The sequence below is a fragment of the Celeribacter sp. genome (assembly GCF_048266405.1).
Taxonomy (GTDB): domain Bacteria; phylum Pseudomonadota; class Alphaproteobacteria; order Rhodobacterales; family Rhodobacteraceae; genus Celeribacter.
In genome coordinates this window covers 165,384-223,054 of sequence record NZ_JBLWZO010000001.1, presented here as the reverse complement: position 1 = coordinate 223,054, position 57,671 = coordinate 165,384, and the positions used below count along the sequence as shown (strand labels likewise).

Annotated in this window: 47 protein-coding genes (2 of these 47 cut by a window edge); 34 read left to right on the top strand and 13 right to left on the bottom strand. The window is 57.7% G+C overall.

The window, feature by feature from the left end; all coding sequences use genetic code 11:
* Positions 1-1,531, top strand: partial view of a SulP family inorganic anion transporter gene (locus tag ACN0TS_RS01150; protein WP_417257481.1) — the 3' portion only. It extends 227 nt beyond the left edge of the window; 1,531 of the gene's 1,758 nt are visible here — the last part of the coding sequence; its start codon lies beyond the left edge, outside the window; its stop codon occupies positions 1,529-1,531.
* 60 nt (positions 1,532-1,591) lie between these two features.
* On the opposite strand, the gene ACN0TS_RS01145 is transcribed toward ACN0TS_RS01150, so the two are convergent.
* The 5 genes from ACN0TS_RS01145 to ACN0TS_RS01125 form a co-directional block, all read right to left on the bottom strand.
* Entirely contained in the window at positions 1,592-2,914 is a 1,323-nt protein-coding gene (locus ACN0TS_RS01145; RefSeq protein ID WP_417257480.1) for a TRAP transporter large permease, read from the bottom strand.
* 1 nt (position 2,915) lies between these two features.
* Entirely contained in the window at positions 2,916-3,422 is a 507-nt protein-coding gene (locus ACN0TS_RS01140) for a TRAP transporter small permease (RefSeq protein WP_417257479.1), read from the bottom strand.
* A gap of 110 nt (positions 3,423-3,532) precedes the next feature.
* On the bottom strand, positions 3,533-4,654 hold the full coding sequence (locus ACN0TS_RS01135; protein ID WP_417257478.1) for a Gfo/Idh/MocA family protein: 1,122 nt from the start codon (positions 4,652-4,654) through the stop codon (positions 3,533-3,535).
* Positions 4,655-4,667: 13 nt separating this feature from the next.
* On the bottom strand, positions 4,668-5,723 hold the full coding sequence (locus ACN0TS_RS01130; RefSeq protein WP_417257477.1) for a sugar phosphate isomerase/epimerase family protein: 1,056 nt from the start codon (positions 5,721-5,723) through the stop codon (positions 4,668-4,670).
* Between the two features lie 52 nt (positions 5,724-5,775).
* Positions 5,776-6,819 carry a LacI family transcriptional regulator gene (locus ACN0TS_RS01125; RefSeq protein WP_417257476.1) on the bottom strand — a complete coding sequence of 348 codons (1,044 nt, stop codon included), beginning with the start codon at positions 6,817-6,819 and terminating at the stop codon, positions 5,776-5,778.
* Positions 6,820-7,106: 287 nt separating this feature from the next.
* Here ACN0TS_RS01125 and ACN0TS_RS01120 point away from each other — a divergent pair, with 287 nt between their 5' ends.
* The 12 genes from ACN0TS_RS01120 to ACN0TS_RS01065 all read left to right on the top strand — a co-directional run bounded on the left by ACN0TS_RS01120 (position 7,107) and on the right by ACN0TS_RS01065 (position 21,757).
* Positions 7,107-8,339 carry an ABC transporter substrate-binding protein gene (locus tag ACN0TS_RS01120; RefSeq protein ID WP_417257475.1) on the top strand — a complete coding sequence of 411 codons (1,233 nt, stop codon included), beginning with the start codon at positions 7,107-7,109 and terminating at the stop codon, positions 8,337-8,339.
* Positions 8,340-8,441: 102 nt separating this feature from the next.
* Positions 8,442-9,371, top strand: a complete 930-nt coding sequence (locus tag ACN0TS_RS01115) for a carbohydrate ABC transporter permease (protein WP_417257474.1) — start codon at positions 8,442-8,444, stop codon at positions 9,369-9,371.
* On the top strand, positions 9,364-10,281 hold the full coding sequence (locus ACN0TS_RS01110) for a carbohydrate ABC transporter permease (protein ID WP_417257473.1): 918 nt from the start codon (positions 9,364-9,366) through the stop codon (positions 10,279-10,281). The genes ACN0TS_RS01115 and ACN0TS_RS01110 overlap by 8 nt, the downstream gene beginning before the upstream one ends.
* Positions 10,282-10,285: 4 nt before the next feature.
* A complete protein-coding gene (locus ACN0TS_RS01105; protein ID WP_417257472.1) occupies positions 10,286-11,377 on the top strand; it encodes an ABC transporter ATP-binding protein in 1,092 nt (363 codons plus the stop codon).
* A 285-nt stretch (positions 11,378-11,662) separates the two neighbouring features.
* Complete coding sequence (locus ACN0TS_RS01100; protein WP_417257471.1) at positions 11,663-14,101, top strand: beta-mannosidase; 2,439 nt, start codon at positions 11,663-11,665, stop codon at positions 14,099-14,101.
* The gene (locus ACN0TS_RS01095) at positions 14,098-14,787 is read left to right on the top strand and encodes a D-lyxose/D-mannose family sugar isomerase (protein ID WP_417257470.1); all 690 of its coding nucleotides are present in this window, start codon (positions 14,098-14,100) and stop codon (positions 14,785-14,787) included. The genes ACN0TS_RS01100 and ACN0TS_RS01095 overlap by 4 nt, the downstream gene beginning before the upstream one ends.
* A gap of 23 nt (positions 14,788-14,810) precedes the next feature.
* Positions 14,811-15,566: a sugar phosphate isomerase/epimerase family protein gene (locus ACN0TS_RS01090; protein WP_417257469.1), complete on the top strand. Its 756-nt coding sequence runs from the start codon at positions 14,811-14,813 to the stop codon at positions 15,564-15,566.
* Positions 15,567-15,590: 24 nt separating this feature from the next.
* Positions 15,591-16,730 (top strand): Gfo/Idh/MocA family protein, encoded by a 1,140-nt coding sequence (locus ACN0TS_RS01085; RefSeq protein WP_417257468.1) that lies wholly within the window; start codon positions 15,591-15,593, stop codon positions 16,728-16,730.
* Positions 16,731-16,850: 120 nt separating this feature from the next.
* A complete protein-coding gene (gene mgrA, locus ACN0TS_RS01080; protein ID WP_417257467.1) occupies positions 16,851-17,897 on the top strand; it encodes an L-glyceraldehyde 3-phosphate reductase in 1,047 nt (348 codons plus the stop codon).
* Positions 17,894-19,522: a glycoside hydrolase family 43 protein gene (locus tag ACN0TS_RS01075; RefSeq protein WP_417257466.1), complete on the top strand. Its 1,629-nt coding sequence runs from the start codon at positions 17,894-17,896 to the stop codon at positions 19,520-19,522. Before mgrA ends, ACN0TS_RS01075 begins: the two co-directional genes overlap by 4 nt.
* An 86-nt stretch (positions 19,523-19,608) precedes the next feature.
* Positions 19,609-20,451 carry a TolB family protein gene (locus tag ACN0TS_RS01070; RefSeq protein WP_417257465.1) on the top strand — a complete coding sequence of 281 codons (843 nt, stop codon included), beginning with the start codon at positions 19,609-19,611 and terminating at the stop codon, positions 20,449-20,451.
* Complete coding sequence (locus ACN0TS_RS01065; RefSeq protein ID WP_417257464.1) at positions 20,429-21,757, top strand: cytochrome-c peroxidase; 1,329 nt, start codon at positions 20,429-20,431, stop codon at positions 21,755-21,757. The genes ACN0TS_RS01070 and ACN0TS_RS01065 overlap by 23 nt, the downstream gene beginning before the upstream one ends.
* A gap of 13 nt (positions 21,758-21,770) precedes the next feature.
* Here ACN0TS_RS01065 and ACN0TS_RS01060 read toward each other — a convergent pair whose 3' ends face one another.
* Together ACN0TS_RS01060 and ACN0TS_RS01055 are read right to left on the bottom strand one after the other, a co-directional pair.
* Positions 21,771-23,294 (bottom strand): CRTAC1 family protein, encoded by a 1,524-nt coding sequence (locus tag ACN0TS_RS01060; RefSeq protein WP_417257463.1) that lies wholly within the window; start codon positions 23,292-23,294, stop codon positions 21,771-21,773.
* Positions 23,291-24,550, bottom strand: coding sequence for an ROK family protein (locus ACN0TS_RS01055; RefSeq protein WP_417257462.1), 1,260 nt, complete (start codon positions 24,548-24,550; stop codon positions 23,291-23,293). Before ACN0TS_RS01055 ends, ACN0TS_RS01060 begins: the two co-directional genes overlap by 4 nt.
* Positions 24,551-24,786: 236 nt before the next feature.
* Between ACN0TS_RS01055 and xylF the strand changes: the two genes are divergently transcribed.
* From xylF to xylA, 5 genes are all read left to right on the top strand, one after another.
* Positions 24,787-25,815: a D-xylose ABC transporter substrate-binding protein gene (gene xylF / locus ACN0TS_RS01050; protein ID WP_417257461.1), complete on the top strand. Its 1,029-nt coding sequence runs from the start codon at positions 24,787-24,789 to the stop codon at positions 25,813-25,815.
* A 144-nt stretch (positions 25,816-25,959) separates the two neighbouring features.
* Positions 25,960-27,261 (top strand): sugar ABC transporter permease, encoded by a 1,302-nt coding sequence (locus ACN0TS_RS01045; RefSeq protein ID WP_417257460.1) that lies wholly within the window; start codon positions 25,960-25,962, stop codon positions 27,259-27,261.
* Positions 27,258-28,025 carry an ATP-binding cassette domain-containing protein gene (locus ACN0TS_RS01040; RefSeq protein ID WP_417257459.1) on the top strand — a complete coding sequence of 256 codons (768 nt, stop codon included), beginning with the start codon at positions 27,258-27,260 and terminating at the stop codon, positions 28,023-28,025. The genes ACN0TS_RS01045 and ACN0TS_RS01040 overlap by 4 nt, the downstream gene beginning before the upstream one ends.
* Before the next feature lie 124 nt (positions 28,026-28,149).
* Positions 28,150-29,589 carry a xylulokinase gene (gene xylB, locus ACN0TS_RS01035; RefSeq protein WP_417257458.1) on the top strand — a complete coding sequence of 480 codons (1,440 nt, stop codon included), beginning with the start codon at positions 28,150-28,152 and terminating at the stop codon, positions 29,587-29,589.
* Positions 29,586-30,887, top strand: a complete 1,302-nt coding sequence (xylA, locus tag ACN0TS_RS01030; RefSeq protein ID WP_417257457.1) for a xylose isomerase — start codon at positions 29,586-29,588, stop codon at positions 30,885-30,887. Before xylB ends, xylA begins: the two co-directional genes overlap by 4 nt.
* A 76-nt stretch (positions 30,888-30,963) precedes the next feature.
* Here xylA and ACN0TS_RS01025 read toward each other — a convergent pair whose 3' ends face one another.
* Complete coding sequence (locus ACN0TS_RS01025) at positions 30,964-31,869, bottom strand: sugar kinase (RefSeq protein WP_417257456.1); 906 nt, start codon at positions 31,867-31,869, stop codon at positions 30,964-30,966.
* Positions 31,859-32,611 carry a GntR family transcriptional regulator gene (locus ACN0TS_RS01020; RefSeq protein ID WP_417257455.1) on the bottom strand — a complete coding sequence of 251 codons (753 nt, stop codon included), beginning with the start codon at positions 32,609-32,611 and terminating at the stop codon, positions 31,859-31,861. The genes ACN0TS_RS01025 and ACN0TS_RS01020 overlap by 11 nt, the downstream gene beginning before the upstream one ends.
* A 214-nt stretch (positions 32,612-32,825) precedes the next feature.
* On the opposite strand from ACN0TS_RS01020, the gene uxaC reads away from it, so the two are divergent.
* From uxaC to ACN0TS_RS00960, 12 genes are all read left to right on the top strand, one after another.
* Positions 32,826-34,235 carry a glucuronate isomerase gene (gene uxaC / locus ACN0TS_RS01015; protein ID WP_417257454.1) on the top strand — a complete coding sequence of 470 codons (1,410 nt, stop codon included), beginning with the start codon at positions 32,826-32,828 and terminating at the stop codon, positions 34,233-34,235.
* Positions 34,236-34,264: 29 nt separating this feature from the next.
* A complete protein-coding gene (locus ACN0TS_RS01010; protein ID WP_417257453.1) occupies positions 34,265-35,245 on the top strand; it encodes a TRAP transporter substrate-binding protein in 981 nt (326 codons plus the stop codon).
* A gap of 161 nt (positions 35,246-35,406) precedes the next feature.
* Positions 35,407-35,925: a TRAP transporter small permease gene (locus ACN0TS_RS01005; RefSeq protein WP_417257452.1), complete on the top strand. Its 519-nt coding sequence runs from the start codon at positions 35,407-35,409 to the stop codon at positions 35,923-35,925.
* On the top strand, positions 35,925-37,238 hold the full coding sequence (locus ACN0TS_RS01000) for a TRAP transporter large permease (RefSeq protein WP_417257451.1): 1,314 nt from the start codon (positions 35,925-35,927) through the stop codon (positions 37,236-37,238). The genes ACN0TS_RS01005 and ACN0TS_RS01000 overlap by 1 nt, the downstream gene beginning before the upstream one ends.
* Before the next feature lie 12 nt (positions 37,239-37,250).
* On the top strand, positions 37,251-37,568 hold the full coding sequence (locus tag ACN0TS_RS00995) for a cupin domain-containing protein (protein ID WP_417257450.1): 318 nt from the start codon (positions 37,251-37,253) through the stop codon (positions 37,566-37,568).
* A gap of 30 nt (positions 37,569-37,598) precedes the next feature.
* Positions 37,599-38,423 carry a 5-dehydro-4-deoxy-D-glucuronate isomerase gene (kduI, locus tag ACN0TS_RS00990; protein ID WP_417258161.1) on the top strand — a complete coding sequence of 275 codons (825 nt, stop codon included), beginning with the start codon at positions 37,599-37,601 and terminating at the stop codon, positions 38,421-38,423.
* A gap of 10 nt (positions 38,424-38,433) precedes the next feature.
* Complete coding sequence (gene kduD, locus ACN0TS_RS00985) at positions 38,434-39,177, top strand: 2-dehydro-3-deoxy-D-gluconate 5-dehydrogenase KduD (RefSeq protein ID WP_417257449.1); 744 nt, start codon at positions 38,434-38,436, stop codon at positions 39,175-39,177.
* Positions 39,178-39,252: 75 nt separating this feature from the next.
* On the top strand, positions 39,253-40,704 hold the full coding sequence (locus tag ACN0TS_RS00980) for a mannitol dehydrogenase family protein (RefSeq protein ID WP_417257448.1): 1,452 nt from the start codon (positions 39,253-39,255) through the stop codon (positions 40,702-40,704).
* A 184-nt stretch (positions 40,705-40,888) separates the two neighbouring features.
* Positions 40,889-41,854, top strand: coding sequence for an NAD(P)-dependent oxidoreductase (locus ACN0TS_RS00975; RefSeq protein WP_417257447.1), 966 nt, complete (start codon positions 40,889-40,891; stop codon positions 41,852-41,854).
* Positions 41,855-41,895: 41 nt separating this feature from the next.
* Complete coding sequence (gene ade / locus ACN0TS_RS00970; protein WP_417257446.1) at positions 41,896-43,590, top strand: adenine deaminase; 1,695 nt, start codon at positions 41,896-41,898, stop codon at positions 43,588-43,590.
* A gap of 125 nt (positions 43,591-43,715) precedes the next feature.
* Positions 43,716-44,150, top strand: coding sequence for a type II 3-dehydroquinate dehydratase (aroQ, locus tag ACN0TS_RS00965; protein ID WP_417257445.1), 435 nt, complete (start codon positions 43,716-43,718; stop codon positions 44,148-44,150).
* Positions 44,151-44,202: 52 nt separating this feature from the next.
* Positions 44,203-44,877 (top strand): NnrU family protein, encoded by a 675-nt coding sequence (locus ACN0TS_RS00960; RefSeq protein WP_417257444.1) that lies wholly within the window; start codon positions 44,203-44,205, stop codon positions 44,875-44,877.
* 49 nt (positions 44,878-44,926) lie between these two features.
* On the opposite strand, the gene ACN0TS_RS00955 is transcribed toward ACN0TS_RS00960, so the two are convergent.
* Positions 44,927-46,702: an SLC13 family permease gene (locus tag ACN0TS_RS00955; protein ID WP_417257443.1), complete on the bottom strand. Its 1,776-nt coding sequence runs from the start codon at positions 46,700-46,702 to the stop codon at positions 44,927-44,929.
* Positions 46,703-46,931: 229 nt separating this feature from the next.
* Here ACN0TS_RS00955 and dusA point away from each other — a divergent pair, with 229 nt between their 5' ends.
* Complete coding sequence (dusA, locus tag ACN0TS_RS00950) at positions 46,932-47,918, top strand: tRNA dihydrouridine(20/20a) synthase DusA (RefSeq protein WP_417257442.1); 987 nt, start codon at positions 46,932-46,934, stop codon at positions 47,916-47,918.
* 76 nt (positions 47,919-47,994) lie between these two features.
* Here dusA and ACN0TS_RS00945 read toward each other — a convergent pair whose 3' ends face one another.
* Together ACN0TS_RS00945 and ACN0TS_RS00940 are read right to left on the bottom strand one after the other, a co-directional pair.
* Entirely contained in the window at positions 47,995-51,771 is a 3,777-nt protein-coding gene (locus ACN0TS_RS00945) for an efflux RND transporter permease subunit (RefSeq protein ID WP_417257441.1), read from the bottom strand.
* The gene (locus ACN0TS_RS00940; protein ID WP_417257440.1) at positions 51,771-52,904 is read right to left on the bottom strand and encodes an efflux RND transporter periplasmic adaptor subunit; all 1,134 of its coding nucleotides are present in this window, start codon (positions 52,902-52,904) and stop codon (positions 51,771-51,773) included. The genes ACN0TS_RS00945 and ACN0TS_RS00940 overlap by 1 nt, the downstream gene beginning before the upstream one ends.
* Positions 52,905-53,480: 576 nt before the next feature.
* Here ACN0TS_RS00940 and ACN0TS_RS00935 point away from each other — a divergent pair.
* The 3 genes from ACN0TS_RS00935 to der all read left to right on the top strand — a co-directional run bounded on the left by ACN0TS_RS00935 (position 53,481) and on the right by der (position 57,222).
* Positions 53,481-54,143 carry a hypothetical protein gene (locus tag ACN0TS_RS00935; protein WP_417257439.1) on the top strand — a complete coding sequence of 221 codons (663 nt, stop codon included), beginning with the start codon at positions 53,481-53,483 and terminating at the stop codon, positions 54,141-54,143.
* A gap of 95 nt (positions 54,144-54,238) precedes the next feature.
* Entirely contained in the window at positions 54,239-55,573 is a 1,335-nt protein-coding gene (locus ACN0TS_RS00930; RefSeq protein ID WP_417257438.1) for a PQQ-binding-like beta-propeller repeat protein, read from the top strand.
* Between the two features lie 161 nt (positions 55,574-55,734).
* Positions 55,735-57,222, top strand: a complete 1,488-nt coding sequence (gene der / locus ACN0TS_RS00925) for a ribosome biogenesis GTPase Der (RefSeq protein WP_417257437.1) — start codon at positions 55,735-55,737, stop codon at positions 57,220-57,222.
* A gap of 37 nt (positions 57,223-57,259) precedes the next feature.
* Here der and xth read toward each other — a convergent pair whose 3' ends face one another.
* On the bottom strand, positions 57,260-57,671 hold the 3' end of the coding sequence (gene xth / locus ACN0TS_RS00920) for an exodeoxyribonuclease III (protein ID WP_417257436.1). Its footprint extends 419 nt past the window's final position; 412 of the gene's 831 nt are visible here — the last part of the coding sequence; its start codon lies beyond the right edge, outside the window — the gene reads right to left on this strand; its stop codon occupies positions 57,260-57,262.

Sequence of the window (57,671 nt, the reverse complement as noted above, 5' to 3'; positions counted from 1 at the left end):
GGCCTTGGCCGTGGGGCCTGTGGCGGTTGTGTCGCTGATGACGGCGTCGGTTGTGGGCAATATGGCGCTGCAAGGCACGGCGGAATATGCCGCTGCGGCGATTACACTGGCGTTTCTGTCTGGTTTAATTTTGCTTGCTATGGGGTTGTTTCGGCTAGGTTTTTTCGCAAACTTCCTGAGCCATCCCGTGATTGCGGGTTTTATCACCGCCTCTGGTATTCTGATCGCGGCCTCTCAGGTCAAGCACCTGTTGGGCATTTCGGCGGGGGGCGATACGTTGCCCGAACGCATTCACGGCATTCTTGTGAATATCGGTGATGTGAATTTCATCACCCTTGTGATCGGGGTGTCGGCCACGGCGTTTTTGTTCTGGGTGCGTAAAGGGCTCAAGCCACTGTTGATCGCCAAAGGTCTCACCCCGCGAATGGCGGATATCGCGGCCAAGGCGGGCCCCGTGGCTGCCGTTGTCGTCACGACGCTTGTCTCTGCGGTGTTCCAGTTGCAAAACCACGGCGTGAAAATCGTGGGCGATGTGCCGCGCGGTTTGCCGCCTTTGACGTTGCCGATGTTTTCGGCGGAGGTGTGGACGCAACTGTTCGGCGCAGCGATTTTGATTTCCATCATCGGTTTTGTTGAATCCGTTTCCGTGGCGCAAACGCTTGCGGCGAAGAAACGTCAACGCATCGTGCCAGATCAGGAGTTGATTGGCCTTGGCGCGTCCAACGTGGCCGCCGCGATCTCGGGCGGCTATCCCGTCACGGGGGGGTTTGCCCGTTCCGTGGTGAACTTCGACGCAGGGGCGGAGACGCCTGCGGCGGGGGCCTTTACCGCCATTGGTATCGCATTTGCCGCGCTGTTCCTGACGCCGCTGTTGTATTTCCTCCCCGTCGCGACACTTGCGGCGACGATCATCGTGGCGGTGTTGTCACTTGTGGATTTCAAGATTTTGAAAACCACTTGGGGCTATTCCAAAGGCGATTTCGCTGCGGTTCTGGCCACCATTTTGCTCACCTTGGGCTTTGGCGTCGAGACGGGTGTGTCGGCGGGTGTGATCCTGTCGATCGCTCTGCACCTCTATAAAACTTCACGGCCACATATTGCCGAGGTGGGTCTGGTTCCTGGCACCGAGCATTTCCGCAATATCAAGCGGCACGAAGTCCTGACAACGCCCGAAATGGTAACAATCCGTGTCGATGAAAGCCTGTATTTCGCCAATGCGCGGTTCTTGGAGGACTATATCCTCGACCGCATCGCCGAGGACTGTGACGTCAAACATGTTGTGCTGATGTGTCCTGCGGTGAACGAGATCGACAGTTCGGCCTTGGAAAGCCTTGAGGAGATCAACAAGCGTTTGCATGACGGCGGGATCAAATTGCACCTTTCAGAGGTTAAAGGCCCTGTGATGGACCGCTTGCAAAAGTCGCATCTGTTGCACGATCTGACGGGGCAAGTGTTCCTGAGCCAATATGCGGCGATGAAGGCTTTGGGCGATGTGACACAGCCTGTCTCTCCTGATGAAGCGACTGCCTAAGCGCAAAACGCCCTCCGAAATCGGGGGGCGTTTTGATTGGTGATCGCATAATGTGCGGGGTCAGTAGACCAAGCGGACAAGCCCGAGTGTGAGGGCGGGAAAGGCCACCAAAAGAACGACGCGGACCAGATCGGTGATGACAAAGGGCAGGGTGCCTTTGAACGTCTCCGAGATGGGAATGTCTTTGGCCATAGCATTGATGATGAAGAGGTTCATGCCGACAGGCGGCGTGATCAGCCCGACCTCCACCACGATCAGCACGAGGATGCCGAACCACAGGCCGAATTCGGCAGGGTCCACGCCGAAGTCCAGCGCCGCCATGATCGGGAAGATGATCGGCACGGTGAGAAAGATCATCGACAGGCTGTCCATGATGCACCCGAAGGCCAGATAGAGCAGCAATACCGTGGCAAGGATCAGCCACGGCGAGATGTCCAATGCGCCTGCCCATGCGGCGGCGGATTGTGGCACACCTGAGAGGGCGAGGAAGTTGTTGAACACCTTTGCCCCGATCAGGATCAGGAAAATCATGCCCGTGGACCCTGCTGTTTCCAATGTGGCTTCGACCGTTTTGCCCCATGTCAGCCCGCCCGAGACGAGCGCGAGAAGCCCCGTGCCCGCAGCGCCCACGGCGGCGGCTTCCGTCGGTGTGAAAACGCCGAGGTAAATCCCGCCGACGACCAGAGTGAAGATCGCCAGAACCGGAGCGACATCGAGAAAGGCGCGTAACCGTTCAGCCAAGGGGGCCTTGTCACGCACACCGCTGCTATGCGGGCGGACGCGAACATAGATTGCGATGCAGATGATATAGCCCAGAGCGGCCAACAGGCCGGGGACAAAGGCCGCGACAAAGAGCTTGGCGATGTTTTCCTCTGCGAGCATGGCATAGACCACGAGGATCACCGAGGGCGGGATCAGGATGCCAAGCGTGCCGCCTGCTGCCAATGCGCCCGTGGCCAAGCGCCCCGTGTAGCCATATTTGCGCAATTCGGGCAGCGCCACTTTGCCCATGGTCGCTGCTGTGGCCAAGGACGATCCGCAGATTGCGCCAAAGCCCGCGCAGGCCCCGATGGCGGCCATGGCCACACCACCCTTGCGGTGGCCGAGCCATGTCTCGGAGGCTTTGAACAAAGCCGCCGACATGCCGCCCAGAGTGGCGAAATGGCCCATGAGCAAAAACAGCGGGATGATGGAGAAGGAATAAGAGGAGAACTCCCCATAGACGAGGTGTTTGAGTTGGCTCATCACCATGACCGTATTGCTGTTGAGCACATAGGCCCCGCCAAATCCGACCGTGAACATCGCGACCCCGATGGGAACGCGCAAAAAGATCAGGAGCAGCAGGACAGGAAAGGACCACAGGCCGATTTCAAAACGGCTCATCTCAGGCCTCCTTGCCAATGAGAGCGCGGGCAGAGCGCAACACGCAAAACAGGGCGACAATCACGCCGATGGCGCAGGCGACCATCGCGGCGCGGTAGCCCCAAACTACGGGAATTTGCAGGATGAAACTGGTTTCGCCATAGGCGTCTTTTTCAAGCATTCCCAAATAGAGACGCCATGCGACAAGCACAGTGAATGCCGCCATGAGCAGATCGCCTATGAGGTCAAGGAGGCGGTTGAGGTGGTCGCCAAAGACACGCTGCAACATATCGACCCGTGCATGGGCGCGGGCATATTGCGCATAGGGTAGGGCGCTAAACACCGCAAAGCCGATCCCGAATTCGACCAGTTCGATATCTCCGGGGATGCCCTGTAATCCAATGACGTCCAAGGCCCGCCCGATGACAGAGATACAGGTCAGCGCGATGACCAGAAGGAGCGAGGCACCGCCCGCCACGGCCATAGCGCGGGCCAATCCGCCCACCGATTTTTCAACCACCCAATACATGCTGCTCTCCCTTTGCGCCTTCCTTTACGCCATTGACGTAGGGGCGCTCAATGAAAAAGACCGCAAGTCCATTGGCCCTGCGGTCTCATTCTGTGTCGGGGGGGAGCCGCTTAAAGCGTCACCCACGCCCCGTCTTTGGCCGAACTGTCGATACAGGCCTTGATAAAGCGCATCCCTGCGAGACCGTCCTCGATGCCCGGCGTCAGGCCTGTGCCGGCATTGTCGGCGCGGATCATGTCGGCGGCGTCCTTGTAGATCGTGGCAAATCCTTCGAGGTAGCCCTCGGGGTGACCAGGGGGGACGCGCAAATCCTGTGCCGCGCCGATTTTCTGTGCGCCGCCACGGGTGAGGATTTGCTTGGGCTCGCCAAACGGGGTGAAGGTCATCACGTTTGGATTTTCCTGATGCCACTCTATGCCGCCCTTGTCGCCATAGACGCGCAGGGAGAGGCCGTTTTCATTGCCCACGGCCACTTGGCTCGCCCAAAGCGTGCCTTTTGCGCCGCCTTTGAAGCGGAAGCGGCATTCGACGTTGTCGTCCACTTGGCGTCCCTCAACGAAGGCGGTCAGATCGGCGGACATTTTTTCGACCTCAAGTCCTGTGACGAAGGAGGCGAGGTTGAAGGCGTGGGTGCCAATGTCGCCCACGCAGCCGCCCGCGCCGGAGCGTTTGGGATCGGTGCGCCATGCAGCTTGTTTGTTGTCTGGATCTGCGGGCTCGGTCAGCCAGTCCTGAATATACTCGACCGCAACAAAGCGCAGGGTGCCAAGCGCTCCGCTTTGCACCATATCGCGGGCTTGGCGCATCAACGGGTAGCCCGTGTAGTTGTGGGTCAGGATGAATTGCTTGCCTGACTTGGCAACGGCTGCGGCGATTTTCTCAGCGTCTTCAAGGGAATGGGCCAAGGGCTTGTCGCAGATCACATTGATCCCCGCCTCCAGAAACGCGACGGCAGGACCGGCGTGCATGTGGTTGGGGGTGACGATGGCAACGGCGTCGATCCCGTCTTCGCGGGCGGCTTCTGCGGTGGCCATTTCGGCGTAAGAGCCGTAGGAGCGATCCGCCGCGATGCCAAGATCAGCCGCCGAAAGGGCAGCGCGTTCGGGGTCGGAGGACAGTGCCCCCGCGACCAACTCCCATTCGCCGTCGATGCGGCTCGCAATGCGGTGAACGCCACCGATAAAGGCGCCGCGTCCCCCGCCAACCATGCCGAGTTTGAGTTTCTTGTGCATGTGTAAAGCTCCCTTATAGACCGAGCATACGGTTGATTTGTTCTTTGTCGGCCGCGCCACCTGCGAAATCGTCGAAGGTTTTGTCGGTCAACTCAATGATGTGATTGGCAATGAACGGAGCGCCCTCCGCGGCCCCTTGCTCTGGTGACTTCAGGCAGCATTCCCATTCCAGAACGGCCCATGAATCGTAGCCGTATTGCGCCAGTTTGGAGAAGATGCCGGAGAAATCGACCTGACCATCGCCAAGGCTGCGGAAGCGGCCCGCACGGTTGGTCCAGTCTTGGTAGCCCGAATAGACGCCTTGGCGGCCATTGGGGTTAAACTCGGCATCCTTGACGTGATAGGCGCAGATGCGGTCGTGGTAGAGGTCGATAAACTGAAGGTAATCAAGCTGTTGCAGCAGGAAGTGAGACGGGTCGTAGTTGATCTGTGCCCGCTCATGGCCGCCCAGTGCGTCCACAAACATCTCGAATGTTGCCCCGTCAAAGACGTCTTCGCCCGGGTGGATTTCATAGCCGACGTTGACGCCGTGTTCGTCATAGACGTCGAGGATCGGTTTCCAACGGCGGGCGAGTTCCGCGAAGGCTTCCTCGATGAGGCCTGCGGGGCGCTGTGGCCACGGGTAGAGGTAGGGGAAGGCGAGGGAACCTGTGAAGGACACGGAGTTGTCGAGGCCGAGTTTGCGCGAGATTGCAGCCACTTTGGTCACTTGATCAACGGCCCATGCTTGGCGGGCTTTAGGATTGCCGTGGACTTTGGCAGGGGCGAAGGCGTCGAAAGCCTCGTCATAGGCGGGGTTCACGGCGATCAATTGGCCCTGCAAGTGGGTGGACAATTCTGTGATCTCCACGCCTGCATCGGCGCAGATGCCCTTGATCTCGTCGAGGTAGGTGTCGCTTTCATAGGCTTTGTCCACATCGAACAGGCGGCCGTCAAAGGTCGGGATTTGCACACCTTTGTAACCAAGGCCCGCAGCCCATTTGGTGATGTTTTCAAGGGAATTGAAGGGGGCCTCATCGCCTGCGAATTGTGCGAGGAAAAGGGCGGGGCCTTTCATTGTAGATGCCATTGGTCACTCCAGTGTTTGATGTCTGTGTTTAGTGTATGCGTTAATTTGTGCATTATCCAGCGCCGAGCGGATCATTGAAGGTCGGAACCGAAAGCTCCTGAATGGGCGGTCGGCTCGGGTGGTCGATCGCCTGAAGGGCTGCGCGTGCGAGCAACGCTCCTGTAGCTCCGACGTTTTCAGGGACAACGAGGATTTGTTTGCGAAAGAGATTGAGAAAGGATGTGGCTTCTTTCGCAAACACATCAAAGTCATCGCCAATAACGAATCCCGACGCCTCCGCGCCGCCTGTGGCGGCAACTGTGGCATTGGTGGAGCCACATAAAATGGCGTCGATTTCGGGATGGGCTTTGAGCGCGGCGCGCACCGAGGTTGCAATGTCATCAATATGACTGTCGGTGGTGACGTCTTGTAACACGAGGCGTTTCATGCCCGTGCGCTCGCAAGCCTCTTTGGTGCCTTCGAGAATCTCTTTGCCGTAGAAATGGTAGGGGGGGGGCGCGACGAGCAGGACGCATTTGCGCCCCCGACGAGTCAAGGCTTCGATGCCAAGCTCGCCAAAGCGGCGGTTGTCGAAATCACAGTAGGGATGGATGTCTGACCAATTGGTGCGCCCGTGCGTGACGAAGGGAAATCCCTTCTTCATCAGATAATCCACGCGCGGGTCATTGGGCTCGGTCTGGTTGAGAATGATCGCATCTGCTGACCCCGTTTCGACCACATAGCGCACAGGGCGCATCGGGTCTTCGTCAGGGAAGAACGGCGTGACAACAAGGTGGTAAGAGGTGTGGCGCAATCCGCCGGCAATCGAGGACAACAAACGCGCGGTGTGGTTCATAATGTCGTGCTCTGTCGAGACGATCAGAGAGATGACATGGGTTTTCCCCGTCCGCAAACGGACACCCGCACGATTGGGCAGATAGCCGATACTGTCGGCACATTCTCGCACCCGTTTTTTGGTGTCGGCGGAAATATCGGGCGCATCGTTGAGCGCACGGCTCACCGTCGCCACGGCGAGCCCCGTGATCCGAGAAATCGTCTTTAGCGTGGGGCGTTCCCCTGGCTTTAGATCATCTCTGTGATCCTGCGAGTCTCCCATGTGCGTCCTCCCTGATTCGCGCGATTCGGGTCATTTTGACCTCATTTTCTTGTAGGTGATTCCCTCAAATCTCCCCATCAATCTCTTTTTTGGTCCGCATAAGTTACCGCTAACAGTAATAATATGTGGCTCAAGAGCGTTTTTTAATAATTTTTCTTGTTTCGTCAGATTTGGCTGACATACTTCGACTATAGGTTCGCTTTACACACATATCTAGCGTGTTTGCGAAAACTATAACGTTTCAGTTGAACCTGTAACGTTTACGTAATCTAGGGAGGACTACACTAATGAAACTTGTAAAAGCGCTTTTGAGCGCAACGGCGATCACCGCTGCTGCATCTGCTGCCCATGCGACCGACCTTGAGGTCACGCACTGGTGGACATCCGGTGGCGAAGCTGCCGCCGTTGCGGAATTCGCAAAAGCATTCAACGAAAAGACCGATCACACATGGGTCGATGGCGCAATTGCAGGCGGCGGCTCAACAGCTCGTCCGATCATGATTTCGCGTATCCTCGGTGGCGATCCAATGGCTGCGACACAGTTCAACCACGGCCGTCAGGCACAAGAGTTGATCGAAGCGGGCCTTATGCTCGACCTCACCGATGTTGCGGAAGCTGAAGGTTGGAAAGACGTGATCCACCCGTCTTCCTTGCTGGATAGCTGTACGCTTGACGGTCGCATCTACTGCGTTCCTGTGAACATCCACTCCTGGCAGTGGCTGTGGCTCAACAACGGCGCGTTCGAAAAAATCGGCAAGCCTGTTCCGTCCAACTGGGATGAATACGTCGATGCTATGCCTGCACTCGAAGAAGCAGGTATCGTTCCGCTCGCAATGGGTGGTCAGCCTTGGCAGTCTTCCGGCGCATTCGGCGTGATGGCCATTGCTCTTGCTGGTCCTGACGCATGGCTTGCTGTGAACAAAGACAAAGATGCAGACGTTGCTGCTGGTGACGCCTACAAAAAAGTCTTTGAAGCTGCTGCTGCCGCACGTGAATACTCCAAAAACACCAACGTGCAGGACTGGAACCTTGCCACGGCTATGGTGATTGAAGGCACGGCTGCGGGTCAGATCATGGGCGACTGGGCACAGGGCGAATTCGCTGTGGCCGAAAAAGTTGCAGGCACCGATTACACCTGTCTTCCAGGTCTGGGTGTGAACGAACTGATCGATACTGCGGGTGATGCGTTCTACTTCCCCAAGAACGACGATCCAGAAGTTGAAGCCGCACAAAAAGAACTCGCAGCTCTGATGCTGTCCAAAGAAGTTCAGGTTGCCTTCAACCTCAAGAAAGGGTCGCTTCCTGTTCGCGGCGACGTGGACCTTTCCGCAGCTAACGATTGCATGAAAAAAGGTCTGAAGATCCTCGCAGACGGCAACACTGTGCCTTCTGGCGATATGCTTCTTTCGCCTGACACCTCCGGTCAGATCGAAGACCTGATGACCGAATTCTGGTCCTCCGATATGTCCGCTGCTGATGCTCAAGCGACCTACGCTTCGATCATCGCTAAAGCTGACTAAGGTGTAGCAATCGGACCCGACCGGAGTTGTCTCCGGTCGGGTCTATTGTCGTTGTTCGTGAAGACGCCGCAAAAGGCGCATACGACGTGAGGGGAAATCTACATGGCTGTTACCGACACCGGGCAGATCAGGGCGGGGCGCGATTATGCCAAACGTCCCATTCGTCTGTTCAAAAACATCAACGCAAAGATCGCGGCATTGCCGATGATCCTAACCGCTTCCGTGATTTTTATCGGATGTTCGGCTTGGACGATCGTTCACTCGTTCACAAGCTCCAAACTTTTGCCAAAGCTCAACTTTGTGGGATTTGATCAATACGAGCGTCTCTGGGGCTCGGCGCGTTGGCTTGTCTCGGTGCAAAACCTTGTTATTTTCGGGATTTGCAGTCTCATAGCGACGTTCATCATCGCCTTTGTTCTCGCGGCGCTCTTGGATCGAAAAATCCGGTTTGAGGATGGATTCCGCACCATTTTCCTCTATCCCTTCGCCCTCTCGTTCATCGTGACGGGTCTTGTGTGGCAGTGGATTTTGAACCCCGATTTCGGTCTGCAATCCATCGTGCGCGGTCTGGGGTGGGAGAGCTTCAACTTCGACCCGCTCTATAACCCCGATATCGTGATTTTCGGCATTCTCATCGCGGGACTGTGGCAGGGCACGGGATTGATCATGTGCATCATGCTCGCGGGCCTGCGCGGCATTGACGAAGACATCTGGAAAGCCGCCAAGGTGGACGGCATCGGCACAGTGAAAACCTATTTGCTGATCATCATTCCGATGTTGAAACCCGTGTTTGTGACGTCACTGGTGCTTGTCTCCGCAGGGATCATCAAGGTCTATGACCTCGTGGTGGCCCAGACCTCTGGTGGTCCGGGGATCTCCTCGGAAGTGCCTGCCAAATACGTCTACGATACGCTGTTCTTGCGCCAGAACCTCGCCCAAGGCTTCGCCGCCTCGACGATGATGTTGGCGATGGTGATCGTAATCCTCATTCCTTATGTCTACCTACAATATGGGGGCAAGAAAGATGGCTGATATGTCCAATACCGCCCCGAACCGCATGGTAGATGGCCCCTCTGGTCCAAAGCCCAAACGCGCGTTTACGCCCGCCAATATCATGGTCTACGGCACGTTGATCCTGTTTTCGATCTACTACCTTTTGCCGCTCTACGTGATGGTGATGACCTCACTGAAAGACATGGCCGAAGTCCGTGTGGGCAATATCTTTTCCCCGCCCGAAAATGTCACCTTCCAGCCGTGGATCAAGGCATGGTCCGAGGCCTGTACGGGGATCAACTGCGACGGTTTGAGCCGTGGCTTCGGCAACTCCGTGCGTATCCTGATCCCGTCGGTGATCATCTCTATTGCCGTGGCATCCGTGTCGGGCTACGCGCTGTCGTTCTGGCGCTTTAAAGGCTCCGAGGTGTTCTTTAACATCCTGATCATCGGCGCGTTCATCCCTTACCAGATCATGCTCTATCCGATTGTGATTATCTTGCGCGAGATGGGCATCTACGGCACCCTTGGCGGGTTGGTCATGGTGCACACGATCTTTGGTATGCCGATTAACACCTTGTTGTTCCGCAACTATTTTGCATCGGTTCCGATGGAACTGTTCAAAGCGGCGCGGGTTGACGGGGCAGGGTTCTGGCAGATTTTCTTCCAGATCATGTTGCCGATGTCGCTGCCGATCTTTGTTGTGTCGATGATCATTCAGGTCACGGGCATCTGGAACGACTTCCTGTTTGGTGTGGTTTACACCAAACCCGCGATCTATCCGATGACCGTCCAACTCAACAACATCGTGAACTCGGTGCAGGGGGTCAAAGAGTATAACGTCAACATGGCGGCCACTCTTCTCACCGGCCTCGTTCCGCTCATCATCTACTTTGTTTCCGGCAAACTGTTCGTTCGCGGCATCGCCGCCGGCGCCGTGAAAGGCTAAGCACATGACACTTGAAATCGACAACGATAACGTCTCCGTTTCCATCAAGAACCTCGACCTGAGCTTTGGCTCTGTGAAGGTTCTCAAGAACCTCGACCTCGACATTGCCAAGGGAGAGTTTCTGGTTCTGCTCGGCTCATCGGGCTGTGGGAAGTCCACGCTGCTGAACTGTATTGCGGGCCTGCTCGAAGTGTCGGGTGGTCAGATCCATATCGGCGGAAAGAACGTCACATGGGCGGAGCCGTCCGAGCGCGGTATCGGGATGGTGTTCCAATCCTACGCGCTCTATCCGCAGATGACGGTGCGCGGGAACCTCTCCTTTGGTCTCAAAAACGCGAAGATGCCCAAGGACGAGATCGAAAAGCGCGTCGCGCGGGCGGCTGAAATCCTTCAGATGGAAGCGCTTCTTGACCGTAAACCTGGTGCCTTGTCAGGTGGTCAGCGCCAACGTGTCGCCATTGGCCGCGCGCTTGTGCGGGATGTGGATGTGTTCTTGTTCGACGAACCTCTGTCGAACCTTGACGCGAAACTGCGTACCGAGTTGCGGGTGGAGTTGAAGCAACTGCATCAACGGCTTGAAAACACAATGATCTACGTGACCCACGACCAGATCGAAGCCATGACCCTCGCAGACCGTATTGCCATTATGAAAGACGGTTTGATCCAACAGCTCGACACACCACACGGGATTTACGACAAGCCCGTGAATAAGTATGTGGCTGATTTCATTGGCTCTCCTGCGATGAACTTCTTTGAGGGCAACGTCGACAGCGGCATGTTTACCGCGGGCGATTTGAAGATTGACCTCAAGGGCTACGAGTTCACCCCCGCAGGGAAAACCGGTGGTCCGGCGTGGTTCGGCATTCGTCCCGAGCATGTCTACATCGACAAGGAATTGCCTGTGATGCTCGATTTGAAAGCGGAGATTGTCGAGCCGATGGGCGCAGACACGCTTGTGTGGTCCCACGTGGCGGGCGAGCCGTTCCGCATCCGTCTCGACGGTCAGGCCAAGGTCAAAACGGGCGATATGCTGCGTGTAGGGTTCGATCCCGCGCGGGCGTCGATGTTCGACAAAGTAACCGAAGAGCGCCTGTAAGGGCTCGCATTCAAACCACGTATCAGAGCGCGGCGAGTTGATCGTGCTCTGATGCACCCACAAAAACACGGGCAAGAAGAGCAGGGCAACTGTCACATGCGCCGCGCACCACACTAAACCGACGTCCCGTCGCCCACGTCAAAGGGGGCGTGACGTCATGACGACTTACCGCGTGATTGATCATGCTGCGTGCAGATCAAGCTCAAGGTACGTGTGTCGAGTTTTGACGATTTCGGATCCCGAAGTCACTCGGCACGCGAGCTGCGCACTACAAGGGATCTAACAATGGCTATGTCATTGATACTGAAAGATAACTGGATTTTCTCCGACGATAGCGGCACTTATAGCGTGCCTGTCACTCTGCCCTTTGACAGCGTCTCGTCGCTGCGCAATGCGGGGGACATTGTCGAGCCTTACTGGGGCCGCAACGAATATGATTTGCGCTGGATTGCTGAGCGCGATTGGGTCGCGAAGCGCAGCTTTGACCTTGAGGAGACCAATGTTGAATTGGTGCTTGAGGGCTTGGACGGAATTGTTGATGTCGTCGTCAACGGCGTCACCGTTCTTGAGGCGGATAACGCGTTTCGCACTTGGCGCGTCGATGTGTCAGAGGTGGCCAAAACCGGTGCCAACGAGATCGAATTGCGCTTCCGCTCCATTGTCGAGGAAGCGGCGAAACGCCAAGCGGCGAGCCAATTCCACATTCCGGGTCTGTCGGATCGCAACAACGGTCAGACGGACATTGCGAACGGCAATATGGTGCGCAAGCCGCAGTGTGATTTCGGCTGGGACTGGAACATCGCGCTCGCGCCTTTTGGTGTGACGGGACACGTGAGTGTCGAGAGCAAGAAGAAAGCGCGGATCGACTACATCCACGTCAGCCAAGAGCATCACGACATTGAAACCGACAGCGTCACTGTCGAAGTCACCGCCCACATCGCGGGCGATGCCGAGGGCGATACCGTCGAGTTGGTGTTCGGCGGCCGCACCCGTGAGGCGCAGGTTGTGGGTCGCATTGCCAAGGCGAAGTTCTTTGTTGAGGTGCCAGAGTTCTGGTGGCCCGCAGGGCAGGGGATGCAGCCGCTTTATGACCTTGAGGTCCGTATGGGAGACGAGGTCGCGGAACGCCGCATTGGTCTGCGCCACATCGAGTTGGTTGTCCAAGATGACGATGCGGGCACCTCGTTCAAGTTCAAGGTGAACGGCCGTGAAGTGTTTGCCAAAGGGGCCAACTGGATTCCTGCGGATGCCCTCTCCGGTCGTATCGACCGCGAGGCGGTGCGTGATCAGTTGCAGTCGGCGGTGGATGCCAACATGAACATGATCCGTGTCTGGGGCGGCGGTCGCTATGAGCCGACGTGGTTCTATGACATGTGCGACGAGATGGGCCTGATGGTCTGGCAGGACTTCATGTTCTCGTGCAACCTCTATCCCGCCGATGAGGCCTTCTTGGCCAATGTCGAGGCGGAGGTGCGCGAAAACGTGCGCCGTATGCATCATCACGCCTGTCTAGCGGTCTGGTGTGGCGACAACGAGTTGCTCGGTGCGCTGACGTGGTTCAAGGAAAGCGTCGAAAACCGCGACCGCTATCTGGTCATGTATGACCGTCTCAACCGCACGCTTGAGAAAACCCTGTTCGAGGAAGATGCAAACGCTGTTTGGTGGCCGTCATCGCCAAGCCCGGGCTATTTCAACTACGGCGACGGCTGGCATGATGACAGCTCCGGCGACATGCATTTCTGGTCGGTCTGGCATGAGAACAAGGACTTCGAGCATTACCGCGATATCAACCCGCGTTTTTGTTCCGAGTTCGGGTTCCAGAGCTATCCGAGCAACCGCATCATCGAGACGTTTTGTGGCCCCGAAGACCGCAACATTGCGGCCCCTGTTCTGGAAAGCCACCAGAAGAACCAAGGCGGCAACGAACGGATTGCGGCAACCATGTTCCGCTACTTCCGTTTCCCCGTGGATTTCGAGAATTTCGTCTACTTGAGCCAAGTGCAGCAAGGCCTCGCGATCAAGACCGCCGTGACCTATTGGCGCTCGCTCAAACCGCACTGCATGGGTGCGCTGATCTGGCAGCTTAACGACACATGGCCCGTGTGTAGCTGGTCGTCGCTCGATTATGGCGGGGACTGGAAGTTGCTGCATCACATGGCGCAGAAATTCTATGCGCCTGTGACGGTCGTGGTGAACCCTGAAGGTGGCCAAGATCACTTTAAGGTGGTCAACGACACGGGCGAAACCGTTGATGTCACGGTGCAAATTGCCGCTGTGAACATGCGCGGCGAGGCGCGGCCTTTGGCCGATGCGACGCTATCGGCATGGCCGTCAAAGGCGCTTGATCTGGTCTCATTGGATCACGGCACGCTCAACGACGACGAGATTTACGTGTTCACGTGGCAGACGGGTGAGGGCGAGGAGGCCACATCGGGCGGCGATTTCTATGCGCCCAAAGCGTGGAAATCCTATGACCTGATCAACCCCAAAATCACCCATGACTGTGTTGAGGTTGATGGTGTCTATGAGATCACTCTGAGCGCTCAAGCCCTTGGCCTGTTCGTTTCGGTTGAATCGACGACCTCGGGGCGGTTCTCCAACAACGCCTTTACGATGTTGCCGAACCAAGACGTCAAAATCACCTTCACCCCGAAACACGTGGGCGAGACGCCTGAATTTACGCTGCGCGATCTTTACAGCGCGACATATGGAGCAGACACATGAAACGTTCTCTTGTGAATGACATCATTGCCGAGAGTGACAAATTTATGCGCTCTTTCGGCTTCGTCATGCCGCCCTTTGCCTATCTCGACCCGAACGGGTTGAAGAGTTATGTGGCCGACGGTGGCGCAATGGTGCGCGATCATATGCTCGGGTGGGATATTACCGACTATGGTCAGGGCAATTACGAGGATTTAGGCCTGTTCCTGTTCACGGTGCGCAACGGCTCGGACGCCAATGTCGCCAAAGGCATGGGGATGCTTTATGCCGAGAAGATGCTGATCTCGAATGAAAATCAGATCAGCCCGATGCACCACCATATCAAGAAGACCGAGGACATCATCAACCGTGGCGGGGCGACGCTTGTGATTGAGCTGTTCACTCGTGCGCCCGATGGATCATGCGATCCAAATGCCCCCGTTGAGGTGCTGACCGACGGGCGGATGCGGACCCTCAAAGCGGGGGAGTGTTTGCGCCTTGAACCAGGGGAAAGCGTGACGCTTGAGCCGTGGCACTGGCACGCCTTTTGGGGCGAGGGCGGTCGCGTTCTCATCGGTGAAGTGAGCAACGTCAACGATGACCGCACCGACAATATTTTCCGTGAGCCCATCGGGCGGTTCGGAACGATCGAAGAAGATACGGATCCTGCGCATTTGCTGGTGTCCGATTACGATAAATGGCTCGCGTAAAGCGCGAGAAAGGGAGAGATACCATGACCGATTTTTCATACCAACTGTATTCGTCGCGCGATTGGGGCCAAGACGAGACGCTCGATATGATCGGCGCGCTTGGCTATGCGCAATGCGAGGGCTACGGCGCGTTTTATAACGAGTTGGACCAACTGGATGCGCTCAAGGCGCGTTTGGCCAAAAACGGCTTGCATATGAAATCGGGCCATTTTGCGCTCGATATGGTCGAAAACGACCCCGCGCGGGTGCTGCAAATCTGTGAGGAGTTGAACATCGAGCACGTCTATGTGCCTTATCTCCCCCCGGAAGAGCGCCCCACGGATGCCGATGGCTGGCGTGCTTTTGGTCAGCGTTTGGCCAAGGTCGGTGAGCCGATTGTTGCGGCGGGTCTGACCTTCGGGTGGCACAACCATGACTTCGAATTTGTGGCGCTGCCGTCGGGTGAATTGCCTGAGGATTTGATCCTTGAAGGGGGCGATCACATCAATTTGGAACTCGACATTGCTTGGGTCGTGCGCGGCGGTGCGGACCCTGTTGAGACGATCAAAAAATACGGCAAACGCATTACCGCCGTTCACGTCAAAGACCTCGCGCCCAAGGGTGAAAAAGAGGACGAAGGCGGCTGGGCCGATGTCGGCACCGGCACAATGGATTGGCCCGCGATTTGGGCCGCGATCCAAGAATTCACACGTGCGGAGATTTTCGTGATGGAACATGACAATCCGTCCGATCACGCTCGTTTCGCAAAAACAGCAATCACCAACGCAGCAGCCCTTTAAGCGCGGCGTCAGGGAGGACTCTACATGAAAAAACTCGGTGTCGGCATCATCGGATGCGGTAACATTTCCAAAGCATATCTGGACCTTGCGCCCAATTTCAAAGCCATCGAAGTGCGGGCCGTAGCAGATATCAACATGGAGGCAGCCCAAGGGCGCGCGTCGGAATATGAGGGCGTTCGGGCGGAGACGGTCGACGCGCTTTTGGCGGCAGATGATCTTGATCTGATCATCAACCTGACCATTCCCGCCGCGCACTTTGAGGTGACAAAACGCATTTTGGAAGCGGGTAAACACGCCTACTCCGAAAAGCCCTATGTGCTGTCCTTGGAAGAGGGCGAAGAGCTACGCGCGATCTGTGAAAAGACGGGCCTGCGGGTCGGGTCTGCACCAGATACATTTATGGGCGGCGCTCACCAAATGGTGCGCGACCTCATTGACAGCGGCAAGGTTGGCACGATCACATCGGGCACCTGTCACTTTATGGGCGCGGGCATGGAAATGTGGCACCCGAACCCTGATTTTTTCTTCCAGCCAGGCGGTGGTCCCGTGCTCGATATGGGGCCGTATTACGTCACCAACCTTGTGCAGCTATTGGGGCCTGTCAAACGTGTAGCGGCTTTGTCGAACAAGGGTCGTGAACAGCGCACAATCACCACGGATTGCCCACGCAAGGGCGAAGTGCTTGACGTTGTTGTCGATACCAACTTCCACGCGTTGTTGCAGTTCGAAAACGGTGCGGCGATCACCATGAGCCTGTCGTGGGATGTCTTTGCCCATGAACATCAGAACATGGAGCTCTACGGCACTGAGGGGGCGATCTTTGTGCCTGATCCGAACTTCTTCGGGGGCACGATCCGCATGGCGGGAACAGACCGCGAGGTCCACGAAGTCGCGCAGTGGGATCACCCCTTTGCCGTCGCCAATATGGAAGACGGGGACGCAGGGCCACGCGCCAACTACCGCACCGCAGGTGTCGCGGATATGGCCCAAGCCATCGTCGAGGGGCGTCCGCATCGCTGTTCCTTGGAATTGGCCACACATGCCATCGACGTGCTAACCTCCATCATGAAATCTGGTGAAACAGGCGCGTTTGTGGAGATTTCCACGACCTGTGAACGACCTGCTCCAGTGACGCCAGATGAGGCCAAAGCCTTGATGGGCTAAGGCCTATCACCTGTGCGCAAATGAGCGGTAGCCGTGCTCTGCGCTGTGCGCCAAGATATGAGCGTCAATAAATGGGCGCCCCAGCTTTGGGGCGTCTCGCACACACTCGGAGGAACCGCGATGAAACCTTATGTCCCGTCAGAAACCCGTTACGATAAAATGGTCTACCGCCACTGTGGGAAATCGGGGTTGAAATTGCCCGCGATTTCGCTCGGCCTGTGGCACAACTTTGGTGGTGATACGCCGCATACGACAAAGCGTGAGATCCTGCGCACGGCGTTCGATCTCGGCGTGACCCACTTTGATCTCGCCAACAACTACGGCCCGCCCCCCGGTTCGGCGGAGTTTGCCTTTGGCTCGATCCTGAAGGAAGATTTTGCAGGTCTGCGCGACGAGATGATCATCTCGACCAAAGCAGGCTACAAAATGTGGGACGGCCCCTACGGCGAGTGGGGATCACGCAAATACCTCATGTCCTCTATCGACCAATCGCTGACCCGCATGGGTCTGGATTACGTCGATATTTTCTATTCGCACCGCTTTGACCCCGACACGCCCCTTGAGGAAACTATGGGCGCGCTGGATAGCATCGTGCGTCAGGGCAAGGCGCTTTATGTCGGGATTTCGAGCTACAACTCCGACCGTACCCGTGAGGCCGTTCGCATTTTGAACGAGCTTGGAACGCCCTGTGTGATCCATCAGCCGAGCTACAATATGCTCAACCGTTGGGTAGAACACGATGGCCTCAAAGATACGTTGCAGGAATTGGGCGTCGGCTCCATCGCCTTTACCCCGCTTGCCCAAGGGATGCTGACCAACAAGTATCTCAAAGGCGTGCCAGAAGGATCGCGCGCGACCCAAGGCAAATCGCTCAAGCCCGAGTTCATTTCGGAGCGGACGGTGCAAAACCTCAACAAACTCAATGACATTGCCGCGAAGCGCGGACAGACGCTCGCGCAGATGGCGATTGCGTGGGTGTTGCGCAATGGTGGCATTACCACGGCTTTGATCGGGGCGTCTAAACCGTCTCAGGTGGTCGACTGCGTTGGTGCCATTGAGAACCTCGAGTTTACCGAGGAAGAACTGAAATTGATCGACGAATATGCCGATGAGGAAAAGATCAACCTCTGGGCCAAGTCGTCCGAGGAAGTTGGAGAGCCTTCGTGATCCGCAATCCGATCCTACCCGGTTTCAACCCCGACCCGTCGTTTGTGCGGGTCGGGGACGACTACTATATCGCGACCTCGACCTTTGAGTGGTATCCTGGGGTGCAGATTTTTCACTCGAAAGATTTGGTGAATTGGACGCTCGTCGCGCGTCCGCTCAACCGTGCGGCCCTCTTGGACATGCGCGGAAATCCCGATAGCTGCGGCATCTGGGCGCCGTGTTTGAGCCATGACGGTGAGAAGTTCTGGCTTGTCTACACGGACGTGAAACGTTTGCGCGGCTCGTTTAAGGACGCGCATAACTACATCACGTGCTGTGACACCATCGACGGCGACTGGTCCGATCCGTGGTATGTGGCAAGCCACGGCTTTGACGCCTCCTTGTTTCATGATGACGATGGCCGCAAATACTACATGACCGTGCAATGGAACCACCGCGGCGAAGGCACGGGCGGCAATCCGAAGCACTCGTCCTTTGATGGTATCCTCTTGCAAGAGTGGTCGCCCGAGAGCGGCCTCATGGGGCCGATCAAGAATGTCTATTCCGGCACGCCGCACGGGCTGACCGAAGCGCCGCATATCTTCAAACGCAATGGTTACTACTACATGACCACGGCGGAGGGGGGCACGGGCTATGATCACGCGGTGTCGCTCGCGCGGTCACGTGATATTTGGGGGCCGTATGAGAACCACCCGAACCTGCACGTGATTTCGGCCAAGGACAGTACGATTGCCGAGCAGCCAATCCACCGCACGGGCCACGGTCAATATGTGGAGACGCCAGACGGCCAGCATTACCACACCTTCCTGATGGGCCGCCCGATCCAGAAGCGCGGCACGGGGCGTCTGTTCTGTCCGCTTGGTCGCGAGACAGGGATCGAACGCGTCGTCTGGGGCGATGATGACTGGCTCTATCTTGAGAATGGCGGCCTCGACGGCAATACCGTGCCGCGTGTTGAGGTGGCCGGTCTGGCTGATGTTGCGCCAACACCGCCCAAAGCTGTGGTGGATGACTTCGCGGGCACCAAATTGCCACTGGATTTCCAATGGCTGCGCCACCCGCATCCCGAGCGGTTGTTCCGTGTCGATAACGGCTTGCACATCATCGGGCGCGAGAGCTTTGGCTCGTGGTTCGAGAACGCATTGGTTGCGCGCAGGCAAGAGCATTTGGCCTTCGAGGTGGAGACGACCTTGGCCGCTTTTGCCCCCGATACCTATCAGCAATCGGCGGGTCTGACCTACTATTACAACCAACATAAGTTCTACAAACTGCTCGTCACCTTCGAGCCTGATGTGGGCCGCTGCGTGCGTCTCGTCGGCTGTCTTGGCAATTGGCAGGATCAGGCGCTCACATGGCTGTCCGATCCGATCCCTGTGGGCGATGGCGCGATTGAGCTCAAACTGGTGGTTGACCGTTCCGACGCGTGGTTCTTCATGCGTGAAGCGGGCGGTGAGTGGGCGCAAGTCGGCGATATGCAGGATGCCACTTTGATCTCGGATGAGGCGGGTGTCGGCGAACATGCGTCCTTCACAGGGGCCTTTGTCGGTATGTTTGCATCCGACACCACGGGGCAGGGCAAAGAGGCGACATTCTCTCGCTTTGCCTATACCCCCGAAGGCGCGTAAATTCGACGCAATACGGGTGGGCATCCGTGCCCGCCCGACCTCTTTTCCTATTCGCACATCAACACTGTGCAGCAACGGAGAGCCTCATGGCCAACTGGACCTCGCGCATTATGATCTATGATTTCGAGGAGGGGCGTGCGTTTCCCGTTCTTGAGACCGATATGCATATCGAAGCGCCAAACTGGACGCCCGATGGCTCGGCCTTGATCGTCAATGGCGACGGGCGGCTGTTCGAGGTGGATCTCGCAGAGCCCGAATTGGCGGAGATTGACACGGGGTTGTTGATCAAACTCAATAATGATCACGGGATAACGCCTGATGGCACGAAACTGATACTGTCCGATCATACCCTTGGCGCGGGGTCGCTCATCTGGACGCTCGACCTTGAGAGCGACGACGATCCCGTCCAGATCACGCCCAAAGCGCCGAGTTGGTGGCATGGCGTGTCGCCCGATGGCAAAACCGTGGCCTATACGGCGGTGCGTGATGACACCTTTGGTATCTGGACCTGTCCCATTGATGGCGGGACCGAGACCTGTTTGATCCAAAGCGAGTATCATTATGACGGGCCGGATTACACCCCTGATGGGGCGTGGGTCTGGTTTAACTCCGAGCGTTCGGGCAACGGATCGTCCGATCTGTGGCGCGTCCGCGTGGATGGCACGGGGGCCGAGCAAATGACCGATGACGAGCGCGTCAATTGGTTCCCGCACCCAAGCCCCGACGGCAGCCGCATTGTCTATCTTGCCTATCCTGAAGGCACCAAAGGGCATCCCGCCGATCTGGATGTGGAGCTGCGCACCATTGATCCGAACGGTGGGACGCCTGAGGTCTTGCTGTCGCTGTTCGGCGGGCAGGGCACAATCAATGTTCCCTCATGGTCGCCTGATGGAGTAGCCTTCGCCTATGTCGAATATGCGCGTAAATAGACCTGTTCGATCTGCGGCTCTCGTCGCCGTGTGTTCGGTGTGGGCAGGTTTGTCGTGGGCGATTGAGCTGCCTGAGCCCGCGACGGATGATGATTTTCTGCACGGCTCCCCTGAGGAAGTCGTTTTGGGGCAGCTGTTGTTTTACGACCCGATCCTGTCGGGCAATGACAATATTTCCTGCTCCACCTGCCACCATCCCAAATTCGGCACTTCGGACGGGGTGAGCCTTGGCATGGGGGAGGGCGGGATCGGCCTCGGCCCGAAGCGGATCGTTGATCCTGAAAATGTGCCCGAGGACCGTGTCCCGCGCAATGCGCCCGCGCTCTACAATCTGGGTGCAAAGGAATACATCACGATGTTCCATGACGGACGGGTGGAAGTGGTGGACGGAGTTTTGACTGTCCCGATCGAAGACCCGTTTTTCGATCGGGTGAACGGTATTCTTGCCACCCAAGCGGCCTTCCCCGTCCTGTCGCCCGATGAGATGGCGGGGCACGTCAATGAGAACCCGATCTCCAAAGCCGTGCGCAAGGGACGGTTTTCGGGCGAGGGCGGCGCATGGGATTTGATTGCCTCGAAAGTGGCCGCAATCCCCGAATATCAATCACTCTTTGCCGATGCGTATCCCGACACCGCCACGCGTGGCATTCGCTTTGCCGATATTTCCAACGCCATTGCCTGTTTCATCGCGGAGGAGTTTCGCGCCGACAACAGCCCGTTTGACGCCTACCTGCGTGGGGAGGTTTCGGCGTTAGGTCCTTTGGCGACTGAAGGCATGGAGTTGTTCTATGGTGATGCGGGCTGCGCCGATTGTCATAGCGGTACTTTTCAAACTGACCATAAATTCCACGCCATGGGCCAGCCGCAATTCGGACCGGGAAAGACACTGGCGTTCGAGCGGGGCGCAAGTGACGAGGGGCGGTTCCGCGTGACGGGCAAGGAAAGCGATCTCTACGCGTTTCGCACGCCGTCCTTGCGCAATGTGACCCTGACAGCCCCCTACGGGCACACGGGCGCCTATGCCGATCTGTGGGAGTTCGTGACCGCGCATAGCCTGCCGCGGGCGGCCTTTCATGCGTGGACGCCGGATATGGCAGTGCTGCCCGATTTGGATGTTGAGGATTGGATCGCGTGGGAAGATGACCGCGAAAAGGCGGCTATTCTGGATGCAATCGAGGTTGAGGACAGGGCGCTGTCCGCCGATCAGGTCGACGCGATTGTGGCCTTCATGGAGGCGCTGACCGATGACACGACGCGCCTTGGTGTGCCTGACGCAGTGCCATCGGGATTGCCGTTCGAGAAGTGATGGAGGCGGTGCGTTACCGCGTCAGTTCGATCCAACGGTTGAGGGCGGTGATTTCAACCCAATCGCTTTCCTCGCCATCCGGCCAGATCACACGCAATTGCGCCTTTTCCGCCAAGCCTAACCCGAAATGCAAAGGCGCCGATTTGCCTGAGACATGACCGCCGCCAATGGTGTTCTCTTGAACCTGTAGGCCGCGATTGGTCAGAACTTCGATGACGCTGCCGACTGCGAAGGTGTTCGATCCTTCTTGATAAAGTGAGACATCGAGGTAGCTACCCGTGTCTTGGGTCGTGTTTTGATACAGCTCCATTGGTCCGCCGCGATTGACCACAACGAGATCGAGTTTACCGTCAGCGTTGAGATCGGCCAGACCTGCGCCGCGCGATTTGGCCAGTGACGCAACACCCGCTTCAATAGAGCCTTCGGTAAAGCGTCCATCGGTGCCTTGGATCAGGAGGTTGTTAGGATCGCGTGCCGCATTGCCGGGCATTTGCTCGACGTTGCCCTTGGCGATGAACAGGTCGGCGTCGGTGTCATTGTCCACATCGCCCCACTCCGCGTGCCACCCTGTTGAGGCGCGGCCATCGTCGCCCACATGGGGACGGTGCGCATAGGTGCCAATGTCGTAGGGCGCGGCCTCATAGGTGCCGTCGGGTTTGCCGAATTGCAGCAGTTGATCGCCCATTGAGGTGAGCATCACATCGGGGATGGTGTCGCCGTTTATGTCGCGTTCTGCGATGCCCATGCCCCATAGAGAGACCTTTTCCCATCCGTCTTCCTCGGTCAGAAAACGATCCGAAGCGAGATCGTATAGCTGCTCGTAGCCTCCTGACACATAGTAGTGTCGGTCGTTGGACAGGCGTAGCATGGTCGCGCCATGTGCGCCTTTCGACATCAGTGCCGAGAGGGTGCAGAACCCAGGCTCCAGTAGGGATTTCTCCCATCCCTCCGCGGTCGGGCGGTGCAACTCGTTGCTATCACAAGCCTCAAACGGGCCTTCGGGGTCATCGCGGTTGACGTAATTGCCAAAGAACAGTGTCGGACGGTCCGCGCCTGCCTCCCAAGTGGCGCTGAACGCGGTGGTCCATCTGTCGCCGCCGTCAAAGCCCCAAGCGGCGCTCGCATCCTCGAAGCTGCACTTCGGCCCGCCCTTGAGCAGCATATTCGCGCCCACGCGCATCACCGCCAGATCAAGCTGCCCGTCGCTGTCTATGTCGATGGGGTAGGCGCCTGTGACGCCTGTGATCTCCATGATCTCGCCCGCCTCGAAGGTGAGCGCACCGCCGCGCTCGGAGCGGTTGATCATCAGGCTTGCGGGGCTGTCGCCCCCTGCGGCGAACAGATCGGGCAGGCCGTCAGCATTGCAATCAAACACGGCGACGCCGCCACCGACGAAATGCTCCCATCCGCCCGTGTAGGCATGGGCGGGGAGCGCATCGGAGCGGTTGGTAAAGGTGATTGCGGTTTCGGCCTGCGCGACAGAGGCGATGGCACAGCCAAAGGCCGTGATCGACGTCAAAAAAGTGGCTCGGCTCATCCCAGAAGTCTCTCCGTCGCATGGTCGAGCGCCAATGCCCCCGCACCCTGTGCCCATATCAGATCGCCCCACGCGTGAATATCGACAGGTGTTGACGGACGACCCGGTTTTTGCGTGAGGTCACGATACTCGCTCAAGACCTCTTCCGCGTAGAGGTAGTCGTAGCGCAAACGATCCCCCGACAGCAAGATCAGGGCGGGGTCAAACATGGTCACAACATTGGCCAGTCCCACGGCGAGATAGCGCCCTGCGCGCGAAAAGATTGCGCGGGCGGCTTCATTGCCGTCTTTGGCGCGGCCAAACAGGTCTTCGAGCATTTCAGTGGGCGAGGTGGTTGAGGCAAAGGGGTGGGCGAGCGCGGTGTGGGCCTCGCGCACAAGCGCATAGTCGGCGACATAGGCCTCAAGGCAGCCGCGTTTACCACAGCGACACAGGGCGCCGTTGATCTGGATGGTCATGTGGCCCAATTCCATCCCGTGCCCCGCTCCTCCGCGTTGCAGGGTGTGGCCTTGGACATAGCCGATGCCGACGCCATGCTCGATGGACACCACGGCAAAGTTGTCGAGCGCACGGCCCGCGCCGAACCACAGTTCGGCCATCGCCAAGAGATTGGCGTCATTGTCGATGCGAACGGGGATTCCCAGTCGTTGTTGCAGCAGGTCGCGCAGGGGAATGTCTGGCTCAGTCAGAAAGGGACACCAGATGACTTGGCCCGCATCGAAATCAACCATGCCCGGAATGCCGAGCGCAACGGTGGCGAGATGGGATCGGTCCAGACCTGCGGAGGCCAATGTCGCCACCACGAGGTTTTCGATTTCCTCGATGATTTCCTCTGTGCTGCGCTGTTCGGGTGGAGCGGGCAGGGTGGTCGCACCGATGCGTTTGCCCGCCAGATCAAGCAGGACAGCCGAGTTGCCGCGATCCGAAATCTTGATGCCGATCACGGCCGCAGCAGCGCCATTGATCTTTAGCCCCACGCGGGGTCGCCCGCGCGTGCTATCTGACGAGCTGCGCGCAATCTCTGTTTCCGCGATCAGCCCCATGTCTATGAGGTCGGTCGCCAATGTGGTGACTGTGGCGGGGCTGATATCGAGGTGCTTGGCAATATCGACCCGCGCAATTGTCCCCGCGGCCCGAATGGCCTCCAGCAATTGACGCTTTAGGGGCTTTGGTGTTGCGTTCTGGGCGCGAAACAACGGCCCGCACCCTTGGTTCTCCCCCTCCGCAATCGTGGATTTGAAGTCTGCGCTGTTCATTCTGTAAAATTCATACGGATAATTAAATGTCGATCAAAAACGAAGATCGACCCTCCCTTTGGGCAATTAAGTCACGGGTTGAGTGGCAAATCTAGCAAAAAAGTTACCTAAATCGCATTATTTTATTTGGAAGCTAAATTTAAATGTGCAATCTTGCCGCTGTCCGATAGCGAGTCGAGTGCGTGCATTCCGCACGCCATGTCGTCGGACGCTATATATTTTTTGGGAGGAAAATAATGCGTAAATCCATGCTTATGGCAGCCACCATCGTGGCCTCTGGCCTCGTATCCACTGCCTATGCGGCTGACCTCACGGTCGGTGTTAGCTGGTCCAACTTTCAAGAAGAGCGTTGGAAAACAGACGAAGGCGCAATCAAAGCGGCTCTTGATGCTGCTGGTGCAAGCTACGTCTCCGCAGACGCACAGTCGTCGTCCGCAAAACAGCTGTCCGACATCGAGAGCCTCATTGCTCAAGGCGTCGATGCGCTGATCGTTCTGGGTCAAGACACCCAAGCGGTTATTCCTGCTGTTCAAGCGGCTGTTGACGAGGACATCCCCGTCGTCGCTTATGACCGTCTGATCGAAGACGACCGTGCCTTCTATCTCACTTTCGACAACGTCGAAGTTGGCCGTATGCAGGCCCGCGCCGTTCTCGAAGCACAGCCTTCCGGCAACTACGTCATGATCAAAGGCTCGCCCACCGATCCAAACGCAGACTTCCTGCGCGGCGGTCAGCAAGAGATCCTTCAGGACGCCATTGATGCAGGCGATATCAAAATCGTTGGCGAAGCCTACACCGACGGTTGGTTGCCTGCGAATGCGCAGCGTAACATGGAGCAGATCCTGACCGAGAACGACAACAACGTTGATGCTGTCGTTGCGTCGAATGACGGCACCGCAGGTGGTGTTGTTGCGGCTCTCACTGCACAGGGTATGCAGGGCATTCCCGTATCGGGCCAAGACGGCGACCACGCTGCTTTGAACCGTGTTGCGGCAGGTACACAGACGGTTTCCGTATGGAAAGACGCACGTGAGCTTGGCAAAAACGCTGCTGAAATCGCTGTGGCGCTCGCTGGTGGTACTGCGATGGATGAAATCGACGGTGCAGTTAAGTTCACCACTCCTGGTGGCATCGAGATGAACGCCAAGTTCCTCGCGCCAATCCCGGTCACAGCTGACAACCTGACGACTGTGACTGATGCAGGCTGGATCACCGTTGAGGCTCTGTGCCAAGGCGTTGAAGACGGTCCTGCACCCTGTAACTAAGCCGCTTTAAACCTCAGTCGAGGTGAAAAGACCGAATGTGACCTCCCGTACCCAATAGGGCGCGGGGGGTTGCGCGGGCATGGATCGCTTGACGGCTGATCCAGTAGAATGATGGGCGAGCAACACGCCCGATGGGGAATGAATATGGCGGATTCCGCGCAGGATAACACTGCCGCAAAAAGCTCGAAGGGCTTGATTGCGCAACTTGAATTAGACATGCGGTTGTTGGGGATGATCGGGGCATTTGTATTGCTCTGTCTTGCCTTCAACTTTGTCACGGAGGGGCGGTTTTTAACGCCTCGCAACATTTTTAACCTGACAATTCAAACGGTGTCGGTGGCGATTATGGCCACGGGCATGGTGTTTGTGATTGTCATGCGCCACATCGACCTGAGTGTCGGCGCACTTCTGGCCTTGTGTTCGGCTATTATGGCGATGGTGCAAGCGCGTTGGCTTCCCGAGGTTTTCGGCCTTGAGATCGGGCACCCGATGATTGCTCCTTTGGCGATGCTGTCGGGCCTAGTTGTCGGGACACTGATCGGCGCGGTGAACGGCTGGCTTGTGGGCTACCACAATATTCCCGCCTTTATCGTGACGTTGGGCGGCTTGCTCGTCTGGCGCAACGTCGGGTGGTATCTCACCGATGGTCAAACCATAGCGCCACTTGATCAAACCTTCCTTGTCTTCGGCGGTGCCGAAGGGACATTGGGCGTGACGTGGTCATGGATTGCGGGTGTCTTGGCCTCGCTGTTCACGATCTACGCGCTCTGGAATGCGCGGCGCAACAAGCAGCGCCACGAGTTTCCTGTCAAACCTGTTTGGGCAGAAGTGTCCATCGGCGTTATCGCCGTAGGGGCGATCATGGGCTTTATCGCCACGCTCAACGCCTACAACATCCCAAAAGGCAAATTGCGCCGGATGTTTGAAGCCAGCGGAACAGAAATGCCTGAGGGGTATACCCAAGGCTACGGCCTTCCGATTTCGGTTCTGATCCTGATCGCGACAGCTATCGTGATCACTGTCGTGGCCAAGAAAACCCGCCTCGGGCGCTATATCTTTGCGACGGGCGGCAATCCTGATGCGTCGGAGCTTTCGGGCATCAATACGCGCCTTCTGACCGTCAAGGTCTTTGCGCTCATGGGGTTCTTGTGTGGTCTGTCGGCCATCATCGCCCAAGCGCGTTTGCAAAGCCACACCAATGACATTGGCACGCTCGACGAGCTGCGGGTGATTGCGGCGGCTGTGATCGGCGGCACGGCGTTGTCTGGCGGGATTGGCACGATCCACGGCGCTATCCTTGGCGCTTTGATCATGCAGTCCTTGCAGTCTGGCATGGCGATGGTCGGGGTGGACGCTCCGTTCCAAAACATTGTTGTGGGCGGCGTGCTTGTGATCGCGGTCTGGATCGACATCATTTACCGTAAACGTCTGGGGATCAAAACATGAGTGGCAACCCAAACACCGGAACACCTTTGGTGGAAATGCGCGACATCTCCATTTCGTTTGGCGGGATCAAAGCCGTGGATAAGGTCTCTATTGATCTACACGCGGGCGAAGTTGTGGGCCTGCTGGGTCACAACGGCGCGGGTAAATCCACATTGATTAAATGCCTGTCGGGTGCCTATCACATGGATGCGGGTGAGATTTTCATCAACGGCGACAAGGCCGAAATCCGCAACACCCGTGACGCGCGCAAATACAATATCGAGACCATCTACCAGACCCTTGCTCTGGCCGATAACCTCGATGCTGCGTCGAACCTGTTCTTGGGCCGCGAATTGGTGTCCCCGTTGGGGTTCGTCGATGAGGGTGCAATGGAGGCGGAGACGCGGGCGATCATGGCCCGTCTCAACCCCAACTTCAAAAAGTTTTCCGACCCTGTGTCGGCCCTGTCAGGGGGACAACGTCAATCTGTGGCGATTGCCCGTGCGGTCTATTTCAACGCTCGCATTCTCATCATGGACGAGCCCACAGCGGCGCTTGGTCCCCATGAGACCCAGATGGTTGCTGAACTGGTTGAAGAACTCAAACGTCAGGGGCTCGGGATTTTCCTGATCGAGCATGACATCCACAACGTGATGAAGTTGTGCGACCGCGCGATGGTGATGAAGAACGGCCAATCGGTCGGCACGGTCAACGTGGACGAAGTCACGGATGACGACATTCTGGGCATGATCATCATGGGGAAAAAGCCCGACGCGGCCTATTAGGGCGCATGAACTTTCCTGTATCCGTCTCCGGTTCTGAGGCGGGTGCAGGTCTCATTTTCTGGTGCGCGGTTCCTGATGCAGGCACCGAATTACGTGCCAACCGTCGAAAAGAAAAGGACGCAAGATGTATATCGGATTGGACCTCGGCACATCGGGTCTCAAGGGAATTTTGATGTCTGAGGATCAGGCAATCGTGGCCGAGGCCAATGCGCCTTTGACCAACGAACGCCCTCATGACGGATGGTCCGAGCAAAGCCCGCAAAGCTGGCTTGACGCTTGTGACGCGGTGATGGCGGAGCTTGGCGCCAAGGCCGATTTGTCGGGCGTGGCGGGGATCGGTCTTTCGGGCCAGATGCATGGCGCGACGCTCTTGGACGCCTCGGACAAGGTGCTGCGTCCGTGTATTTTGTGGAATGACACGCGGTCACACGCCGAGGCCGCAAGCCTCGATGCGGACCCGAAATTCCGCGACATCACGGGCAATATCGTCTTTCCAGGGTTCACGGCTCCGAAACTGGCGTGGGTCAAAAACAACGAGCCTGAGGTCTTTGCGAAGGTCGCCAAGGTCTTGTTGCCGAAAGACTATTTGCGTCTGTTCCTGACGGGCGACTACGTGGGCGAGATGTCCGATAGCGCGGGAACGGCGTGGTTTGACACCGCCAAGCGCGATTGGTCGGATGATCTGTTGGCGGCGACGGATATGGACCGCTCGTTCATGCCGCGCCTTGTCGAAGGCTCGGAGACCTCTGGCACTTTGCGCGCGGAACTGGCGAGCAAATGGGGCGTCCCTATGAGCTGCGTTATCGCGGGCGGCGGCGGCGACAACGCGGCCTCGGCCATTGGCGTTGGTGTGGTGAAGGCGGGTCAGGCCTTTGTCAGCCTTGGCACCTCTGGCGTGCTGTTTGCCGCCAATGACGGCTATCAGCCCGATGCGGGGCGTGGGGTTCACACCTTCTGTCACAGCCTTCCCGACACATGGCACCAGATGGGTGTGATCCTCGCGGCGACTGACGCGCTCAACTGGTACGGGCGGTTCGTGGGGCAGGGGGCAGCAGCGCTGACCTCTGATCTCGGCGCGCTGCAATCGCCAGGAAAAACGCGGTTCATGCCCTATTTGGGGGGGGAACGCACCCCGCTCAACGATGCGGGCATTCGTGGGGCCTTCGTCGGTCTGGAACATGCCACCGACACGGCGGCGGGCACCCGTGCCGTGCTTGAGGGCGTGACCTTCGCGATCAAGGATTGCGCCGATGCTCTGGCCGCGACAGGCACTAAAATCGATCACCTTCTGGCAGTGGGTGGCGGGTCCAATTCCGACTACTGGGTGGAGGCAATTGCCACCGCTCTGGATTGCCCCGTGCATCTTCCTGTCTCGGGAGATTTCGGCGGCGCGTTCGGCGCGGCGCGGCTTGGCCAGATGGCGGCCACAGGGGGCGGGGCAGACTTGGCCACGGCACCGACTATCGAGAAAACCATCGACCCAAATGCGGCGCTCACACAGGCGTTTGCGGATGGGTTCGACCGTTACAAATCAGCACAAAACGCGATTAAGGGACTGACATGACAGACTTCTTCAAAGGCATTCCGCAGATCAAATTCGAAGGCGCAGATAGCGACAACGAGTTTGCATTCAAACATTACAACCCTGACGAAGTGATCATGGGCAAGCGCATGGAGGACCATCTGCGCTTCTCCATCGCCTATTGGCACTCGTTCGCCTATGAGGGCGGTGATCCGTTCGGCGGGCGCACATTTGATCGTCCGTGGTTCGATGGCGGCATGGAGAATGCCAAGCTGAAAGCCGATGTGGCCTTTGAGATGTACGATATCTTGCAAGCGCCGTTCTTTGCCTTCCACGATCTGGATGTACGTCCCGAAGGGGCCAATTTTGCCGAAAGCACCCGTAATCTCGAAGAGATCGTGGACTATTTCGCGCTGAAAATGGAAAGCTCCAAGACCAAACTTCTGTGGGGCACAGCCAACCTGTTTACCCACCGTCGTTTCATGGCGGGTGCTGCGACCAACCCTGATCCCGATGTGTTCGCTTATTCAGCGGCAACGATCAAATCCTGCATGGATGCGACGATTAAACTCGGCGGGTCGAACTATGTGCTTTGGGGCGGTCGTGAGGGCTATGAGACCCTTCTCAACACCGATCTGAACAAAGAGGCCGACCACGCCGCGCGGATGTTGGAAATGGTCGTGAACTACAAGCACAAGATGGGGTGGGACGGTCAGATTTTGATCGAGCCAAAGCCACAAGAACCGTCCAAGCACCAGTATGATTATGATGCAGCAACGGTTTACGGTTTCCTCAAGCGCTACGGCCTTGAAAACGAAGTCAAACTGAACCTTGAGCAAGGCCACGCGATCCTTGCTGGTCACTCGTTCGAGCACGAACTGGCCGTGGCACGGTCCTTGGGTATGCTTGGGTCCATCGACATGAACCGTAACGATTACCAATCTGGCTGGGACACCGATCAGTTCCCGAACAACGTGCCAGAGGTGGCCTTGGCCTATTACGAAGTGCTGCGCGCAGGGGGCTTCACCAAAGGGGGCACCAACTTCGACAGTCGTATCCGTCGTCAGTCGCTCGACGCCGAAGACCTCATCCTGTCCCACGTTGGCGGCATGGACGTCTGTGCGCGCGGCCTCAAGGCAGCGGCAGCAATGCTTGAGGATGGCAAGCTGGAAGCGGCTCGCGATGCGCGTTATGCCGATTGGGATAGCGCCACATCGAAAGCCATGCTTGAAAGCGATCTTGAGAGCATTCAGGCTCGCGTTTTGGCCGAGGATATCAATCCGGAGCCACGCTCGGGTCGCCAAGAGCGCTTGGAGAACCTTGTGAACTCTTACATGTAAGCTGTTCTATAAGAACACAAATAGGAAAGGGCGGGGATCAACCCCGCCCTTTTTGTGTCTGTAAATGATCAGTGGCTTAGAGTTTGACCAAAGCCCCGCGGTGCAACACCACCTGAGCCGAAAGCGCCATGCCAGAGCGCAGCGCATCGGTGAGGTTTGCACCCTGCATGCGGGCGGTCAGGAAGCCTGCGTTGAAGCTGTCGCCCGCGGCTGTGCTGTCCACGGGTTGGACGGGTTCGGGGTGTAGCGTAAAGCCACCTTCGCCCTTGGACCATGCGTAGAGTTCGTCCGCACCGTTTTTGACGATCACCGTATGGGCGCCAAGGTTGCGGTAGCGCAGCGCGGTGTCGGCGGGTCTTTTGTCCCCGAACATGACCTCTTCCTCGTCAAAGGAAGGGAGCATGATATCGGCAATCGCCGCCGCTTTCGACAACCACTCTTTGGTGGCTTCGGGGTTTTCCCAAAGGCGTGGACGGATGTTGGTGTCGAACACCACTTCCGCCCCTTTTTCGCGGGAGCGCGACAGGGCGTCGATCAGGTTCTGGCGGTGTTCGGGCGACAGGATCGCAAGTGTAATGCCCGAGAACAACAGGATGCTTTCGCCATCAAAGGCTGCGTCCAGACGGGCAGGGTCGGCCGCCAAGAGCTTCGCCGCCGAGGTGTCGCGCCAATAGGCAAAGCTTCGCTCGCCGTTGTCGAGTTGGATCATGTAAAGCCCGACGGTGCGATCCGGAATGCGGGCAATGTGATCGGTTTCGATTCCTGAGCTTTCGAGGAACGAGACCATGCGGTCGGAGACGGCATCCGCCCCCGTGCAGGTCAGATAACCAACGTGATAGCTGAGATCCCCTGCGAGGCACCGACGCGCATACCACGCGGTGTTGAGCGTATCGCCTGCAAAGTTCATGTCATATTTTCCAGCCCCGTCGGGGGCCATTTCCACCATGCATTCACCGATGGTTAAGAGCTTTTTATGCGCCACGTTGGTCCTCTTGTTCAAAAAATTCGCCATGTTCGGCGCGGATGTCCTCAATGATATGTCCAATGCGTTCTAGGTGAAAGCGCATTTGGGTCGAAGCTGCGTCGAGATCACCGGCCTTAACCGTTTCCATGATCGCGCAGTGGTCGTCATAGGCCTGTTGCGAGCCTTTGCCCAAGGAGAGGTAGCGCACTCGGTCCATATGGGCCTTGTTGTCTTTGATAATCGCCCAGACCTTCGGGTGGCCCGCAATCTCGCACAGGATTTCATGGAGTGCATCGTCGAGCTCGTGGAACTCGGTGCGGTCGTCATTGGCGATTGCTGCTTTCTGGGCGGCCATATTGGCCTCAAGACGTGCGATGCCAGCATCGGTCATGTTCATCATCGCGGCGCGGAGGGTTTCCATCTCAAGGGCGGTGCGGATGAAGCGGGCTTCATGGACCGCACTGACCGAGATGGGGGTGACAGTGGTCGCGCGTTGCGGGCGGATGAGGAGAAAGCCTTGTTGTGACAGGCGGTAAAAGGCATCGCGCACGGGTTGGCGTGACACGCCCAATTGGCTTGCTACCTCGGCCTCCGACATCTTGGTTCCGGGGCGCAACTGCAATTCCACGATGCGGTGATAGAGCGCGTCATAGACCATATCCGTTACGGAGGGCACGCGGGCTTGGTCAATTGCGGTCAATTGCACCCTTGCGTTTGCCTGTGCGCTGCTCGTTGCTTTTTGTCTGGCATCATTGGCCATATGTGCATCTCCGTCTTTCCCTCAGGTGTCTTATGCGCTGTTTCGTAGGTGAAAGGCAATGTCATCTGCACAAAGTCAGCGGTGCGTTGACTGGTGTTGTAAACTAGCATATTAGTTTAGTAGGTACAAATATGGTCGTAAGAATCGCACACTCAATGCGATCACGACGCTGCAAAACCAGTGACGTAAACGTTGCTGACGAGGGGGAGAGCGAATGGCGCTGCTTGATGAAGATCGCCTGTTTCCAGTCGATGGAAAGGTGCGCGACCTTGCGCGTGATATTTATGCGGGGATCGAGGATCTCCCGATTATTTCCCCACATGGTCATACTGATCCACGCTGGTTTGCCCTAAATGAGCCGTTTCCCGATCCTGCGAAGCTGTTTGTCACGCCTGATCACTATGTGTTCCGGATGTTCTGTTCGCAGGGCGTAGATCTAACCTCGCTCGGGGTGCCTCGTGTGGATGGTGGTCCGACCGAACAAGACCCGCGCAAAATCTGGCAGGTCTTTGCGGAGAACTTTTACCTGTTGCGCGGTACGCCCTCTAACATGTGGCTGACCCATGCGTTCCAAGAGGTATTCGGGTTTGACATTCCTTTCGGGCCCGATACGGCAGGTGAGTATTACGACCACATCGAGACCTGTCTCAAGAGCGACGCCTTTCGGCCGCGCGCTTTGTTCGAGCGGTTTAATATCGAGGCAATCTCGACCACCGAAATGGCGCTCGACGACCTTAAATACCATCGCATGATCGCGGAGGGCGATTGGGACGGCAAAGTGATTTCTGCCTACCGCCCCGACGATGTGGTCGATCCCGATTTCGCAGGGTTTGCCGACAACGTGATGAAGTTGGGCGAATTGACGGGTGAGGACACTGCGTCGTGGACGGGCTATCTGAATGCTCATCGCGCGCGTCGCGCCTATTTCATCGAGCATGGTCGCGTGACGGCCTCGGATCACGGCCACCCGACCGCGCGGACCGAGAACCTCGATCCCACACAGGCCGCCGAATTGTTCCAGACGGTGTTGTCGGGCAAGGGCAGCGCCGAGCAGCATGAGGCCTTCCGTGGACAGATGCTCACCGAGATGGCGAAGATGTCGCTTGATGACGGTCTCACATTGCAAATCCATGCGGGGGCGCATCGGAACCACAGTGATCCGATGTTGAATATCTTCGGGCGCGACAAGGGGTTTGATGTTCCGTCCCAGACCGAGTTCGTTAACAATCTCAAACCGTTGCTTGGCGCGGTTGGTATGGAAAAAGACCTGCGCGTTATTCTGTTCATGTTGGACGAGACCACGCAAAGCCGCGAATTGGCGCCACTCGCAGGGGTCTATCCTGCGCTGCGCCTCGGCCCACCTTGGTGGTTCTTCGACAGCTACGAAGGCATGCGTAGGTTCCGTGAAAATACCACCGAAACCGCAGGGTTTTATAACACTGTGGGCTTTAACGATGACACTCGCGCATTCTGTTCAATCCCCGCCCGTCACGATGTGGCGCGGCGTGTGGATGCCGGATACCTCGCTGAACTTGTTGCCACAGGGCGATTGGGGGAAAGCGAGGCACATGAGGTCGCACATGACCTCACGTATAGACTGGTCAAAGAGGCTTACAAACTTTGACCAAAACACGTCTCAGGGAGGAGACTACTATGACGACCTTGAAAACCTATACTGCTGCCGCCGCGATCCTTGCAGGCACAGTTCTGTCCGCATCTGCTTGCGAAGTGACGCTGCGCTCGAGCGATACGCACCCCGACGGTTATCCAACCGTTGCCGCCGTGCAATATATGGGCGAAGAGCTTGCGAAGGCCACGGACAACAAACTGTGCATTGAAGTGTTCCACTCCGCGCAGCTTGGCGAAGAAAAAGACACTATTGAGCAGACACAGTTCGGTGTGATTGACCTCAACCGCGTTTCGCTTGGGCCATTCAACAACATCATCGAAGAGACGAAAATTCCGTCGCTGCCTTACATTTTCCGTTCGGTTGAGCACATGCACAAGGTCATGGATGGCCCGATTGGCGAAGAGATCCTTGCGGCATTCGAGGCCCACGACCTCGTTGGTCTGGCGTTCTACGATGGCGGTTCGCGTTCCTTCTACAACAGCCAGAAGCCGATCACCTCGATGGACGACCTGTCGGGTCTGAAATTCCGCGTGATGCAGTCGGACCTCTTTGTCGACATGGTTGACGCGCTTGGCGCCAATGCGACGCCAATGCCCTACGGCGAGGTCTACTCCTCAATCCAGACGGGTGTGATCGACGGGGCCGAGAACAACTGGCCATCTTTTGAGTCCTCGGGCCACTATGAGGTTGCAGGCTATTACACGCTCGATCAGCACCTTATCGTGCCCGAAGTCCTCGTGATGTCGAAAGCCTCTTACGACAAACTGTCCGCCGAAGAGCAACAGGCCGTTCGCGAGGCCGCACGTGCGTCTGTTCCCGTAATGCGCGATCTGTGGGCCGAGCGCGAGAAAGCCTCGGAAGCCAAGGTGCGCGAAGCGGGCGTCGAGATCATTACCGATATCGACAAGACACCGTTCATCGAAGCAATGGTTCCTGTCTATGAGAAGTATGTCACCACCGACAAACTCAAAGACCTCGTTACACGGATTCAAGCAACCGAATAAGCGCGTTTTAACGACACGCTTAAAGTGCCCGATCCCTTCGGGTGCGGAGCCTCGTATCCTCCATTTCTGCGAGGCTCCATTACTATCATGCGGGACGCTCCTCACGGGGGCGTCCCGTCCTCCCTCACGCAGGGAAGAACGGGGTGAAGATGCAGATATTTATGAAAAAAGTCGCGCGATTGATGGCGGTGGTTGCGCGTATTGCGTTGTGGGTTTCAGGCATAGGTCTGGTTCTGATGACGGCCTTTATCGCCTATCAGGTGTTGGGGCGCTTTGTGCTCAACAATACGCCGACATGGACCGAAAGCTGGGCCGTGATCATCATGGGATGGTTTATCTTCCTTGGGGCCGCTGTCGGCATTCGTGAGGGGTATCACCTTTCGTTTGATGTGTTGCTCTACGTCTTGCCCGCGCGGGTTAAAAACGTGCTGCACACGGTCTCCGATTTGGTCATCGTTGCCTTTGGTATCGGCATGATTTTTTACGGATGGCAATTGGCCGAAAAGACATGGCCCTCAACGATCCCCAATATCGGGATTACGGGTGCGGCCTCCTTTTTCTCTCTGATCACGGGCGGGGTTCTTATGGTTCTGTTCTCGATCGAACGTATTGCACGCCGTGCAGCCGGTATGGTGACCGCGCGCTTTGGCGAAACTGAATTGCCTGAGGAAGATCGTTGATGTTCGACATTGCAGCCCTAATCGGCCCCGACCATGCACTTTGGGTGTTGTTTGGCACCTTTACCTTTTTGCTTCTTATCGGCACGCCTGTCGCGTTCTGCCTTGGGGTGTCGTCCTTTGCCACCGTTTTGTACCTCGGTTTGCCGCCTGTGGTGGTGTTCCAGCGTCTCAATTCAGGGGTGTCTGTCTTTGCCTTGATGGCCATTCCGTTCTTTATCTTTGCGGGCGAATTGATGGTGCGCGGCGATATCGCGCGGCGTCTGGTGGCGCTTGCGGGCTCGGCCGTGGGGCACTTTCGCGGCGGTTTGGGGCAGGTTAATATCCTCGCCTCTGTCCTGTTTGGCGGGATCTCCGGTTCGGCGGCTGCTGATGCCTCGGCCATTGGGGGGCTGATGGTTCCGCAGATGAAGGAGCGCGGATATGATGCTGATTATGCAGTAAATATCACCGTTGTTTCCTCCATAATTGCGCTGATGCTGCCGCCCTCACACAACCTGATTATCTATTCGATCTCCGCGGGTGGTAAAATCTCCATCGCGGATTTGTTTACTGCGGGCATCATTCCGGGTTTGATCCTTGCGCTCTCGTTGATGTTTGCCGCATGGCTCGTCGCGAAACGGCGCGGCTATCCGCTTGAGGCCTTCCCCGGTGGGCGGATGATCCTGACGATGTTGGTCTCTGCTTTGCCTGGCCTGATCCTTGTCGCGATTATTTTCGGCGGTGTGCGCTCGGGCATTTTCACGGCGTCGGAAAGTTCCTGTATCGCGGTTGTCTATGCGATGGCTGTGACCTTCTTTGTCTACCGCTCGCTGTCTTTCTCCGAGTTCGTTCTCGCCGTCAAAGGCGCGGTGCGGACCACGGCGATGGTGCTTTTGGTGATTGGTTGTGCGGCGGCCTTCGGTTGGCTCTTGGCCTATCTCAAAGTGCCTGCCTCTCTTGTTGCCTTTATGCAGACGGTGTCCGAGAACCCGATTGTGATCCTCTTGTTGATCAACGTGATGCTGTTGTTCTTGGGCACCTTTATGGACATGTCGCCGCTGATCGTCATCACCACACCGATCTTTTTGCCCGTGGCGACGGCCTTTGGTATCGATCCTGTCCAGTTCGGCATCGTGATGATCCTCAACCTCGGGATCGGCCTGTGTACGCCGCCAGTGGGGGCGGTGTTGTTCGTGGGCTGTGCGGTGGGCAATATCCCCGTCTGGACCGCCATTCGGTCGATCTGGCCGTTCTATTTCGCGGCTGTGGTCACACTTCTTCTCGTCACTTACATTCCTGCGCTGTCGCTTTGGCTGCCTGCGCAATTTCATTAAGGAGTCCGTCACATGAGCCATGTGAAATCATTCCCACTCGTGCAAGTGGATGAAAAAGTTACCCGTCAGGTGCTTTCAGAGAATGAAAGCCTTATGGTCGTTGCCTTCGGATTTGAGCGCGATGGAGAAGGGAGCTTGCATTCGCATCCGCATGTTCAATCCACTTTTGTCAAAAGCGGACGTTTCGTGTTCACCATCGATGGCGAGTCCTTTGAAGTGAAGGAGGGGGACAGCTTTGTTATCCCGTCAGGCGCCGAGCATGGTTGTGTCTGCCTTGAAACTGGGATACTAGTAGACTCATTCACGCCGCGCCGCGACGATTTCCTATAATTGCACTCCCGAAAGGTTGATCTCATGACGATCCTCAATGTTGAAACCCGCCACGCCATCCATCCCGACCACGCTAAAGGCATGGATACCCAAGCCCTGCGCGACAACTTTCTGTGTGAGAGCATGTTCAAAGACGGCGAGATCAATCTCGTCTACACCCACTATGACCGCTTTACTGTCGGTGGCGCTGTGCCCGCAGGTGGTGCGCTGACCCTCGACAAAGTCGCAGAGACCCGTACCGAAACCTTCCTTGAGCGTCGCGAAATGGGTGTCGTCAATATCGGTGGTTCCGGCACGGTTGAGGCGGATGGCGTAGTCTACAACATGGAGCAGGGCGATGTGTTGTACCTCGGCATGGGCACGGGCGCTGTGACCTTCAAAGGCGACGGACGGTTTTACATCACATCGTGCCCCGCGCATCACACATATGAGAGCCGCCTCGTGACGGTAGAGCAATCCAACCAAGTGACGATGGGCGAGGCTGCGACGTCCAACAAGCGCACGATCAAGATGTTCATTCATCCGCTCGTCATGCAAAGCTGTCAGTTGGTTCTGGGCTACACCTCGCTTGAGGACGGCTCCGTTTGGAACACCATGCCCGCGCACGTCCACGACCGCCGCATGGAGGCCTACCTCTATTGGGGAATGGACGAGGAAAGCCGTGTGTTGCACCTGATGGGCGAGCCACAGGAAACCCGCCACATGTTCGTCGCCAACGAGGAAGCCATCGTGTCACCGACATGGTCGATCCACTCGGGCGCAGGCATCGGAAAATACACCTTCATCTGGGCGATGGCGGGCGACAATGTCGACTACACCGACATGGATTTCGTCCAACCTGCTGAACTGCGCTAAGGGGGCAATGATGTCTGATCTGTTTTCCCTCAAAGGGCGCAAGGCGCTCGTCACCGGTGCCAATACAGGCATCGGTCAGGCCATCGCCGTCACCCTCGCGGGTCAAGGCGCGCATGTGATTTGTGCAGGCCGCCGTGCCTGTGACGACACAGTTGCAACGATTGAAGCTGCGGGCGGGTCGGGTGAAAGCCTGTTGCTTGATTTCGCTGATCCGATGGCGGCCAAAGATGTGTTCAAAGGGGCAGGGATCGACATCCTTGTGAATAATGCAGGCATCATCCGTCGCGCCGATAGTGTGGACTATAGCGAGGAAGATTGGGACGCGGTAATCGACGTGAACCAAAAGGCGCTGTTCTTTACCTGTCAGGCCTTTGGGCGCGAATTGATCGCACAGGGCAAAGGTGGTGCGGTGGTCAATATCGCCTCGCTCTTGTCGTTCCAAGGCGGCATTCGTGTGCCTGCCTATACGGCCTCCAAACATGCCGTGGCAGGGATTACGAAAATTCTTGCGAACGAATGGGCGGCGAAGGGGATCACCGTCAACGCCATTGCTCCGGGCTATATTGCCACCAATAACACCGAGGCCCTGCGCGCCGATGCTGATCGCAACAAGGCGATATTGGAGCGCATTCCTGCGGGTCGTTGGGGCGATCCTGAAGACATCGGTGGCACCGCCGCTTACTTGTGTTCCAAAGCCGCCAAATACGTCACAGGTGCCGTGCTCAACGTCGATGGCGGTTGGCTCGCCCGCTAACGCATTATGTCGTAAAGCTCTCTAACGCGTCCGCCCGTGTCTGCGGGCGCGTCCTGTCTCTGAAAGGCCGTTTCCATGACTGATGTCACCTCTTTGCCCCGTCTAACCCGCTCCAATGCGCCCAAACCCGCCGTGGGCGTGGTTCATTTGGGCCTTGGTGCGTTTTACCGTGCGCATGGTGCGATCTATATCGCGGAGGCTATGGAAAAATCGGGCGGTGATTGGGGCATTGTTGGTGTGTCGCTCAAAAGCCCGACACAGGCCGAGCGGCTCAAGCCACAAGACTGCGCCTATACTGCGCTCGAATTGGCTCCGACTGGACGTATTCCCCACCATGTCGAGGTCGTCCAAGACGTGCTTGTCGCGCCTGAAGATCCAGAAGCGGTTTTGGCGGTGATGGCCGCAGAGACAACCAAAATCATTACCCTGACCGTGACCGAAAAGGGCTATTGCCACGAGCCATCGACGGGCCGTTTGAACCAAGCACACCCCGATATTGCGCAAGACCTCGCGGAGCCGCGTCATCCTGCCTCCGCGCTCGGGTTTCTTGTGCGGGCCTTGCAAATGCGCCGCGCGGCGGGGCTGCGCCCGTTCACAGTGCTGACCTGTGATAACCTGCCCGAGAACGGTCGTGTGGTGCGTGGCGTTGTGTTGGAACTGGCGGGGCTTATTGACGAGAGCCTGCGCGATTGGATCGCCGCCGAATGCCGTTTCCCCGCCACGATGGTTGATCGTATTGTTCCCGCGACCAAGCCCGAGGATATTGCTGCTCTGGGGGAAGAGATCGGCGCTTATGATGCCTCTCCCGTGATGATGGAGCCTTTCCGTCAATGGGTGGTCGAGGATGATTTTGTTGATGGCGTCCGTCCTGATCTTGGCGCGGTCGGTGTCGAACTGGTCGAGAACGTGACGCCTTATGAGGAGATGAAACTGCGCTGCCTCAACGGGACGCATTCCACGCTTGCCTATCTGGGGTATCTCGGGGGGATGGACACCATTTCCGAGACCGTGGCCGATCCTGACTATGCTGCCTTTGTCTCACAGTTGTGGCGCGATGAGATTATCCCGGGATTGACCCCGCCCGAGGGCGTCGATCTGTCGGCCTATGCCGATGCGCTTTTGGCCCGCTATCAAAATCCCGCGATCCGTCATTTGACGTGGCAGATTGCAATGGATGGCTCACAAAAAATGCCGCAACGCATCCTGACGCAACTGGCCGAGGGGCTTGCCGCAGGACGCCCCATGACAGGGCTCACGCTCGCCGTCGCCGCATGGATGCGCTATGTCGGTGGTGTGGATGAGACGGGCGGTGCGATTGACGTGCGTGATCCGCTTGCCGACCGCCTCAAATCACTGTCGGACGCGGGGCAGACAGCCGCCGAGACAGTTGCCAATTTGTTGTCCGTGACGGAAGTGTTTCCCGCTGCGTTGACCTCGAATGCCGCCTTCGTCGCGAATGTGACACGGGCCTATGAGGGGCTGGTGCGCGATGGTGCCCGTGCGATGGTGGCCAAGGCACTGATCTAAGCCACTAATTCTCAAGGTCGGTTTTCTGCGCTGACGCGCTACGGTGAAACGCTGTGCGTTTCGCCACACTCAATTTGAAATTAATGACCTTTTCCGCGTCTTCCTCTTGTAATGGGGTGCCTCAAAGTCAAGTTTAAGCCAGACGGTACCGATTTTGGCCGAGACACCTGATTCAAGGCGACCAATGAACTTTTTCCCGATGTTTCTACGAATGGCCGACCGCGATGTGATCGTCGTGGGCGGGGGGGAGACAGCAGCGCAAAAGGTGCGGCTGCTGCGCAAAACGGGTGCGCGGGTGACGGTTCACGCTCCCGAGTTGTGTCGCGAGTTGCGCAATCTGGTTGCTTTTGAAGAGGTGATCCATGCCGACGAGCCGCTGAGTGTTGCCAGCTTTGAGGGTGCGGCTCTTGTTTTCCTCGCCACGGGGTGCCCCGGGATTGATGCCAGCCTGCATCCGTTGGTGCGGCAGGCGCGGGCCTTGGTCAATGTGGTGGATCAGCCGCATTTGTGTGAGGCCAATACGCCGTCCATTGTCGACCGAAGCCCGCTTGTCGTGGCTATCGGCACCGAAGGGGCAGCGCCCATTCTGGGCCGTCAGTTGAAAACGCGGATCGAACAAATTCTGGAGCCCGACTTGGGGCGGCTTGTGCGGCTTGCGGGCGGGTTGCGTCCTTCGGTGGCGCAATTGGTGCCCAAGGAACAGCGCCGCGCGTTTTGGCGTTGGGTCTTTGCGGGAGCGCCGCGTCAGTTGTTTGTAACGGGCCGTGAACAAGAGGCGGCGGAACTGATCGGCAAGGCCATTGGTCAGCATGGCTCGCCTGAGGGAGACGAGGAGGGGCTGTTGAGCCTCGTGCCCTATACGTCACGTATGGCCGACCTGATGACATTGCGTGCGGTGCAACGCCTGCAAGAGGCCGATGTGGTGATCCATCGGCGCGGCGACAATACGTTGCTCGAATTGGCGCGCCGTGATGCCGAACGGTTCGAGATGGCAGATGCGATGAATGCCTCCAAACGGGTGATGTTTGACGTCGCTCATGGGTCTAGGGTGGTGTGGCTTTTGCCGCATCGGGAATTGGCAGCAGCGGTGAACCTGCTATCGTGTGCGCACGAAATTGTACCGCATGTGGAATTGCCAAACGCGAGCTAACTCCACGCGGCCCCTGATGTGACCATGAAAGAGGCCCAAATATGAGCGATCTGGAAACCCGAATTGCCCAAGCCCGTGGCGATGCCCCCGCAGATATTGTTCTCAAAGGAGGACGTATTTTTGATCTGATGACAGGGGAGTTGCTCACGGGAGATGTGGCGATATGCGGGGACCGTATTGCGGGGGTGTTTGACACCTACACGGGTAAGCGTGAGATTGATGTGTCGGGACAAATCCTTGTGCCAGGGTTCATTGATACGCATTTGCATATCGAAAGCTCGCTTGTCACGCCGTTTGAATTCGACCGCTGCGTGACGCCGCGCGGGGTGACGACGGCGATTTGTGATCCCCACGAGATCGCAAATGTGATCGGCCTCGATGGTATCCGCTACTTCCAAGCGGCATCGGAGCGCACCTTGTTGGACATTCGTGTGCAGCTCTCAAGCTGCGTGCCCTCCACCCATATGGAGACCGCAGGGGCGGAGCTTTTGGCCGATGATCTGGCGCAGGTGATGGGCCATCCGTCTGCCATCGGTCTGGCCGAATTTATGAACTATCCGGGCGTGATCCACCGCGACCCAGAGGCGATGAAGAAACTGCGCCTGTTCGAGGACGCCCATATCGACGGGCATTGTCCGCAACTCTCGGGCCGTGATCTCAACGCCTATATCGCCGCAGGCATCCGCACCGAACATGAGGCCACCACGGTTGAAGAAGCCCGTGAAAAGCTGCGCAAGGGGATGCGGGTGTTGATCCGTGAGGGGTCGGTGTCCAAAGACCTGCACGCGCTGCATCCGCTGTTGACTCATTTGACCTCGGCCTACATGTGCCTTTGTACGGACGACCGTAATCCGCTCGATATCGCCGAGGCGGGGCATCTCGATCACATGATCCGTGAATTGATTGCGCTTGGCTGTCCACCTCTGGCTGTCTACCGCGCCGCGTCCCTGTCGGGGGCGGAGGCCTTTGGCCTCAAAGATCGGGGGATGATTGCCCCCTCAAAACGCGCGGATATTGTGGTGATTGACAGCTTGGAAGGCTGCAATGCGTCGATGGTGTTTGCGGGCGGCGTTGAAGTGACCGATGCAGCCTTTGCCGCGCGGGACATCCTGCCCCCTGTGGCGCGCAATTCGGTTCAGGCCCCACGGGTTAAAGCCGACAGTTTTCGCACGGGTGGCAACCGCGAGCAGACCGATGTGATCGGCATCATCGAGGGCAAGATCATCACCGCGCACCTGACTGAAACAGTGCCTATCGTTGACGGTGACAAGCGCCCCGATCCTGCCCGCGATCTCACACGGATCACCGTGATCGAGCGGCATGGCAAGAACGGCAATATCGCAAGCGGCTTTGTCAAAGGGTTCGGGATGCAGGCAGGGGCGATAGCCTCCACCGTTTGCCACGACCACCACAACATCGCTTGTGTCGGTGTCGACTACGACGACATGGCTCTGGCCGCGAACCGCTTGGGCGAGATCGAGGGCGGTTTTGTCGTCGTGCATCAGGGCAAGGTTTTGGCCGAACTGGCTCTGCCCGTGGCGGGGTTGATGAGCCTTGAGCCGTTCGAGCAGGTCCATGCGCAACTGATTGAGCTACGCGCGGCAGCACGCACCTTGGGCGTCACCCTCGAAGAGCCGTTTTTGCAACTGGCGTTTCTGGCGCTGCCCGTGATCCCCGCGCTCAAAATCACCGATCGTGGCATGGTCGATGTGAACAAGTTCGAGATCATCAGCTAAGGCGAGCGGCGCAGCACCCCCTAGCGTCACTTCCCTTAATCGGGCATATCACTTGTAAGGCACCTGTTGCGGTGCATAGCTCGCGGTAATTCCGACGCGCTCTGCTATATGAAAAGGACATTGAGATGACCAAGACCGTCTACATCATAAACGGCCCGAACCTGAATTTGCTCGGCAAACGCCAGCCGGAGATTTACGGCCATGATACGCTTGAGGATGTGGAGCGCATGTGCGCCGAGGTCGCGACCTCTGGCGGGTTTGCGGTCAAGATGTTGCAGTCCAACTATGAGGGCGGTTTGGTCGATTTCATCCATGATGCCCGCGAAAACGCAGCGGGGATCATTCTCAATGCAGGGGCGTATACACACACGTCTGTGGCCGTTCTGGATGCGCTCAACACCTTTGAGGGGCCTGTTATCGAGCTGCACATCAGTCAAGTCCACAAACGCGAAGCCTTTCGTCATCACTCATACATCTCCATGCGCGCCGATGCGGTCATGGCGGGCTTTGGGGTGAATGGCTACGCACTTGCGACCCAACACATGGGATCGCTAATCTAAGCACCTCACAGCACGCCCGAGCGTCGAGATCGACCACGAAGGAGCCACAACGATGTCAGGATGGGGTGAGTTTATCAGCGCCTTTGTGGTGTTCTTTTTGAGCCACGCAATCCCTGTGCGCCCGCCCGTCAAAGGACGGATTGTGGCGCGGATCGGGGCGCGTGGGTTCACGTTTGGCTATTCCATTCTGTCCACCTTGATCCTTGTCTGGCTGATCGTCGCGGCGGGGCGGGCACCGTTCGTGGTGCTGTGGAATGCGCCGTTTTGGGGGCCTGTGCTGACCCTGTTCGTGATGTTTGATGTTGTGATGCTTTTGGCGCTCACCATCGGCCGGCCCAATCCGTTTTCCTTTGGCGGGGCGCATAATGAGCGGTTTGATCCGAGCCATCCTGAGGTGGTGCGTTTCCTGCGTCATCCCTTGCTTGTGGGGCTCGCGCTCTGGGCCGTGGCCCACATGGTTCCGAATGGCGATCTGGCGCATGTGATCCTGTTTGGCACATTTGCAGGGTTTGCTCTTTTGGGCATGGCGCTCATCAACCGACGCAAGCGCCGCCAGATGGGCGATGAGGCCTATGAGGCGCTCTTGGCAAAGACCCGCGCGGCGACATGGCGGCCCGCGCCGCAAGCGCGACGGGCCGTGATCGGTCGGTTGGCGATTGGAGCCGTGGTCTATGTGGGGCTTGTCGCGCTACATGGCCCCGTGATTGGCGTTTATCCGTGGCCTTGATTTCACGCAGCCACAAAGGGCAGGGGCGCTGACGTTTGGTGTGAAAGGCTTACAGCGGCCAGACAAAGAGAATGCTGGGCACGGCGACGCAGATCACGAGAATTTCCAGTGGCAGCCCCATGCGCCAGTAATCGCCAAACCGATAGCCACCCGGTCCCAAGATAAGCGTGTTGTTCTTGTGCCCGATTGGCGTGAGGAAGGCACAGGACGCGGCGACTGCCACTGTCATCAGATACGTATCGGGATTGGTGTCGGTGGCGGCGGCAATCGACATGGAAATCGGCGCGGCGATCAATGTCGTCGCGACATTGTTGAGAAAGTCCGACAGCGTCATGGTCACGACCATCAGTGCCACCAAAGACACCCATGTCGGATAACCTGCACTCAGGCTCACAATCTCGCGCGCGATCAGGTCGGCCCCGCCGAAATGCTCAAAGGCTTCCGCCAATGGAATCAAACTGGCCAGAAGGACAATGACCTTCCACTCCACCGAGGTATAGACCTCGCGGGCGCTGACGAGGTCGAGTGCGACATAAGCAATGACGGCCCCGCCAAGGGCGACCGAGAGGGGCAACAGCCCGAAAACAGCCAGAGCGACGGCGAGCAGGAATACCCCGATGGACAGGCCCGCTTTGCTGCGTTGCACCACTTCGGTCTGTCGTCCTTCAAGCGACAGCCCGCCAAGCCATTCCGTCGCGGCGGCAACCCGTTCCGGTGTGCCAAGCAGCAAGAGAACGTCGCCTGCGCGGATGGGCAGGAGCCGCACGCGATCCCTGAAACTCCGTCCCTCGCGGGCAACGCCCAAAAGCGTCACTGAGTGTTTTTGCAACAGACGCAGACTGCGGGCGGTCCGTCCCACGATCCGCGCCCCCTCGGGCACGATGGCCTCGGATAGGGTGAGGCCCGGGGCGACAACGCCTCCTTCGTGTTTTTCGGACCCAGCGAATTCAAGCCCTGCTTGTCCCATAAAGGTCTCGATGGATTTGGGGTCGCCTTCGACAACCAGAAAATCCCCCGCGCGCAGTATTTCGCGACGCGCCAAACCGCGCATCCGTTTGCCCAGACGGATCAGGCCCAGAATGTGAACGTCTGCCTCGTTCGCCTTGGGGGACAGGTCCGAGACGGTCATATCCTCTTGCGCGATGTGCTCCCCGATCCGCAGTTCGGCGATGTAGCGGCCTTTGCTGACTTCTTTCTCGGTGTCCTGCAACGAGGTTCGGGTAGGTAGAAGTCGCCACCCGACGAGCGAGACGAAGGCGATCCCCGCCACCGCAACGGCAAGGCCCACGGGCGCAAAGTCGAACATGCCGAAGGGTTCGCCTAAGACGCCCTGACGGTATTCCGAGATCACGATATTGGGCGGTGTTCCGATCAATGTGATCATCCCGCCGAGAATAGTCGCGAAAGAGAGCGGCATTAGCGTTTGTCCCGCTGCGCGTTTGGCCTTTTTCGCGGCTTCCAGATCAAGCGGCATCAAGAGTGCCAATGCGGCAACGTTATTGATAATCGCGGATAGCCCTGCGGCCAAGGCGGCCACAACGGCGATGTGCAGCGGAAGAGGGCGGTCGGGGTCGATGAGACGTGAGGCGATCAGCTCCACAGCACCCGATGAAGACAGCCCACGGCTGACAATCAAGACAAGAGCGATGATAGCCACCGCCGAGTGTCCAAAGCCTGAAAAGACGTCCTCGGTCGGCACAAGGCCAAGCGTGGCGGCGACAATCAACGCGCCGAAGGCGACAAGGTCATAGCGAATGCGGCCCCAGACGAGCAGGGCAAATACGAGGCCAAGTAAGATAAATATCTGTGTCAATTCAGCTTGCATCTCAAAAGCCTAGCGGAGTTTGCGAGCGGGCGGAATAGCAAGCTTTTTGAAGCGTTTGTTTTTGTGCGCTTGGGGCGGGGAATTGGGCTGCGCATTGGGGGAAATCTGATCGCTGTTCCTGTGGCGAACTTGTGCTACATGGTAGCGCACCAGAATCGAACGCTTTTGAATATCTGAGGGAATTCTCTGAATTTCGGCGCGCCGATCAGAAGCATACGGAGTTAACGCATTGAAAATTAACGCACAAACTGCGTCGCGATTAAGCGTTGCCCCCATGATGGATTGGACCGACCGCAATTGTCGGGTGTTTCATCGTGTGATGTCGCGTCATGCGTTGCTTTATACCGAGATGGTTACTGCGCCTGCTTTGGTGCGCGGGGGCGCGCGGCATTTGATTGCGTTTCATGCTGCCGAGCATCCTGTTGCGGTGCAACTTGGCGGGTCTGATCTCGCTGAGTTGGCGACAGCGACGGCGATGTGTGTGGATGAGGGCTATGACGAGGTGAACCTCAACGTCGGGTGTCCCTCTGACCGTGTGCAATCCGGAGCCTTTGGCGCGGTTTTGATGAAATCCCCCGATCTGGTTGCGGCCTGTGTGACCGCGATGCAAGAGGCGGCAGGGGACGTGCCTGTGACCGTGAAATGCCGCATCGGTGTCGATGATCAAGACGCTCATGCGGTCTTGCCCGATTTTATAGCGACCATGCGCGACGCAGGGATTACACGGATGCAAATCCACGCGCGAAAGGCATGGCTTGAGGGGCTGTCGCCCAAACAAAACCGTGATGTCCCGTCTTTGGATTACGACCTTGTCCACGCGATGAAAGTTCGGTTTCCCGATATGCACCTGTCAATCAATGGCGGCATTGCCACAATGGCGCAGGTGAAAGAGGAACTGGCCCATATGGACGGGGTGATGGTGGGGCGTGCGGCCTATCACACGCCCTATGATATTCTTGGCAATGCCGACGCGGAGGTGTTTGGTGATCCGCGTCCTCCGCTGTCGCGTGAGGAGGTGGCTCTAGCGATGGAGGACCACATCGGGCGGCACATCGCGGCGGGTGGTAAACTTGCGCAGGTGACGCGGCACATGTTGGGACTGTTTTCGGGCCAACCCGGCGCACGACGGTGGAAACGGATTTTGTCGGAGCGCGGGCACAAAGAGGGGGCTGATTTTGCCTTGGTCCGTGAGGCGCTCCCGTTGCGCGAAATGTAAAGCGCCCGAAGTTATCTGACGAAAACGCCCCCGAAATTCAGGGGCGTTTGTGATTTTGTCGTAGCCTAACAGCTGTCTATTCAGCGGCTTTGATATCGGACGGTGGCGTGTCGTCGCCTTTGTCCGCCTTGCCTTTGCGGGTCTTGTCGGTTTTCACCTTTTTGACTTTGGTTGCAGTCTCTTTGGCTTTGGCCCGCTTGCGCAGCTCTGCTGTTGAGGTGGTCTTGATCTCTTCACTGGGCATCTCGACCTGTGGCTCTGTGGGCATTTCAGGCGTGTAGTCGGGGCTGCCCCATGCATTCTCGCCCGTGGTCCAGACAAACTCGGGGTTGAGTGTGCGTCTGGCTTCGCGGTGCAAACGGTAGTCGGTTGCGGTGCGCGAACGGGCGCCCAGAAGGTTGGCCGCGATCATAACGACGCGATGTGCAATCACCCGCGCCCAGACCCGCAGGGCGAGCATGGCAGGGGTGAAAATCAGCGTCAGGATTGTCGCAATACCAAGACCAAACACAACAGCGGTGGCAAGGTTGGTCCAGAACTCGGCGGTGGGCGAGTTGACCGAATAGCCGCCGTTGATGAAGTCGAGCGAGAGCGCGAACATCATCGGTGCCAGACCCGCCATCGTGGTGATGGTGGTCAAAAGCACTGGCCGGATGCGGTCTTCGGCGGTGCGAATGATCGCCTCGATCTTGGGCATATAACGCGCGTACTCTTGGTAGGTGTCGATCAGAACAATGTTGTTGTTCACCACGATCCCCGCGAGCGCCACGATGCCCGTTCCCGTCATGATCATGCCGAAGGCCATGTCGCGCACAAGCAGTCCGATCAGCACACCTGCGGTGGACATGACCACCGCGAGCAACACCAGAACGGAGTTGTAGAAGCTGTTGAACTGCGCGAGCAGAATGATGAACATCAATGCGAGAGCCGCACCGAAGGCTTTGCCGAGGAACTCTCCGGTTTCGCGTTGCTCCTCGTCGTCGCCCGTCCATTCCCATTGGATATCAGAGGGCAGATCGGCTTCGGTCGTGAGCCATTCGGTCAACGTGGCGATCCGTTCGGTCGGAGTGATGGCAATCCCGTCTTCGGTCTTGAGGTCGGAGGCCACAGCCGCTTTCACGTCGTAGTAACGTTGTTGGTCAGCGCGGTCGATCTGTGCCAGTTTTTGCACAGGTTCGCGGGTGATGAAGTTCGCAAGCGGAACCAGCCCGTCTTGGGTGCGGACTTTGAGCGTGTCGAGGGTCGACAGCACACGGTATTCTTCAGGGAACCGTACGCGGATTTCGATCTCTTCGTCGGAACTGTCAACGCGCATGGTATCAAGCAGGATACCACGGGTGATCAGTTGGACCATGCCGCCTACGGTGGCAACATCGGCGCCAAAACGGCCCGCTTTCTGCACGTCCACGTCGATCTGCCAGTCAATGCCTGGGAGGGGACGGGTGTCTTCGATATCTGTCAAACCCGCCATTGTCTCATACTTCGCACGGACAATTTCGGTGGCTGCGTTCAGACTTTCCCAATCGTCGCCCTTGAGACGCAGGTGGACGGGTTTGGCGGAGGCAGGCCCCATGCCAAGGTTTTGAATTTCGGTGAAAATGCCGGGAATCGTGTTGAGCCGTTCCTGCAATTCGGCAATCACCACATCGCCATCGTAATCGGGAGCGACATGGGTGTTTTCCCACGGGATAAATCCAAGCAACTTGCTCGGGATGGACTCATTTGGACGGTCTTCCCACGGGATCAATTCAACCTGAATTTGCCCGATGGTGTCCGATGGTCCCGAACCGCCGCCCGTGTTGGAATTCAAGCCTCCTTCGCCAGCAAAGGCAAAGGCGTTGTCGACACCGCGTTGGCTCAGAACGATTTGCTCGGCCTTGGATACAAGCGCGTCTTTTTCCGCCAGTGACAGGTTGCCGCGCGCTCTGACGTAGACGATGGCCTGCTCGGGTTCGGAGTCGGAGAAGAACTCCATCCCCGAGTTGTTTTTGCCGTAGTAGCCAAAGACACTCGCCACGGCTGCCCCGACCACAAGGATGGTGACGACGGGCATAACCGGATTGCCCGCAATGGCCCATGTGAACCACCCGAAGGGGCTGCGTTTATAGCCGCTGTCGACTTTCTTTTTTGTTCGTTCAATGCGCGCAGCAGACAGGGTGATCCCGAAGAGCGATGATCCGATCAGGAACATCACAGGGCCAAGATAGGCGGCCCAAGCCGCATCGGGGGCGGTGTTGTTGAACAGGTAGCCCGTGTTCAAGGATTGCATCAGCGAGATGAATACGAGATAGGCCGCAGGGATCACCAAGAGGAACCGCAGCCAGTAGGGCGTTGTTCGCCGCAGACCGGCAGACAAGCGGTCGAACACCCGTGCGATCCGTCCCGAGACGCCACCCATAACGGGCAGGTAGATCAGCGCCACGATGAGGGAGGCGCAAAGCACGAAGATGATGGTGACGGGCAACATGCCCATGAACTGCCCCGCAACGCCGGGCCAGAACAGCATCGGCAGGAAGGCGCAGAGCGTAGTCGCGGTCGAGGACACAATCGGCCAGAACATGCGTTTGGCGGCCTCAACAAAAGCAGCCATCGGGCCTTCGCCTTCGTCTATTTTACGGTCGGCGTATTCCACCACCACAATGGCCCCGTCCACCAACATCCCCACGGCGAGGATCAGGCCGAACATCACGATGTTGGAAATGGTGATGTCCATAATGCCGAGCAGGATAAAACACAGCAGGAAAGACGTCGGAATGGCAAAGCCCACAAGCAGGGCGGAGCGGATACCGAGCGAGGCCAGAACCACGATCATCACGAGGGCAATCGCGGTCATCACCGCCCCCTCAAGTTGGCTCACCATTGAGGCCACTTGACGTGATTGGTCGTTGGAGGTGCCCACCTCGATCACTTGGCGCAACTCTTCTGGCCATGTGTCAACTTCGGCGGCCACTTCGGCTTTGATCAGATCAACCGTGTCGATGATCGGGAAGCCTTTGCGCTTGACCACTTGTAGCGCCACGGTGGTTTCGCCGTTAAAGCGGGCGGTCCCTTCGCGGTCCTCAAAGGTCAGTCGGATTTCGGCCAGATCGCCAAGGGTGATCACACGGTCTCCGTTGACCTTGACGGGCAACTCCATGACATCGCGTTGATCGTTGAAACTGGCGGGGATCTTGATGGCAAAGTTACCCTGCGCGGTTTGCACCTCGCCTGCGGCAACAAGTTGGTTGTTATTGGCGACAACGGCGATCAATTCCTGCGCTGTGACGTTGTAGGCCTCAAGGCGTAGCGGGTCGATGGTGACTTCCACCATTTCGTCGCGTTGCCCCGTGAGTTTGGCCTCAAGGATCGGTTCAAGTCCTTCGAGACGGTCCTGCATCTTTTTGGCGTAACGCACGAGGGTCCGTTCGGGCACGGGGCCTGTCAGGTTCACAATCAGGATCGGAAACTCGGAGAAGTTGATCTCGTTGATTGAATAGCTGTCGGCTCCTGCGGGGAATTGTGCCTCGACACGTCCCATGCGGTCGCGCACATCCGCGATCACCTTTGTCTTGTCCCAGCCGAATTCGAACTCCATCGCCAGACCGCCATAGCCTTCGGCGGCGGTGCCTGACATTTTGTCCAAACCGTCGAGGTCGGCCATTTCGGTTTCCATCGGCTCGACGATCAACCGCTCGGCATCCTCGGCAGAAATGCCGGGGAAGGGGACAGAGATGAACAAGGCCGGAATCTCGATGTCCGGTTCGCCCTCTTTGGGCAGGCCGATGTAAGCCGCCGCGCCCGCGATCAAGGTGAGCGCGATAAAGGCAAGGATCATTCGGGCGCGTTCACCGGCCCAATCAACGATTCCCGTCATCAGTTGATCTCCTCAAACTGGGGGGCAACGGTGACACCCGAACGGACGTATTCCTGACCGACGGTGATAATGTCGACTTCTTCGGGCAGACCTGACACCCAAACGCCGTCCACATTGTCGCGGATCACTTGGACGGGCATAAAGGCCACCATGTTGTCAGCGTCCACTATCCGAACGCCGAGCAGTCCCTCGTCGTTAAGGGTCAAAGAGGACTGTTTGATGAGGTGCGCCGATTTTCCTTCCGAGCGGATTGCCATTTCAACGGTTTGCCCGTCGCGGATGGAAAAGTCGGTGTTTGGAACTTCGACTTCGACGCGGAATGTCCGCGTGGTCGGATCGGCGGAGCGCGACAGGAACGTGACGCGGCCTGTAATTTCTTCGCCCGTCAAAAGACGTGCAGCGGCCAAGGTGCCGACTTCGATGCGATCCACTTCGGCCTCTGGCGCGTAGGCCACGAGCTTCATCGGGTCGAGCTGAATGATGGTGGCGCAGAGTGATCCTGCCTGCATCAATGTGCCCAGTTCCGCCGTATCGCTTTCCAACAGCCCCGCGAAGGGCGCTTCGATGGTCAGGTTGGCGATGTCTTGTTCGGTTTGGGCAATCATGGCGCGGGCGGCTTCAAGAGCGGCTTCGGCGCGAAGCACATCGGTCTCGGAGGCGTAGCCGCCTTCCGCCAGTTTCAGGGTGTTGTTCAGGCCCACTTCGGCTTCGGCCACGGCGGCTTTGGCCTGTGCCAATGTCGACTCGCGGGTGCCAAGGTCGAGTTGGCACATGATTTGCCCTTCTTCGACATAGGAGCCTTTGCGCAGCGGAGCGGAGACGACGCGGCCCGAGGTTTCGGCGGAGACGCTCACCGAGCGGGCGGCTTGTGTTTCTCCGCGCAGGATCACCGCGCTGTCGAGTTCTTTGGCAACAGAATGTGCTGCCACCACCTGCATCGCGGCTTTGTCAACGGCGCTGCGTTCGGCGGGGGGCGCATTGGCCGTTGCGCTTTGCTCTGCCTGTTCCGTATCGGTGAGGGTCTCAACGGCGGGGGTGCGACCGGAGAACGACACAAGCGTATCGCGTTGGAACACAAAGAAATAGAGGACCGTCGTCACGATGATGGCGATGAAAATGGAAGCGATGCGCATAAATGTCTCTTTACTTGTCTCTGGTCAAAGGGCGTCAGATGGATCGGCGGCTATCTGGGCCAACGTGGTGGGGTTGGGTCGCGTCATGTTTAGTTAATGAGATTAACATTGGGGCCAAGGTGGGGTTGCTTTGAAGGAATCGCAAGGTTTTTGCCAAATTATATGTGAACTACGTCCGAGATGCGGCGTTGGTTTAACCTTTTTAGGCGCAATTGCAAAAAATGCGTGCTGCGAAGGTTAGCGACGGCAGTTAGAATTCAAGGTGCGGATGGTGTGTGCCACGTGTCATTTCGTGCACGCGTGTTGGCCGTGTTTTGACGGATTTTCGGACAAAAGTAAACTATTCTGTTCAGGCTGACCGTGCGGGCCACGTCTCGGGGCGTGGCGCACGGCCTTGGATGCACAGTCTGGCTTCATGTCGGGCGCCCTGACTGTCTTTGTGGGGCAGATCATGGAGCCGGGCGCCGTAAATCGCTTTTAATCCGTGAAATGCGAATGCGTGTCCCCCCTTGGCATTCCTGCGTTGTTCGGGGTAAGAGTTTGGCCAAGGTAAATAGATAACGTAGCGGGGCGGCTTTGAGCGATACTGATAGCTTCATCGAAGAGGTGACCGAAGAGGTCCAACGCGACAAACTCTTTGCAATTTTCCGTAAATACGGATGGATCGCCGTTGTGGCCGTGATCGCCCTTGTCGGGGGCGCGTCCTATAATGAATACGCCAAGTCGAAAGCCCGCACCCAAGCCGAGGCCGCAGGTGATGCAATCTCGGCTGCTTTGGCGGTTGATGATGCTCAGGCCCGTGCCGATGCTCTTGGCGCGCTTGATCTCACAGGTCAGCCGCGAATTTTGTCCGATATGATCCGTGCGGGCGAGTTGTACGATGTTGGGAATATTGATGGAGCTGTCGCAACACTGGCACCTTATGTAGCGGATGCGACGCTAGCGCCTGTTTACCGTGATCTTGCTGTGCTCAAGACCGCGATGCTTGGCGCGTCCAAGATGGACCCCGAGGAGCGGATTTCCAGATTGGCGACAATTGCCTCTCCTGGTGCGCCTTACCGTCTCTTGGCCGAGGAACAGATCGCCGTGGCTCAAATCGAATCCGGTCAGGTGGATGCCGCAATCGAAGGGTTGCGCGCAATTGCCGAAGATGGTGAAGCAAGTCAGGCCTTGCGCCGTCGTGCGGTTCAGATGATTGTGGCTCTGGGCGGTGATCTTACCGCTGACACCGACGGCTGAGGCCGATTGAATTCTTTGGGCCGGATTTTGGTCCGAATGCGTGCAGGGGCGACGGCCTCGCCGCAGACAACGAGAAAGACGAGGGGAGTGCTCGCATGACCGTATTGGGTAAACGCGCTGTCAAAGCCGGATTGTTTGGGTTGGCGGTGACATTATCGGCATGTGGGGCAGGGCGCGAAGTCATTTTGACGGGTGAACGCCTTGATCCACGCAGCGGTGAACCTGTGTCCCTTGCGGGCTCTGTCACCAATGCATCGGCTAAAATCTCTCTCGGGAAACAAGTGTCGCGCTCCGCATGGACCCATACAAGCGGCGACCGTTTGCATAATGCAGGCCATAACGCCTTTACCTCTGCGACACCCGCCGTGGCATGGACCACGCCGATTGGCGACGGCAATTCGCGCAAATACCGTCTGACCACCGATCCTGTCGCAGCCCAAGGTCTTGTGGTCACTCTTGATGCGAAGGCTAAACTGACAGCGGTTTCCGCAAGCAGCGGCGCGCCCGTATGGACGCGGGATCTGACCCCTGCGGGCGAGAAGGCGGGCGATGCTACGGGCGGCACGCTTGCCATTGACGGCTCAACCCTATTTGCCACCACGGGCTACGGCGAATTGATCGCTCTGGATCTGGTGTCGGGCGGCATCAAATGGCGTCAACGGATTGATGCAGCAGGGGCCGCAGGCCTCACCGTCTATGATGGTCTGGCCTATGTGGTCGGCGCGGACAGCCGTGCGTGGGCGGTTGAGACCGCAAACGGACGTGTGAAATGGGAAATGGCAGGCCCCGAGGCCGTGACTTCGCGCGTTGGCGCTGCGTCTCCCGCCATTACCGACAGACTGGCCATTGTCCCCTTCGCTACGGGCGATTTGTTCGGCTCCTTCCGCAAGGGCGGGATGCGCATGTGGTCTGCAAGCCTCGCAGGTCAGCGTAAGGGCTTTGTCTACGCCAATGTCTCCGACATCACCGCCGATCCCGTTGTCGTTGGCAGCACCGTCTATGTCGGCAACCAAGCGGGTCGGTTCGGTGCGTTTGACGTCGAAAGCGGCGAGCGTCTTTGGACTGCGACCGAAGGGGCCTATAGCCCTGCCACTGTCATTGGTGGCGCGGTGTTCATCGTCACCGACCGCAACGAGATTGTCCGGCTGAATGCTTCTACGGGGGAGCGGGTCTGGGGTGTGCAACTGCCGCTCTATACCGTTGAGAAAGAACGCAAACGCAAAGGCGTCTTTGCTCACTATGGGCCGATTGCCGCAGGTGGACGTCTGTGGGTTGCCTCGTCTGACGGCATGTTGCGTGGCTTCTCCCCTGAAAGCGGAGCCTTGGTGTCGCAACTGGCCTTGCCAAGCGGTGCTGCCTCCGATCCGATTGTTGTGGGTGGCGTGATGTATCTGCTGCTTGATAACGGCGAATTGGCCGCGATCCGTTAACCGTCTCGTGCGATCCACTTTGGGGGACGAAACGGGGCTCGACGCCGCGTGCAATGGTGCTGAGACGCGATAGGGCTTTACGGCCCCCTGCGTCTCGGTGTATCGCAGCCGCTTGAACGCTGCACATATGTGTGGCCGCTGGATTTAACGGGAGTTATCCCATGAGTTTTTCACTCGCCATCGTCGGACGCCCCAATGTGGGCAAATCGACCCTTTTTAACCGCCTTGTAGGGCGTCGTCTTGCCTTGGTCGATGACCAACCCGGCGTGACGCGTGACCTGCGCGAAGGTGAGGCCAAGCTGATCGACCTGCGCTTTACCGTGATCGATACGGCGGGTCTTGAGGAGGCAACGGACGAGAGCCTTCAAGGGCGGATGCGCAAGCTGACCGAACGCGCCGTGGATATGGCCGATGTGTGCCTGTTCATGATCGACGCGCGTGCAGGTATCCTGCCCGCCGATGAGGTTTTTGCCGATATTCTGCGCAAACGCGCCAAGCACGTGATTTTGGCCGCCAACAAGGCCGAGGGTCATGCGGGCGAGAGCGGCTTTCTTGAAGCCTATTCGCTCGGTCTTGGCGAACCTATGCGCTTGTCCGCCGAACACGGCGAAGGCATGGGCGAGTTGTATGATATGCTGCGCCCGCTTGCCGACGGTTTTGAAGAACGCTCTGCCGCCGAGTCTCCCGAGGTTGATGTTGTCCTGACCGAAGAAGAGCAGGAACTGGGCGAAGAAGACGGCGTGTCGCGTGACTTTACCTCCGATAAACCGCTGCAAATCTGTGTGGTGGGGCGTCCAAACGCGGGTAAATCCACGTTGATTAACAAGCTATTGGGCGAAGAACGCCTATTGACGGGGCCTGAAGCGGGCATCACCCGTGACAGTATTTCCGTCACGATGAATTGGAACGACACACCCGTTCGCGTTTTCGATACTGCGGGGATGCGCAAAAAGGCCAAGGTGCAGGAAAAGCTCGAAAAGCTGTCTGTGGCCGATGGTCTGCGGGCGGTGAAATTCGCCGAAGTGGTGGTCGTGCTTCTGGACGTCTCCATCCCGTTTGAGCAGCAGGACCTGCGGATCGCTGATCTGGCAGAACGCGAAGGCCGCGCCGTGGTGATTGCGGTCAATAAATGGGACGAAGAGACCGATAAATCAAATAAAGCCAAAGAGTTGCGCGAAGAGTTCTCGCGCCTTCTGCCGCAGTTGCGCGGTGCGCAGTTGGTGACGGTTTCGGCCAAAACGGGTAAAAACCTCGACAAGTTGCAAGAGGCGATCCTTCATGCGCACCAAGTGTGGAACCGTCGTGTTCCAACAGCCAAGCTCAACACATGGCTAACGGCCATGACCGAGGCGCACCCGCCTCCCGCACCAGGTGGTCGCCGTATCAAGCTGCGCTACATGACGCAGGTAAAAGCCCGCCCGCCACAGTTCGTGGTGATGTGCAGCCACCCCGATGAATTGAACGCCTCGTACAAGCGCTACCTCGTCAACGGTCTGCGCACCGATTTCGACATGCCAGGCACGCCGATCCGTCTGTTCTTCCGCAGCCAAGCGGACAAGAACCCGTTCAAGAACAGGACAAAATCGGTGCCATCACGCTTGCGTAAACACCTCGGAAAAGGGCGTGCGGACGAGAAGAAGAAGTGGTAAGTCACTGAATTTTTAATTTGTGGGCTTTGAAAGGTCTTTAGATGTCGAGATCGACCCAGATCGGGACGTGATCGGAGGGTTTTTCCTTGCCGCGTGTTGCCTTGTCGATCTGACAGTCGGTCAGGCAATCGGCGGCTTGCGGCGAGAGCAAAAAGTGGTCGATACGAATGCCGTCGTTTTTGTTGTAAGCACCCGCTTGGTAATCCCAGAACGTGTAGGTCTCGGGCGCGGAAGTTGTTACACGCAACGCATCGGTAAAGCCAAGGTTCATAAGGCGGCGGAACGCGGCGCGGCTCTCAGGACGAAACAGGGCATCGTCGCGCCATGCGTCGGGCCGTTTGGCGTCCTCGGCCTGCGGGATAAGGTTGAAATCACCCGCCAGTAAGAAGGGCTGTTCAAGCGCCATCAGCTCGGCGGCGCGGGCGTGTAGGCGGGCGAACCACTTCAGT

Excerpts from the sequence above, each read along its gene's own strand:
- ACN0TS_RS01145 (WP_417257480.1), bottom strand. The coding sequence starts at position 2,914 with ATGAGCCGTTTTGAAATCGGCCTGTGGTCCTTTCCTGTCCTGCTGCTC.
- ACN0TS_RS01140 (WP_417257479.1), bottom strand. The coding sequence starts at position 3,422 with ATGTATTGGGTGGTTGAAAAATCGGTGGGCGGATTGGCCCGCGCTATG.
- ACN0TS_RS01135 (WP_417257478.1), bottom strand. The coding sequence starts at position 4,654 with ATGCACAAGAAACTCAAACTCGGCATGGTTGGCGGGGGACGCGGCGCC.
- ACN0TS_RS01130 (WP_417257477.1), bottom strand. The coding sequence starts at position 5,723 with ATGGCATCTACAATGAAAGGCCCCGCCCTTTTCCTCGCACAATTCGCA.
- ACN0TS_RS01125 (WP_417257476.1), bottom strand. The coding sequence starts at position 6,819 with ATGGGAGACTCGCAGGATCACAGAGATGATCTAAAGCCAGGGGAACGC.
- ACN0TS_RS01120 (WP_417257475.1), top strand. The coding sequence starts at position 7,107 with ATGAAACTTGTAAAAGCGCTTTTGAGCGCAACGGCGATCACCGCTGCT.
- ACN0TS_RS01115 (WP_417257474.1), top strand. The coding sequence starts at position 8,442 with ATGGCTGTTACCGACACCGGGCAGATCAGGGCGGGGCGCGATTATGCC.
- ACN0TS_RS01110 (WP_417257473.1), top strand. The coding sequence starts at position 9,364 with ATGGCTGATATGTCCAATACCGCCCCGAACCGCATGGTAGATGGCCCC.
- ACN0TS_RS01105 (WP_417257472.1), top strand. The coding sequence starts at position 10,286 with ATGACACTTGAAATCGACAACGATAACGTCTCCGTTTCCATCAAGAAC.
- ACN0TS_RS01100 (WP_417257471.1), top strand. The coding sequence starts at position 11,663 with ATGGCTATGTCATTGATACTGAAAGATAACTGGATTTTCTCCGACGAT.
- ACN0TS_RS01095 (WP_417257470.1), top strand. The coding sequence starts at position 14,098 with ATGAAACGTTCTCTTGTGAATGACATCATTGCCGAGAGTGACAAATTT.
- ACN0TS_RS01090 (WP_417257469.1), top strand. The coding sequence starts at position 14,811 with ATGACCGATTTTTCATACCAACTGTATTCGTCGCGCGATTGGGGCCAA.
- ACN0TS_RS01085 (WP_417257468.1), top strand. The coding sequence starts at position 15,591 with ATGAAAAAACTCGGTGTCGGCATCATCGGATGCGGTAACATTTCCAAA.
- mgrA (WP_417257467.1), top strand. The coding sequence starts at position 16,851 with ATGAAACCTTATGTCCCGTCAGAAACCCGTTACGATAAAATGGTCTAC.
- ACN0TS_RS01070 (WP_417257465.1), top strand. The coding sequence starts at position 19,609 with ATGGCCAACTGGACCTCGCGCATTATGATCTATGATTTCGAGGAGGGG.
- ACN0TS_RS01065 (WP_417257464.1), top strand. The coding sequence starts at position 20,429 with ATGTCGAATATGCGCGTAAATAGACCTGTTCGATCTGCGGCTCTCGTC.
- ACN0TS_RS01060 (WP_417257463.1), bottom strand. The coding sequence starts at position 23,294 with ATGAGCCGAGCCACTTTTTTGACGTCGATCACGGCCTTTGGCTGTGCC.
- ACN0TS_RS01055 (WP_417257462.1), bottom strand. The coding sequence starts at position 24,550 with ATGAACAGCGCAGACTTCAAATCCACGATTGCGGAGGGGGAGAACCAA.
- xylF (WP_417257461.1), top strand. The coding sequence starts at position 24,787 with ATGCGTAAATCCATGCTTATGGCAGCCACCATCGTGGCCTCTGGCCTC.
- ACN0TS_RS01045 (WP_417257460.1), top strand. The coding sequence starts at position 25,960 with ATGGCGGATTCCGCGCAGGATAACACTGCCGCAAAAAGCTCGAAGGGC.
- ACN0TS_RS01040 (WP_417257459.1), top strand. The coding sequence starts at position 27,258 with ATGAGTGGCAACCCAAACACCGGAACACCTTTGGTGGAAATGCGCGAC.
- xylB (WP_417257458.1), top strand. The coding sequence starts at position 28,150 with ATGTATATCGGATTGGACCTCGGCACATCGGGTCTCAAGGGAATTTTG.
- xylA (WP_417257457.1), top strand. The coding sequence starts at position 29,586 with ATGACAGACTTCTTCAAAGGCATTCCGCAGATCAAATTCGAAGGCGCA.
- ACN0TS_RS01020 (WP_417257455.1), bottom strand. The coding sequence starts at position 32,611 with ATGGCCAATGATGCCAGACAAAAAGCAACGAGCAGCGCACAGGCAAAC.
- uxaC (WP_417257454.1), top strand. The coding sequence starts at position 32,826 with ATGGCGCTGCTTGATGAAGATCGCCTGTTTCCAGTCGATGGAAAGGTG.
- ACN0TS_RS01010 (WP_417257453.1), top strand. The coding sequence starts at position 34,265 with ATGACGACCTTGAAAACCTATACTGCTGCCGCCGCGATCCTTGCAGGC.
- ACN0TS_RS01005 (WP_417257452.1), top strand. The coding sequence starts at position 35,407 with ATGAAAAAAGTCGCGCGATTGATGGCGGTGGTTGCGCGTATTGCGTTG.
- ACN0TS_RS01000 (WP_417257451.1), top strand. The coding sequence starts at position 35,925 with ATGTTCGACATTGCAGCCCTAATCGGCCCCGACCATGCACTTTGGGTG.
- ACN0TS_RS00995 (WP_417257450.1), top strand. The coding sequence starts at position 37,251 with ATGAGCCATGTGAAATCATTCCCACTCGTGCAAGTGGATGAAAAAGTT.
- kduD (WP_417257449.1), top strand. The coding sequence starts at position 38,434 with ATGTCTGATCTGTTTTCCCTCAAAGGGCGCAAGGCGCTCGTCACCGGT.
- ACN0TS_RS00980 (WP_417257448.1), top strand. The coding sequence starts at position 39,253 with ATGACTGATGTCACCTCTTTGCCCCGTCTAACCCGCTCCAATGCGCCC.
- ACN0TS_RS00975 (WP_417257447.1), top strand. The coding sequence starts at position 40,889 with ATGAACTTTTTCCCGATGTTTCTACGAATGGCCGACCGCGATGTGATC.
- ade (WP_417257446.1), top strand. The coding sequence starts at position 41,896 with ATGAGCGATCTGGAAACCCGAATTGCCCAAGCCCGTGGCGATGCCCCC.
- aroQ (WP_417257445.1), top strand. The coding sequence starts at position 43,716 with ATGACCAAGACCGTCTACATCATAAACGGCCCGAACCTGAATTTGCTC.
- ACN0TS_RS00960 (WP_417257444.1), top strand. The coding sequence starts at position 44,203 with ATGTCAGGATGGGGTGAGTTTATCAGCGCCTTTGTGGTGTTCTTTTTG.
- ACN0TS_RS00955 (WP_417257443.1), bottom strand. The coding sequence starts at position 46,702 with ATGCAAGCTGAATTGACACAGATATTTATCTTACTTGGCCTCGTATTT.
- ACN0TS_RS00945 (WP_417257441.1), bottom strand. The coding sequence starts at position 51,771 with ATGACGGGAATCGTTGATTGGGCCGGTGAACGCGCCCGAATGATCCTT.
- ACN0TS_RS00940 (WP_417257440.1), bottom strand. The coding sequence starts at position 52,904 with ATGCGCATCGCTTCCATTTTCATCGCCATCATCGTGACGACGGTCCTC.
- ACN0TS_RS00930 (WP_417257438.1), top strand. The coding sequence starts at position 54,239 with ATGACCGTATTGGGTAAACGCGCTGTCAAAGCCGGATTGTTTGGGTTG.
- der (WP_417257437.1), top strand. The coding sequence starts at position 55,735 with ATGAGTTTTTCACTCGCCATCGTCGGACGCCCCAATGTGGGCAAATCG.